Source organism: Pseudomonas sp. NCCP-436 (assembly GCF_019656335.1).
GTDB lineage: Bacteria > Pseudomonadota > Gammaproteobacteria > Pseudomonadales > Pseudomonadaceae > Aquipseudomonas.
In genome coordinates, this window is sequence record NZ_BPLZ01000005.1 from 1 (window position 1) to 57671 (window position 57671).

Genomic DNA, 57671 nt, shown 5'->3' on the forward strand with positions numbered 1-57671 from the left:
AGCGGCAACATCAGGAACTGGGTGCTGGCACCAATCGTGTGCCTGAACCCGGAGCGGGAAGCGGTACTGCAGCAAACATCAAAGGCAGCGTGATACGCTCACGCGACAACTACCTTGAAAATCGCCGCTCAACGCAAGCACCAGCAGGTATATCTGCGCGTGCTCGCTCCAGATACCGATCATGCTGTCTCTCCTTTTTCATCCATAAAAAACGGGAGGCCATTGCTGGACTCCCGTTGTCTGCCCTGAGCCGGATTACCAGCTGAGCACTGCACCCACGGCAAAGGTATCGGTATCTTCGTTCAGACCACTGCCTTCGGCGGCGTCAATCTCGTACTGGTTGTACTCAGCCACCAGCTTGAGGTTGTCATTGATCGTCCGGAAGTAGGCAATGCCACGGGTTTCGTAATCGGCGGCCACACCCAGACCGTTGCCATCATCCTCGGTCTTGCCGTAGGACAACGCCACGCGGTTCTTGCCCCAGGAGTAGGATCCCTGCAGCAGGTAGCCATCGCTGTCGATGTCGCGCAGGGTCGGCTCGCCCAGGTTGTTGGTGAAGAAGGGGTTGATGCCCTTGGCCTGGAAGCCCGATGCAGTCAGCGACAGACCACCCATCTTGGCCTGTACACCGTAACCCACGCCCTTGGAGGTAATGGTGTCGACGCTGTCGTCGGTGTTCTCGGAGGTCTGGTAGGCACCGTTGATCCAGGTGTAGATGGTCGAACCGCCGAGGTCGAACTGGTAGCTGATCTCCGACTCGAAGCGCGGATTCTCCTGATAGGCTTTGCCAACGGCGCTGTCATCGTTGGTGTCGACCGGATCCATGATACCGACAGCGACACGCAGGCCCTCGGCCAGGTTGTTGTTGCGGTAGGTAATCTGCGAGGTCGGGAACGGGTACGGGTAGCCGGTGCCGATGTTGCCGAAGGACACGCCGTTGCCGTCGACCAGACCAAGGGTATCGGAAACGTTGCCGTAACCGGCCAGCAGCTCATCGAGGAAGATGTTGGAACGGGCGAACAGACCGAAGTCCTTACCGATCAACACCTCGCCCCACTCGGGATTGGAGACGGTGCCGTAGAACTGGCGCACGTCGATGGCGGTGTCGGTGCCGTTGGATTCGCCGTCATTGATGGTGACCCAGAACGAGGCGCGGCCACTCAGTTTGAGGTCATCGATCTGCTTGCCGAAGTTGAAGCCGATCCAGTTGGGCAGAAAGCCCATCTTCACCCGCGACTGACGGCGGTCGAACTGATCGCCCTCACGATCCACGTCGCTGTTGACGTAAAAGGCGTTGATGTAACCGTCGGTGGAGAAGGTAGTACCGTCCTGATCATACAGCATGATTTCTGCCGAGGCCTGCTGCGCGCATGCCAGCGCGACTGCGGCAGCAAGGGTCAGTGGCAAAAACCGGGTGTTGGCGATCTTGTTGTTCTTCATAACGCTCTCCGCTTGAGTGGCGACCGCCAGGGCAGTCGGGTCGGAGGCGATTATCGAAACCGAGGGAGAACGGCCATACGCTGCCTTGGCAGCAAATTGCTAGCACTTTGGCGCAGGTGATCTGGGCCACTTCCAGTGGCTTGCAACGGGCCTGCCACCGGTAGCAGGCGGAAGGTCTTAGTACCGGATAGATCCTTAGACGTAGAATGCCGCACGCGGCGGCCATGAGTTGCGAACAACCCTGGCGTTTAGCTAATGACAGAAAAGGGTAAGGGCAGCGTCAGGCGTGCCGGAGGGGCGTCAGCCTAGCAGGAGGAACCACTGGCCAGCACACGCCAGTCCTCACCGGCCAGTAGATGGCCAAGAGCTGCGCATACATCATGCGCTGTAAGCTCGTCCAATGCCTGACGCACCTCTTGCAGATGCGACTCGGGCAAACCGGCCAGGTGCAACCACCACAACTGCTCTGCCCGCGTAGGATTGCTGCGCGCCGGTTCCAGAGCCTGGCGCAAGGCAACGCGATATTCCTCCAGCGAGGCCTCCGACAACTCTGCCAGCGACGCCTGCTGTGCCTCGAGAAAACGCTGTAGATGGGCAAAGATTCCGGCCGCGTCGGTATGCGGTGACTGAAGGGCGAACAACAATCCACGCTGCCCCTGCACCTGACGAAAACCTGCCGTCAGTGCGTAGCCCAGCTGCAACTCGCCCCGCAACCGTTGGTAAAATCGCTTCTGCAGCCACTGGCCAAGCAGTCGCCAGCTCGCCTCAGCAGCTGCACGGGTAGCTGCCAGCGGGCAGAACAGCACCACGGCCGCATCACTACCCGGTTGCTGTATCTGCTGCCAGAGTAGGCCGGAGCGCCTCGCCGGAGGGGGCGGATCGAGCAGTGGCAGAACGCGCTCGAAGCTCAGAGCCAGTTGCGCTTGCTGGGCGGCACCCAACCCCACACTCAAGCCCTGGAGTCCCTGAGCGGTCGGTGTTTCACACAGCTGCGGCAAACGCTGCAACAGCGTTCGCAACAGCAGGCCATGGCTAAGCGCTGATTCGTCTGGCAATTGCCCCCCAGCCAGCAGCACAGCCAAGATCCGCTCGCTGAATGCCGGCAGCAGTTCAGCTGCGCCGTGCAAGGCCAGCGTCCAGCCCGCAGTCTGCACCTCCAACCGGCTGGCGATACCCTGACGCTCACCCCATTGGCACAGATCGGCGATACGCTCCCGCAAACCTGCCTCGATCTTCTGCAAATCATCCGCCGATTCCAGCGGTGCCCGCCAATACATGGCAGCCGGGCCACCCCAGGCAGTGCCCGGAACCTGCCGCAAGCGAACCGCTGGCAGTCGATGCGGCTGAGGCAGATACCCTACCGCAGACGCCGGCAGGCGCAGCGGCGCAACCGCCACACCAGGCAGCATGCTCAGCGGCAGTGCCAGCCCTCTGGCCGGCCAGCGCGGCTGCTCCTCGGGGGTACAGACCAGCTCTATCAGCCCCTCGCCAGTGGCCATCTGTTCCAGGAGTGCCAACAGCGTCTCCAGTGTTTCCTGTGACTGCAATTGCGGCTCCAGCAATTGCCGGGCTACCTCCAGCGGAGTTGCCGCCAACTGCCGGCGAACGACACTGCTCTCCCACTCACGCAACCGCAGGCGCCACCACGATGGCCGACGCACCAGCTGCATCCAGCCCAGAAACGCCGCCCGCAGATCCGCCGCCTGTTGCGGCCGGCTGCCAATGCAGTCCAGACGTAGCAGGCACTCTCCGGCATAGGCATATAGCACCCGACCCCGTAGCCGTTGTCCCAACTGCAACTGACGCAGCCTGGCCACCAGGCCATCTCCAGCGCTGTCCTGCAGAGCATCCAGCAGGATTGCCAAGGCCGGCTGCAATTCGCCTTGCGGCAGGCTCAGGGCCAACCCAAGGCAAATACCCGGGCCAGGATGCTGCAAACGAAGCCGGTTTGTCTGCAATGGCAGCAGAGACGCCGGCCTGGCTCGGAGGACCACGTCATCGCCGGCAGCAAAATCGCCGAAATGCCTCTGCGCCAGCTCCAGCAGTTGCTGCACCGACTGTGGCCCGACCAGGGCCAGACTCATCTGTCGCCCCTGATAATGGCGCTGGTGATAAGTCCGCAATGCCTGTTGAAAGGCCTCAGACTCCAATGGCAGGCTGCTGCGCTCGCCCGCCAGGAATTCGGCACAACGCTGCCCGGGGGCCAGTGCCTGAGCCAGTGCATGGTCGATGCGGACATCGCTATCCTGACTGCGCGCCTGGTATTCGGCCTGTAGTACTTCCCGCTCACGTTGCTGCGCCTGCAACTCCAGCAGCGGCTGACCGAGCATGTCCTGCAAATGCTGCAATGCCGGCCCCAACTGCGCCGCCGGCAGCTCGCAGACAAAATCGGTATATCGTGCCCGGGTGGAGGCGTTGACCTGCCCGCCCTGATGCTGCACGAATGCCATTAGCCCCTGTCCGGCTGGATAGCGCCTGCTGCCGAGAAACAGCAGATGTTCGAGGAAATGCGCCAACCCCGGATATTCTTCCGGCTCGTCATGGCTACCGGCCGCTACCCGCAGACACAGCCCCGCCTGCTCAATCCAGGGCTGCTGCTGCAGGTGAAGCTGCACGCCGTTGGCCATCCGACAACGGAGGGAGGTAAGCGAGGACATCGAGGGTTCTCCGGGCATCCTGCCTGCGAGCATGGTTGTCATGCCAGCGACTGACAATGCTACTTTGGCTGCCGAAATCACCACTTTCGTCGTAAATTGGCGCTATAGAGCCCTCACCAGCATGCTTCGGCCAAGGAGTGACAGATGCAGAGAATCGAACATATCCGCCTGCTGGCTCGCTACAACTCCTGGATGAACGAGCGTCTCTACGCCGCTGCTGCCAGCCTGTCCGACGAAGCCCTGAGCGCCGAAAGGGGCGCCTTCTTCGGCTCGCTCCTCGGCACACTCAACCATCTGGTGGTAGCCGACCTGATCTGGCTAAAGCGCTATACCGCCCTGCCCGTTCGCTATCAGGCACTTCAGCCGCTGGTTGACCTGGAAAGGCCGCAACGACTGGACCAGCCAATGGCAGCGGACATTCGCGGACTGGGGCAGCTACGCCGGCGACTGGACAACTGCATTGAGGCACTGGCGCAGGAACTGTGCGAAGAAGAACTGGACCAGCAACTGCATTACCGCAACATGAAGGGCGTGGAGGCAAAGAAAAACTTCTTCGCCCTGTTGATGCACCTGTTCAACCACCAGACACACCATCGCGGCCAGGCCACCACCCTGCTGTCGCAGAGCGGTACGGAGGTCGGCGTCACTGACCTGCTGGCCCTTATCGAAGATATCGACTAGTTCCTTGTACGAAAACTGCGCTCGATGACTTTTCGTACAGCGCCTGACTCCTGGCTTCAAAGGCCAGCCAGCGTCAGCCAGTGCTCGTAGAAGCCTTCGGCAACCCGATTGAGTTCCTTGACGCGAGCCGGCAGATTGTCACGCATTTCATTGATGCTCTGCTGGCTGGGCTGGCCGGAATCAAGCAGGTGCGCCCAGTCGTCAAGCCAGGCTTCAACCAGCTCCACGGTCATTTCCGGATGGCCTTGCAACGCCAATACCCTGTCACCCCAGGCAAAACCCTGATGGTCGCACCAGCGGCTGCTCATCAACGGCTGAGCTCCCTCGGGTAGGCTGAAGGTATCGCCATGCCACTGGAAGATGCTGAAGGTTTCGGGCAGGTGCGCCAGCCAGGGGCTGTCGGCAGCCTCAACCTGCCGTTGCATCTGCTGCCAGCCAGCTTCGGTGTAACCCATTGCCCGAACATCGGCTCCCAGTGCCCGGGCCAGCAACTGACCGCCAAGACAATGACCGATGATCGGCACCTGCCGGGCAATCAAACACTGCAGAGCGGTTACTTCCTCGGCGATCCACGGCAGCGGATCGTTGACACTCATAGGCCCGCCCATCACGGCCACGGCTCGCGACTGCTCAAGGTCGTAATCACGAAGTTCACCCTGGTCAACACGCAGCACGTCGAAACTGCAGCCACGTGCCTGCAGCACCGTAGCCAGATGAGCGGGTGGACAATAATCGACATGGGTCAGAATCAGAACATCGGCCATAACTACCTCCGCCGCGCAGTCTGCGCGAGGAGGGGCTACAAGTCGAGCCATACATCCCCCCATCGACCGGGCAACCGGCCGATGGGGTCTGGTTCCTCATGGGGCAGCCGAGGCATTCAGCTCCTGTGTAACGCCCCAACCATCCATCCGGCCACCCAGAGGAATCACAATGGATTCCAGGTCATGCTCGAAAGCTCCGATACCTGCCTGGGTGGCATACATCACCTTGCTGATCTGCAAGTGCCAGGCTCCACCTTCACCCGGTGATACCTCGGCCTTGAGTGACTCGCCGCGAAAGTTTCTGGCTGCCATGCGGGCCCGCTCCTCGTCGGGAAAAATGGCGTAGAACTCGATGGGGTGGAATCGGGCGAAGTCGAATCCCCCTTCCTTCATCCGACGCAGCACCTGGATGCTGGCGTCTTCGTGAAAGGCTGTGCTCATAAACGACCTCCTCTCAGGCTATGGATGGCTTGACCACTTCCCCATTGCAACCGCCCTGACGGGCAGTGTCGCGACTCCTGACGGAGCCGCCCCGAGAATCGAGCCTAGGCTCGATGTGTCTGCTTCTCTGCACAATAACGACTGCCCGGTAGAAACCGGGCTGAGAGCCGTCATCAACAGCGTAGACGCCTCACAGCCATCCGGCCTCAAGTAGAAAGTCTTTGTCACAAAAGTGCCGATGCAACGTTCCCGCACCAGCTCATGGATAGACCGGCAGAACAGCCCTCAGAGCCCCTGCCGACGCAGAAAGGCCGCTACCCTGGCTACAGCGTAATCCGCTACACGAAGCAAGCCGACATGAGCCTGAAACACGTGCCAAAGCCCCGGATAATGCTCCAACTGCACCTCGACACCAGAAGCACGGGCCTGCTCGGCCAAGCGCAGACTGTCGTTACGCAGCAGTTCGTCCTCGCCAACCTGGATCAGCATCGCCGGTAGCCCTTCGAGGTGGGCGAACAGTGGCGACAGGCCCGGGTCGTCACGCCGCAGATCTGTCGGGCAGTACAGAGCAGCGGCCTGCTCCAGCCAGCGGGGATGAAGCAGCGGATCACCTGCCGGCGGCTGATGTAGATGTTCGCCAGTCAGGTCGGTGACCGGCGAGAAGCACACCAGCGCCGCAGGTGCCGGCAGCCCCAGCTCCAGAATCCGCAGGCAACCGATCAAGGCGAGATTGCCGCCAGCCGAGTCACCGCCGATGGCTATCTGCTGGGCGCGATACCCCGACTCAAGCAGCTGTCGGTAGGCCGCCACCACGTCATCACGAGCGGCCGGAAAAGGATGTTCCGGAGCCAGCCGATAATCCAGCGCACATACCGCCAAAGCGCTCTCCTTAGCCAGACTGGCACAGAGACCGCGGTGCGTATCCGGCCCACCGATCATAAAGGCCCCGCCATGCAGGTAGAGCAACACGCCAGTACCAGCGTTGGCCGGCTTGTGCCACTGGCAGGGACGACCACCCAGTGTAGCGTTACGCCGTGCAACCCCACGTGGAGTCAGGGTCAGGGTGGTCAGCAGACGCAGGACGCGGCGCTGGCCGGCCACCGGCATCGGCGGCCTGACCAGCGTTCGGAAGCTCAGGCGCAAAATCCCGCGCAACAGCCTGCGCAGCAGCACCTGCCCGGCTAGCGGTGGGTTGAAGTCAGCGGACGCAGTCATAGTCGGCAAGCTCCGGTTGGCGGGTCATGTAGCGATAGCTGAAGGTGAAGCCCGGCCAGTTGTTGGTATGCCGGCCATCGGCGGTCTTGTACCAGCTATGGCAGCCTTGATCCCAGATGCTGCGCTGCACCGTCTGCTGTATACGGAGGTTGTAGCGACTCTGCACCTCCGGGCGCAAATCCAGATAGCGTAACTGCTGCTCACGCAATGCCCGCAGACATCCCAGCACGTAGGCGTACTGGCTTTCCAGCATGTAAAGGATGGAACTGTGCCCGAGGTTGGTGTTCGGCCCGTAGAGCAAAAACAGGTTGGGAAAACCACTGACGCTGATACCCTTGTAGGCCTCGGCACCGGCCTGCCAGGCCTGCTGCAACGACTTTCCATGCAGACCGAAGATCTGCATCGGCGCAAGGAACTCGGTGGCAGTAAAGCCGGTGGCGTAGATCAGCACATCGCACGGATGCTCGCGGCCATCGGCAGTGACCAGCGCCTGCTCACGCACCTCGCGGATGGGCGAGTCGACGATCTCCACATTGGACTGAGCCAGGGCCGGAAAGTAGTCGTTGCTGATCAGGATGCGCTTGCAGCCCATGGGGTAGTCCGGCTGCAACTGTGCCCGCTTCCCCTCATCGGGCATCTGCTGCTGCAAATGACGGACGAAGCTGCGGCGAAACAGTTTCATCAGCCAGGGAAAGTGAATAAAGGCCAGAGCGCGGACCTCATGATGAAGATACTGCAGCAGGCGGTCGACACGCTGAAGCAACGTCCAGCGCTGCTTGAGGGCGATTTCCCAGGCCCGGTAGGCACGATCCGGTTTGGCCAGCACATAAGCGGCCGAGCGCTGGAACAGGCAAAGCTGCGCCACCTTAGGCTGGATCTGCGGGACGAACTGGATTGCCGAGGCACCGGTGCCGATCACTGCCACACGCTTGCCGCTCAGATCCAGATCATGGCGCCAGCGCGCCGAATGGAAGGCATCGCCGCGAAACCTCTGTAGCCCCGGCAGTGCCGGGTAGGCTGGACGGTTGAGCTGACCGCAGGCACTGACCAGCGCCTGCGCCTCGATCAGTTCCCCGCCACGGAGCTCAACCTGCCAGATGCCGCGCCCTTCATTGAAGCGTGCGCTCTTCACCTCGCTGTGACAGCGGATATGCGGTCGCAAGCGGTATTTTTCGACACACTGCAGTATGTAGGCATGAATCTCTGCCTGTGGCGCGAACTTGCGCGTCCAGTCGTGCTTGGGCTCGAAGGAGAAGGAATACAGGTGCGAAGGTACGTCGCAGGCAGCGCCCGGATAACCATTGTCGCGCCAGGTTCCGCCCACTTCACCGGCTTTCTCCAACAACAGGAAGTCGTCCTCACCACGGCGCCGCAATTGCATGGCCAGGCCGATACCGGCGAACCCGCTGCCGATGATCAGCACACGCCAGGACGCGTTGGTGCGGGGGTTGTTGTGCATTGTGATATCCCCTCCCATCAATGACGATACGCCGATACTACTGTCCAGAAAGCCGGCGGGTTATGGCATAGTCGGCCAGTTATTGTGAATTTCGGACAAGCCATGCCGACACCCTGGCCACCGCGCCGCAGCATCCTTAGCGTCCAGTTGCTGACCCAACTTGGTATCGACCTTGGCCTAAGCCTGGAGCTCTGCCTGCGTGACAGCGGGCTGGGCCCTACGCAACTGACCCAGCCCAACGCGGAGATCGAAGCGGCCAGTGAGCTACAGCTGATTGCCAACCTGATCCAGGCACTCCCGGCCGTAACGGATCTCGGCCTGCAGGCCGGCCGGCGCTATCGGCTAACCACCTACGGTGCCTGGGGCTACGCCCTGCTCAACAGCGCCACGGTGCGCCAGGCCGCCGAGCTGGGCCTGCGCTACCACAGTCTGACCTACGCCTTCACCCGCCTCAGTCTGAGCGAAGCAATCGACGGCATCAGCCTGTATTTCGACGGCAGCGCTCTGCCGGCACCACTGCATGACTTTATCGTGCAGCGCGACATGCTCGCCGCCCTGCAGGTGGCCGGTGAACTGCTCGGCACGCCACGGCCATTGCTGACGCTGGAGATGTGCCAGGACACGCCGGCAGATCCGGCACCCTTCTGCGAGGCCTTCGGCCAGCTACCGCGCTTCGCCGCGCCGTGCAACCGCCTTATCTTCCCCCCCGAGATACTCGACCAGCCGCTACCACGGGCCAATTCGCAACTGGCCGAAGCCTGCGAAGCGCAATGCCGGGCGCTGCTGGTGCGCCGTCAATGGCAGCAGGGCCTGGCCGGCCGCGTACGCAAGTTGCTGCTGAACACCGCGGGGCCACAGGCCGGCATGGAGCAGATTGCCCGACAACTGAACCTGAGCAGTCGCACTCTGCGGCGTCGCCTGGAAGCCGAGGGCACCCGTTTCCGCACCTTGCAGGACGAGGTACGTCTGGCGCTGGCCGAGGAACTACTCGCCAGCAGCAGGCTGACCCTGGAAGAAATCGCCGAGCGCCTGGGTTATGGCGAGCTGTCCAACTTCATCCATGCCTTCAGACGCTGGAAAGGTGTCACACCCGGGCGCTACCAGCGCGAAATGGCGGATGCCGAATCGATGCAGACAATTTGAAAGTCATTTTCACGCTGACAGAGTGCTCTGCCCCAGGCTAGGGTCTGTGTCGAACCCTGACCTACCGTGAACTTTCCGGAAAAACCGCTGATGATCCGCTTCGAGCAGCGCCTGCCCTACCAGCCGCCATGGGAATGGCAGCAGTTCCGAAGTCATTTCGCCCTTCGTGCGGTGACCGGCCTCGAAGTCTTGGAAGCAGACTGCTACAGCCGCAGCTACAGCCTTGACGGCCATGCCGGCTGGCTGCGCGTGACACCGCTGCTCGACCAGAACGCATTGCAACTGCAGGCCCTGGTCGCTTCAACCTCACTGCAGGCAAAGCTGATCGAGCGGGTCAGGCGCATGTTCGACCTCGATAGCGATCCCATTGCCATTGCCCGGCACCTCGCCAAGGACGAGCTGCTGGCGCCATTGGTTCAGCGTAACCCCGGGCTGCGCCTACCGGTGGCATTCGATCCTTTCGAGCAGGCGGTACGCGCCATCATCGGCCAGCAGGTCACGGTCAAGGCTGCGGTTACTCTGACACGACGTCTGGTAGAACGCATCGGAGCGCCGCTGGAGGTAAAACCGGATACCATCGTCAGCCATCTGTTTCCGACCGCTCAGGCACTGGCGGAGGCGGATCTGGCTGGCATCGGCATGCCTGGCAAGCGTGTGCAGTGTCTGCAGCACTTCGCTGCGCGGATCGCCGACGGCAGCCTGAAGCTGAGCCTGGAAAACGGCAGCGACGCGCTGATCGAACGTCTCTGCGCTCTTCCCGGTATAGGCCCCTGGACTGCGCAGTACATCGCCCTGCGCGCCTTCGGCGAAGCCGATGCCTTCCCCGCCAGCGACCTGGGACTGCTCAAGGCGCCGGTGTGGGGCCCTGAAGGCATTGACGCTCGTCGTCTGCAAGCCCGCGCCGAAGCCTGGCGCCCCTGGCGGGCCTATGCCGCCGCCCATCTCTGGCAATTCCATACAGGAAATTGAGCCCATGCATTACCGCTATCACGACAGTCCCGTCGGCCCGCTGCTGCTGGCTGGCGACGAACAGGGCCTGCACCTGCTGCTGATGGAAGTGGACAGCCGTCCGTGGCGCATCGGCTCGGACTGGCAGCCAGCCAGAAGCGAGCTGGATATGGTGTGTCACCAGCTCGACGAATATTTTGCCGGCTCCAGGCGGCGTTTCGAGCTGCGTCTGGCGCTCTGCGGCACAGCTTTCCAGCAGCAAGTCTGGCAGGCTCTGCAGGCCATTCCCTACGGCCAAACCTGCAGTTATTCCGAGCTGGCCGATGCGATTGACCGCCCCCGCGCCGTGCGTGCGGTTGGTGCGGCCAACGGCGCCAACCCCATTTCCATCATCGTGCCCTGTCACCGAGTTATCGGACGCAACGGCACCCTCACCGGCTATGCCGGCGGCCTGGCACGCAAGCAACTGTTACTGAACCTCGAAGGGGTATTGCAGCCACAACAGGCAGCCTTGCTCTGATCAAAGCTCTCTGTCTGCGCCTCACTGGATGAGGCCGCAGGCTGGGCAGGATTCGCATCGCCGTCACTCTGCGCCCGATAGAGCTCGATGCGCCCATCAGAGTGTTCGATGAGGGCCGTACATGACTCCACCCAGTCGCCACAGTTCAGATACTCAATATTGCCCAAACGACGAATCTCGGCATGGTGGATATGGCCACAGACCACTCCCTGCAGAGATCGTCTCACGCATTCATGAGCAATGGCCTGCTCGAACTCACCGATGAAGCTAACGGCCCGCTTAACCCGGTGCTTCAAGTACGCCGACAACGACCAGTAGCCGTAACCCCAGCGGCGACGCCAGTAGTTGAGCCAGCGGTTGAGGGTCAGGGTAACGCCGTAGGCGGTGTCGCCGAGAAATGCCAGCCAGCGGTGATAACGGGTAATCACGTCGAACTGGTCGCCATGGATCACCCAGAGCCTGCGGCCATCGGCAGTCAGGTGAACCGCCTCATCTACCAGACGGATATTACCCAGCACCAGGCTGGAGTAACGTCGCAGGAACTCGTCGTGGTTGCCAGTGACATAGACCACTTCGGTGCCACGCTGGCTCATGCTCAGCAGACTGCGGATCACATTGGTATGACTCTGCGGCCAGTAGATTCCATTGCGCAGCTTCCAGCCGTCGATGATGTCACCGACCAAATAGATACACCCGGCATCGAAGCGCCCGAGAAACTCCTCCAGACGCTCGGCCTGACAGTCTCGGGTGCCCAGATGCACATCGGAAATCCACAGGGTGCGGACAGGCTGCCGGCTCAGTGCGCAGGCTGGCTGATGGTGGCTCATGGACGCCCTCCGTCTGTTTTTTCCCGAGCTTGCGGCCTCAGCGTGAAACCGGCATGACAGCGCAAGGACGTTTAGGTGACGCACAGCCACACGCACAGGCGTTACACTGACGTTCCTGTGAAGGAAAACACCATGTCCCAGATTCTCTCTCTGCGTCACTACAGCCACGAAGTACTCAGTCACAGCCATGAGCATGCGCAACTGGTGTTTGGGCTCAGCGGCGAGCTGCAGTTCGAAGTGGAAGGTCGGGGCAGCCGGGTACTGCGTCATCATCTGGCGGTGGTACCGTCCAGCTCCAGGCACACCTGCGGCAGCCCAGACGGCAGTCAGTGCCTGGTGCTGGATCTGCCATCGAGTGACTGGCTGAAGCAGCAGCTTGGCCACCATGCCGACAGCATTCAGCGGCTGCTGGAGCGCCCCGTCGCCCTGCTACTCGATCCGGCCCAGGGAAGGTTGCTCAACTGGCTGGCCGACAGCCCGATCAATGATCCGGTGATCGCCGCCCAGGGAGCCGCCCTGCTGCTCGGCAGCCTGGCTTGCAGCCACCCGGCAGCTACTGCACCGCGGCTGCCGCTGGCGGCAATTGATCAGTACATCGAGCGGCATGCAGCCCATCCACTGCAGGTACAGGATCTGGCTCGCCTGGCCGGCCTCTCGCCGGCACGCTTTCACGCCCGCTTTCTCGCCGAAACCGGCCGCACGCCCATGGAATACATTCGCCTGCATCGCCTGCTACTGGCCGAACAGCTGCTACGCGACAGCGAGCTGGCCATCGGCGAAATCGCCGCGCGTGTCGGCTACAGCTCGCAGAGTGCCTTTACCGCGGCACTCTCCCGGCACCTGGGCATGACCCCACGGCAGTTGCGTCGCGACCGCTAAGGTTCCCGAGAGTCTCGCGACAAAAGCTGCACCTTGCGCGACAGACAGCCGGGAGGCTGCGACATAGACTGCCTGGCAGGATCAAGGAGTACACCATGCAAACTATCGAATGGCAGGATTTCGAGAAGGTGGAGCTGCGCGTCGGCACCATCCTCAGGGCCTACCCCAATGCAAAGGCGGTCAAACCCGCTTACGTGCTTGAGGTGGATCTCGGCGAGTTGGGCATCAAGACCTCCAGCGCGCAGATCACAGCTCACTATCGCTGCGAGGAACTGCCGGGCCGCCAGGTGCTGTGCGTCTGCAATTTTGCCCCCAAGCGCATTGCCGGTATCCGTTCCGAGGTACTGGTAACCGGGGCCTACGACCTGGACAACCGCGTTGTGCTGGCCGGTTTCGACCACCCGTTGCCCAATGGCGCACGCCTGGCATGACGGAACGCAACGCCCTGCTGGCGATTCACCTTGGAGCCCTGTTCTTCGGCCTGTCCGGCATTTTCGGCAAGCTTGCAGCCACTACCCCCGGCATGATCGCCGGTGGCCGCGCCCTGTTCGCCGTGCTCGCCCTCGGTCTGGCCGCACTACTCTGGAGCAGCCGCAATGCCACGCGGCCGAGCCTGCGCCAACTGGCCCTGCTTGCACTCGGCGGAGTACTGCTGGGCAGCCACTGGATCACCTTCTTCGAAGCGGTGAAAGTCTCGGGGGTAGCCATCGCAACACTGGGTTTTGCCAGCTTCCCGGCTTTCACCGTGCTACTGGAAGGATTGCTGTTCCGCGAACGCACCCGCCCCGTCGAGTTCATTCTGGTCGGCGTAGTTTGCGTGGGACTGATCCTCGTTACCCCGGAGTTCAGTCTCGACAGCAGCGCGACCCACGGGCTGTTGTGGGCTGTGCTGTCAGGGCTGCTGTTCGCCCTGCTATCGCTGCTCAACCGCGCCAGCACTCGGGGACTCGACCCGGTGAAGGCTGCGCTGTACCAGAACCTCACTGTGCTGCTTTGTCTGTTGCCACTGGCCTGGCCACAGCTGGCTGCGGTCAAGCCGCTGGACTGGCTGTGGCTGGCACTGCTGGGGATTTTCTGCACGGGCCTGGCGCACAGCCTGTTCGTCGCCAGCCTACGGGTGCTCAAGGCTCGTACCACGGCAGTCATCTTCGCCCTGGAGCCGGTCTACGGCATCCTCTTCGCCTGGTGGCTGTTCAGCGAGCAGCCGACACTGCGCATGCTCGCTGGTGGCCTGCTGATCGTCGGTGCCATCTTAGTATCCGCACGAATGCCACGCTGACGATGCACATTTGCCACAGCGCGGTTAACGGTCGTTATGTCCCAGGTCGCGGCCCGGGTCGATCAGATCGCGAACCCGTTGTTTGAGGACCTTCGCTTCGGGAAAACCGCCATCGACCTTGCGCTCCCAGACCTGCTGGCCGTCGCAAACGATCCGGAACACACCGCCGGTGCCCGGCTCAAGACTGACACGGCCCAACTCGTCGGAAAAGGTGCTGAGCAGTTCCTGGGCCAGCCAGGCCGCACGTAGCAACCACTGGCACTGGGTGCAATAGGTGATGACGATTTCGGGTTTCTGATCGGACATGACAAAGCTCTGGTACGGGCAGGTTGGCGCCTATAATAGCCGCCTTTGCCTTTCTTTCAGCCGGAAACCCTCATGCGCCGCCTGTTTGTCTCCTTGCTGCTCTGCCTATCCATTGTCTTCTGCCTTCCTGTGCTTGCGGCCGACCGCATCGGCCTGGTGCTGTCCGGTGGTGCCGCTCGCGGTCTGGCGCATATCGGCGTTCTGAAGGCGCTGGAGGAACAGGGTATCCGCATCGACGCCATTGCCGGTACCAGTATGGGGGCCATTGTCGGCGGTCTCTACGCTGCCGGCTATTCAGTGGCGGAACTGGAGCGTCTGGCGCTTGAGCTGGACTGGCAGCAGGCACTGTCCGACTCGCCGCCACGCGAGGACATACCCTTCCGCCGCAAGCAGGACGATCGCGATTTTCTGGTCAAGCAGAAGCTCAGTTTCCGTGATGATGGCAGTCTCGGCCTGCCACTGGGGGTGATCCAGGGACAGAACCTTGAACTGCTGCTTGAAGGCCTTCTGGTACACCGCAGCGCGACTCGCAACTTCGACCTTCTGCCAATCCCCTACCGCGCCGTGGCCACCGACGTGGTCACCGGTGAGCAGGTGGTCATGTCCAGCGGCCACCTGCCGCAGGCAATGCGCGCCAGTATGTCGATCCCGGCGGTGTTTGCCCCGGTAGAAGTCGACGGCCGTCTGCTGGTCGATGGCGGCATGGTCAACAACGTGCCCATCGACGTAGCCCGACAGATGGGTGTGGATCAGGTCATCGTGGTGGATCTGGAAATGCCGCTGAAACCGGCTCGGGATCTGCACACAGTATTCGACGTAATGAACCAGTCGATCACCCTGATGATGCGCAGCAACTCTGAGACACAGCTGGCCACTCTGAACGCCGACGATGTTCTGATTCAGCCTTCACTGGCCGGCTTCGGCTCGGCCGACTTCGACCGTGGCGCGCAAATGATCGACGCCGGCTACCGGGCCACGCAGATCCAGGCCGAACGCCTGGCCCGGCTGCAGGGTAGTCGCGGTGGCAGCCCCGCCCTGGCGCTGGCACGCAGCAGCGAACAGCGCACGCCGGTTATTCGTGCGATTCACGTAGTGAACGACTCCAAGGTCAGCGATATGGTGATCCGTAAACACATACGCCAGCCACTGGACGAAGCGCTCGATCTGGACAAGCTGCAAAAGGACATGGGCACCCTGTACGGGCTGGACTATTTCGACCGGGTGCAGTATCGCCTGGAACCACTAGACGAGCACGGCAGCGCGCTGGTGATCGATGCCCGTGGCAAACGCACCGGCACAGACTACCTGCGCCTGGGGCTGAGTCTTTCCGACGACATGCGCGGCGACAGTGCCTTCAACATCGGCGCCAGCTATCGCGTCAATGGCATTAATGAACTCGGCGCCGAGTGGCTGACCCGTCTGCAGTTGGGCGACCGTCAGGAACTGTACAGTGAGTTCTATCAGCCACTCGACTTCAGTTCGCGCTACTTCGTCGCACCCTACCTGTTCGGCGAGGCACAGAACGTCGAAGCCATCCTGGACAACGACCCCATCGCCGAATATCGCCTGGAACGCTACGGCTATGGCCTGAACCTCGGCCGGCAGATCGCCAACAGCGGGGAAATCCGTTTCGGCATCGGCCAGTCCTGGGGCGAAGCGAACGTACATGTCGGCGAACGCGACCTACCAAGCTTCAGCTTCAGCGAGGGCTACTACGAGCTGAAGTATTCCTTCGACACCTTCGACAGTCTGGACTTTCCCCGTAGCGGCGAGGTCATCGGTGTGATGCTGCGCAAATACGACCGTAGCCTGGGCTCTGATGAACAGTACCGGCAGTGGCAGATAAACCTGGACAAGGCCCTCAGTTTCGGTTCGAACACCTGGATACTGGGCGGCCGCTACGGACGCACGCTGGACGAGGCCGAAATCGTTACCTCGGCGTTTACCCTCGGCGGCGCGCAAACGCTCTCGGGCTTCCGCGAGGATGCTCTGAGCGGACAGAACATGGCCCTGGCTCGACTGATCTATTTCCGGCGCTTGACGCAGCGTTCACTGCTGCTCGACTTCCCGCTCTACCTGGGGCTGTCGTTGGAACGCGGACGCTCCTGGAACAACGACAATGCCTTCGACAGCGGCTACATCAACGCCGCCAGCGTATTCCTTGGGCTGGACACACCGCTGGGGCCGCTGAACTTCAGCTACGGCTTCAATGAGGAGCGGGAAAAGGCCCTTTATCTGAACCTGGGCAGGAGTTTCTGAGCTCCGCCCCAGATGCACCGGCGGCAGCCCGCTACTACAGGGCTACGCCCGGTTCAGCAGGTTGCCGAGTACACGCGCATGAACCTGCTGGCAGCGACGCAGGTCGTCCTCATCAATGCCGGCAAATACTTCTCGGCGCAACTGCGTGGAAATCGCCTCAATTTTCTCGATCAGTGGCTGAGCCTTGGGCTGCAGGGCAATCTTCTTGGCCCGGCGATCTTCCGGTACAGCAACCCGCATCACCAGTCCCTGGCTTTCCAGGCTGTCGAGCAAACGCGCCAGAGTCGGCCCTTCCACGCCAACACTTTGGGCCAGCTCGCGCTGGGTTGGCATCTCGGTAAAACGCGCCAGGTGCAGCAACACCAACCAGCGTGCCTGGGAAAGACCGAGACCGACCAGGCGACGGTCGAGTTCAGAGCGCCAGGCGCGGGACAGTTGAGCAACTTGCATGGCAAAACGGTGTTGATCAGGGTAGGACATAGGGTCGGCTAACTCACACAAACATCAAAAAACTAATTATTAGCCAGCTAGCCATAACCGCGCCCACAGGGCAAGCCCTGTTTGTGCCCAGGCATTTCAAAATGCCGCCATTTACCGTGCAGCGTCATCAACCTTCGAACTCGGTCTGAAGCGCTGCACGCACGCAATGCAACACCGCCTCGTCGACCTGCCCGGCAAACTGCCCGGCAATTTCACTAACCGCCGGCAGCTCGCCCTCGCCCTCGAGGAATGCATCCTGAATCTCTCCCAGCAGCGTCTCCGGCAGATCCAGAGCCTGCTCCAGCGTCAGTTGCTGGTTGCCAATAGCCTCGGCCAGCAGGCTGTAAACATTCCGCTCGCTACAACCCAACTGGCCGGCGATCTGAACCGGGGTCATGCCCGCACGGGCCAGAGTCACCAGTTCATGGCGCAGGTCGGCCACCGGCACAGGTGTTTCATCCGCTCCCCCATTGAGCACTTCAAGAAAGGCCCGGCCATAGCGCTCCAACTTGCGCGCGCCGACACCGCTGACTTCGGCCATCTCGCGCAAAGAGCCGGGCTGGCGCCGGAGCATCTCCAGCAGAGTTGCGTCGGGGAAGATCACGTAAGGCGGTACTCCGTGCTCTTCGGCCAGCTTGCGGCGCAGGCTGCGTAGCGCCTCCCAAGTCTCCCGTTCGTGAACGCGCACCAACTGGCTGGCAGAGCTGCTGGAGGCTCTCGCCGCCTGGGCTGGCTTGGGCTCACGGCGTAGGTGCAGACTGACCTCGCCACGCAGCAGCGGCCGACAGCTCTCGTGCAGTCGCAGGCCGCCAAAGCCCTCCAGATCCACATCGGCCAACCCCCGAGCCACCAACTGGCGGAACAGTGTGCGCCACTCCCCTTCGCTCAGTGCCTTGCCGACACCAAACACCGACAGGTGCTGGTGGCCTGCGGCACGGATCTTCTCGTTATCGCGGCCGAGCAGGATGTCCACCAGATGGCCGACGCCGTATCGCTGACCACTGCGGTAGATAGCCGACAGAGCCTGACGTGCGGGTTCGGTGGCATCCCAGGTTTCCACACCGTCTGAGCAGTTGTCGCAATGACCGCAGGGCTCAGCCAACACCTCGTCAAAATAAGCCAGCAACGCCTGGCGCCGGCAGCGGGTTTCCTCGCATAGAGCCAGCATGGCATCGAGCTTGTGCTGCTCGATGCGCTTGTGCCGCTCATCCCCTTCGGAGTTGGCCAGCATCTGCTTGAGGAAAATCACATCCTGCAGACCGTAGGCCATCCACGCCTCGGCCGGCAGGCCGTCGCGCCCGGCCCGGCCGGTTTCCTGGTAGTAGGCCTCCAGCGACTTCGGCAGATCCAGATGACAGACGAAACGCACGTTGGGTTTGTCGATGCCCATACCAAAGGCAATGGTGGCCACCATGATCAGCCCTTCCTCATTGAGAAAACGCTTCTGGTGATACGCCCTAAGCTCGTTGGGCAGGCCCGCGTGGTACGCCAGCGCCGGAAAGCCCTGGCCGCTGAGGAACTCGGCCACCTCCTCAACCTTCTTGCGCGAAAGACAGTAAACGATGCCTGCATCCCCCTTGCGGGCTGCAAGAAAACCGAGCAGTTGCTTGCGCGGCTGATCCTTGGGCTGGATGCGGTAGAAAATGTTCGGCCGATCGAAACTCGACAGAAAGCGCTCTGCCTTATCCAGGTGTAGGCGCTGGACGATTTCCTCGCGAGTGCGCTTGTCTGCCGTTGCGGTCAGAGCGATACGCGGCACCTGTGGGAAGAGTTCAGCCAACTGCCCCAATTGCAGGTATTCCGGGCGAAAGTCGTGCCCCCATTGCGAGACGCAATGGGCCTCGTCAATGGCGAACAGAGCGATCTCCAGCCCCTGCAGGAAGTTCAGCATACGCGGCTGTACCAGGCGCTCAGGAGCCAGGTAGAGCATCTTGATCTGCCCGCGACGGATACGTTCTGCGATTTCGCGCTGCTCGTCGATACTCAGCGTGGAATTGAGCGCCACCGCCGCCACCCCCAGTTCTTCCAGAGTAGCGACTTGGTCGTCCATCAGCGCAATCAGTGGTGACACGACCACTGCCAGCCCCTCACGCATCAATGCCGGTACCTGATAGCACAGCGACTTGCCACCGCCGGTAGGCATCAGCACCAGTGCATCACCACCGCCTGCCACACGCTCGATGATCGCGGCCTGGTTGCCACGAAACGCGTCATAACCGAAAACATCTTTGAGAATGCGCAAGGCATGGTCGAGCATGTAGGCCTCCGAATCGAGCCGCACATTATGCCGTACTCCAGCCGGCACGGGGCGGCTCCCGGCAGGCGGCGAGCCTTGCGCTGGCCGCAGGGGACGCGGTGGACTAGAATCCTGCCTCGATATCTTCCCTCAAGGTAACTCCACGATGTCCTTTGCCGAGCAACTGTCCCGCCTGCAAGCCTTCCTCGATGCCGACGACCTGCATGAAGAGGCGCTGGACTACGTGGCCGCCCATGGCTACCTCACCGCCCTGGCCATCTGCCCCGAGCAGGTTCCCGAGCGCGAATGGATCGATGCTCTGTTCGCCGTGCCGCCTCACTACCGAAACGAGGCCGAGCGCGAAGAAATCGAAGGCACGCTGGTTCACCTCAAGGCTCATATCGCCCGCCAGTTGGCTGGCGAAGAAGAACCCGAGCTGCCCTGCGAGCTGGATCTGGGTGAGGAACCGGACGACTCGGATTTACGCGGCTGGTGCATTGGCTTCATGGAAGGAGTATTCCTCCGCGAATCGGTGTGGTTCGAAGATGCCGAGGAAGAGGTGAGCGAACTGCTGCTGCCGATCATGGTCGGCTCCGGCCTGTTTGACGAACAGCAGGAGTTCGCCGATATCGCCCGCGACCGTGACCTGGTGGACAGCATGGTCGACCAGATCCCTGAGCTACTAACTGCCCTGTTCCTGCTCTGCCAGGCACCCGAAGAAAAACCCGCCCTGCTCAAGCCGCGTCACTGAACCGCGCACCAGTCCATGCCCCGAGAAGTCCGCGAGAGCCGCCATCGCAGCGTGCGCTATGTACTCCTGACACTGGGCTGGCTGAACGTGGTACTCGGCGTCATCGGCATTTTCCTGCCGGTGCTGCCAACCACTCCCTTTCTGTTGCTGGCTGCCGCCTGCTTCGTCAGAAGCTCGCGGCGCTTCTATCTCTGGCTGGTGATGCACCCCCGCCTCGGCCCATGGATCCGTGACTACCTCGATGGTCAGGGCATTCCTCGCCGAGCCAAGATCTATGCGCTGAGCCTGATGTGGCCCTGCATCGCCCTGTCCTGTTACCTCGTTCCACTGCTGCCAGCCCGCCTGTTCATGCTCACTAGCGCTGTACTGGTCAGCCTGTACATCCTGCGTCAGAAAACCCTGCCCGATCCTTGAATCGGCCGGCCTCAGGGCTTCCAGACTACAGGTGATTACGCTGGTAAACCGCCTCGCCCATTGCAGCTATCTGGCCGTCGATCAGAGCCTCGAACGGTCGCAACAGGGCACTGAACGACTGCGGAGCTTCCAGGGCATCAAGCGCGGCGACGATGGCCTCGATAGTCGACAGCGCACCAGGCTCTGGCGCCTTGCGCAACCGGTAGCGTGAGGCACTGACATTGTTCAGCGTCACCTGCGGCAAGGCTGTCAGCAAAGGGTTGAGATACAACAATTTGCGCGCCTTGCGCCAGGTGCCGTCAGGCACCACCAACAGCAACGGCAAGTCATCTGCCGCGTAGCGGCTCAGCACCGTTGCCTGCTCACCCGGAAATAACAGGCATGGCCGATAACCCGGACACTCCAGCAGCCGTGGCAAATCCTCGAAAACCTCGCCCACCAGCAGCTCGGCTTTGCATAGTCCCAGTGCAGCCAATCGGGCCGTGTTCAAAGCATGTCGCGCCTCACTGGGATGCTGCAGGATAAGCAGGCGAGTACGGCTGTCGAGCGCAGGAATCAGCGCACAGAGGCAATGACCAGAGGGACGCTGGCAACGGGAACAGATAGGACGGAACATGCGCACAGTTTGCCAGAACAAAGCTGGGCGGTGCGATGCAACAGCAGCCTGGGAAGCGATCAGCGACTAAAGCGCTCAACCAGATCCTGCAGGTACTCGGCCATCTGCTCCATCTCACGACTGACTGAGGCCCCCTGCTGCGCCTGACTGGCACTGCGTTCGGAAAAATCAACAATGCGGGCGACCTGCTGGCCAAAGTCCTCAGTCGCCTGGCTCTGCTGCTCAGCCGCCACAGCCATCTGCCGGCTCATGCTGGAGATTCGGGCGACCGCAGCACTGATACCCTGTAGAGCTTCACACACCGACTCCACGCTGCGCATGCTGCTGCGGGAAATTTCCTCGCCGCGACCTGCTGTAGTCACAGCTCGCTCGGCGCCCACCTGCAGTTCGGCGATGATCTGATGTATCCGCTCGGTAGACTGCCGGGTACGCAAGGCCAGCGAACGCACCTCGTCAGCCACCACGGCGAACCCTCGCCCCTGCTCGCCAGCACGCGCGGCCTCGATGGCCGCATTAAGCGCCAGCAGGTTGGTTTGCTCGGCGATCGAGGTGATCACGTCGGCCACACTACCGATGGTTCGGATAGAGCCGGCAAGTTCATGGATCGCCAGGCCGATATCGGCCACTGCCTGAGCCAGCTGCTGCATCGCATCAAGGCTGCCAAGCGCCCGGTCACGCCCCTCACGAGCCAGACGATCCGCCTCATCGGCAGCATTAGAGCTATCCCGGACATGAGTGGCCGTCTGCCGCAGCGTTTCGGCCATATGCTGAACGGCCGTTGCCGACTGATCTGTTTCAGCTCGCTGCTGATTGAGCAGTTCCGCTCCGGAATGGGAGAGGTCGGCAGATTGCGCGGCATAGCGCCGGACATTCTCTCCGGCATCGGCCAGACGCGTAAGCACCGTCTGCAGGCGCGCTTCCTCACTGATCATGGCCATTTCCAACTGGGCCTCGGCGCCCTTCTTGTCACTGTAGGTCAGCGCTACCAGCTCACTGGTGAAGAGTTTGGGATGTGCCAAAAGGATCCCGCGGATAAGCCGGCGCGAGCGCAAGGTATCGTAAACCCCGTAGCCAGCCAGCGCTGCAACAGTCCCCGCCAGTTGCCAGCCACCCTCAAAAATTCCCAGCATCAGCAAAATCAGCAGCCCGGTCAGAAGCATCGGCCAGCGCTGGCCAAGTTCGTAACAACCTCGCAGTAGCCACGACTGCGCCGGCCTTCCGGCGCGCAATCGTGCATACAGGGCTTCAGCACGGCGTTTCTGGGCCTCGCTAGGCAGCGAACGCACTGATTCGTAACCCGCTACTCGACCGTGTTCGTAGATGGGGGTGACATAGGCATTAACCCAGTAGAAATCGCCATTTTTTGCCCGGTTTTTGATGATCCCCATCCAGGGCTTGCCTTGTTTGATGGTTTCCCACATGTGCCGAAACACCACCGGCGGCATGTCCGGGTGGCGTACGATGTTGTGGGGCTGACCAATCAACTCGTTCCGACTAAAGCCACTGATTTCGACAAAAGCGTCGTTGCAGTAGGTGATTCGGCTATCGAGACCGGTAGTGGAGATCAGACGCTCACCAGCAGGAAAGGTACGCTCACACTGAGTGAGCGGCGTGTTCAGACGCATCGGGGGCATCCTTGCCCGGGTTCGGGCTTTTCACGGTTTTTCAAATAAGGTGATAGCACATCCAACCGTTCGCACCAGCCATTTCAATTAGGCCTTTAGTAGTAAGGCCTTGGGCTGTACGAAAAATCGTCAGGCGAGGGTCAGAGAAAAAACGGACTCTACTAAGTTCAGCGGGGTACTGAAATCGGGGAGCTGGTCTATCTTTCCGAGTCCGTTTCTAGCGAAACCTCAATGTGGCATAGGCACTTTTCGTATTAGAGCGCAGAATTTCGGCCCGAATAGAACACCGCTTCTGATCATTGGAGGGCACATGATGCTGCACGCCCGGATGGCGCTGTAGAGTGGATGGGATAAGGCCGCTGAGCGCAGCAGATTCGTCACTACCAACTACTGGTGCAGCGCCCTGTTCGCCCCGGCGACGGCCTCCCGAGCTTCAGAGGCGCCGGTTCGACTCGCGCCTCAGCCGCGCCTGCTCGGTCTGACTGATGCGTATGAGCTGAGGCTGCACGGCACTCAGCCCGAGGGTCTGAAGCAGAACTTTCAGTTGTTCTTGCAGCTTGACGAGCATGACAAGGGCCTCCTGCCAGGTAGTTGGAATGCCAGCATCGCTGGCCCTATCCATGAGATTAGGCTGGCCGGCACGAATTTCAACTGTCACGCCGCGCAACTTTTGCGTCGATAGGGAAATACATCGATCACCTTACCCGCACGGATCGCCTCCTGCAGCCCCTTCCAGTAGTCGGCGTCGTACAACTCACCATGTAACTGACCAAACAGCCGGCGTTGACCGATGTCGGCAAACAGAAAGGGGGGGAACTCCTCCGGAAATACGTCCATCGGTCCCACCAAGTACCAGGGTTCGGAGCTCATCTCGTCTTCGGGAAAGCGCGGCGGCGGGATGCGGCGGAAGTTCACCTCGGTGAGAAAGCAGATCTCGTCATAGTCATAGAACACCACACGACCGTGACGGGTAACGCCGAAGTTTTTCAGCAGCATATCACCCGGGAAAATATTGGCCGCTGCCAATTGCTTGATCGCCAGCCCGTAGTCTTCCAGCGCCTCACGCACCTGCGTCTCGCTGGCATTTTCCAGGTACAGGTTCAGAGGCGTCATGCGCCGCTCGGTCCAGCAGTGGCGTACCAGCACCGTGTCGCCCTCCACCACTACAGTGGACGGCGCTACCTCTAGCAGCTCAGCCAGGCAGTCGGGGGCGAACTTGGCCTTGGGAAAGCGAAAGTCGGAGAATTCCTGGGTGTCGGCCATACGACCAACCCGGTCGACACGCTTCACCAGACGGTATTTCTCGATCACGGTATTGCGATCCACCGTCTTGGCATGAGCGAAGCGGTCCTTGATCACCTTGAACACCGTGTTGAAACCCGGCAGCGTGAACACGCTCATCACCATACCGCGCACTCCCGGCGCCATGATGAAACGGTCATCGGTGCTGGCCAGGTGGCCGATCAGTGCCCGGTAGAACTCACTCTTGCCGTGCTTGTAGAAGCCGATCGAGGTGTACAGCTCGGCAATGTGCTTACCCGGCAGGATGCGTTTAAGAAAACCGACAAACTCAGCCGGGATGGCCACGTCCACCATGAAATAGCTACGGGTAAAGGAGAAGATGATCGACACCTCCGCCTCGTCGGTGATCAGCGTATCGGCCTGGATGCCACGGCCCTCCAGATGCAGCAGTGGTATCGCCAGCGGCCACTGTTCGTCCCGGGTGTACAGGCGGCCGATCAGGTAGGCTCCCTTGTTGCGGTAGAGCACCGAGGAGAACAGCTCGATGCACAGTTCCGGATCCTTGCACACCCAATCCGGCAGGTTCTGCCGCAGCCGGGCCTCCAGCCGCTGCACGTCACCCGGCAGATCCGCATAGGGCACGCCGAAGCGGTAGTCCTCGAAGATCGCCAGCAGGGCACCGGCCAGGTCACCATCCGGCCGATAGCTGCGGATCTGCGCGCTGGCCGGATGCCCACGCAGCGACGGCCGGGTGGTGTGGATAAACATGCAGCCGTCGCTGATCAGGTCATGGCTGAACAGGCTGCAGAAGATCGAGTTGAACCAGGTTTCCGCCAGTTCATCGTCGAAGCGTAGATCGATCAGCGCGATATAGGCGCTCTTCACCAGCGGCCACTGGCCCACCTCCAACAGCGGCTCACCGATGCGCCGGTGCAGCATCTCGCGGGTTTCCGCAACCTTCTCTTCATACAGGCTGATGCGTGCCGCCGATGCCTGCTGGGCCTCCTGCCACTGTGCCTGCTCGAAGCGCGCCTGCGCGCCGTCGGTGATCTGGCGGAAGTGCTCGCGGTAATTGTCGAAGCCCTCGAGAATCAACTGCGCGATCTCGCCGGCCGGCCATTGCTGCCCCATGGATACGCCTCGCTGTCGGATGGGTGCTCCGAGCTTAGCCACAGGCAGCGCCGAGGGAAAGCTGCAACCAGGGCCGAAAGGCGGATGCGGATTGCCTGAAGCCTGTCCAGCGGCAAGACTCTGCCTCCCGCTCCTGCCGGAAAGCCCGCCTTGCGTATCGTCGACCTTTTCCGCCTGTTGCTGCTCGCCGCCATCTGGGGCGCCAGCTTCCTTTTCATGCGCGTGGCCGCTCCAGTGCTGGGCAGCATGCCCACCGCCTTCTTCCGCACCTGTGTCGGCGCCCTGAGCCTGCTGGCAGTGCTGCTGGCGCTGCGCAGCGACTGGGAGTTCCGCGGCAAGTTCCGCATCTGCATGCTGCTCGGCGTGATCAACGCCGGACTGCCCTCGGCCATGTACTGCCTGGCCGCGCTGATTCTTCCGGCCGGCTACTCGGCGATTTTCAATGCCACCACACCGCTGATGGGCGTGCTGATCGGGGCGACGTTCTTCCATGAAGGCATTACTCCGGGCAAGGCGCTAGGAGTTGCCCTCGGGCTGTCCGGCATAGCGGCTCTGACACGCACCGGGCCGGTAGCCTTCGATCTACCACTGCTGTTTGGCGCAGCTGGCGGCCTGGTGGCAACCACCTGCTACGGTTTCGCCGGTTTCCTCACCCGCCGCTGGATCGGCCAGCAGGGCGGCCTGGACAACCGCCTGACCGCCTTCGCCAGCCTGCTGGGCGCCAGTCTGTTCCTACTGCCACTGTTCATCGCCAGCCTAGCCTGCCCCCCCCGCCGACTGGGGCGGAACAGGGGTCTGGCTGTCGCTGGCCGGTCTCGGCCTGCTCTGCACCGCCTTCGCCTATGTGCTGTACTTCCGTCTGCTCGCCGACATCGGAGCGATCAGGGCCAGTACCACGACTTTTCTGATCCCGCTGTTCGGCGTGTTCTGCGGCGCTCTGCTGCTGGACGAGCCACTGAGCTGGGACTACCTGCCCGGAAGCGTGCTGATCGCCACTGCCCTGTGGCTGGTGGTGCGCCCCGAGGCCGCTGACCGGCGCTAGATGCTGTAGGTGAAGCTCCAGCGCCTTGCTGGTAGCTCTTAGGTTTCAATGCCATAGGCCCTGAGCTGCTCGAGAAACTGCGCCTCATCCAGCACACGAACGCCCAGCTCCACAGCCTTGGTCAGTTTGGAACCAGCGCCCGGCCCGGCCACTACGCAATGGGTCTTTCCCGACACCGAGCCGGCCACCTTGGCCCCCAGGCTTTCCAGCTTGCCCTTGGCCACATCGCGGCTCATCAGCTCCAGGGTGCCAGTCAGTACCCAGGTCTGCCCGACCAGTGGCAGCCCCTCGACCTCCTTCTTTTCACTCTCCCAATGCATCCCGAAGTCACGCAACTGCTGTTCGATAGCGCGGGCGCGCTGGACATTCTCGGGGCTGTCAAAGAACTCGCGTACGACCTTGGCCTGGCGCTCCGGCAGGGCCTGACGCATGTCCAGCCAGTCGCCGCCAAGCACGCCTTCCAGATTACCGAAGCGCTCGGCCAGCTTCTGCGCTGCCCCCGGGCCAATGGTGGGTATGTTCAGCTTGTCGAGCATACCGCCAAGAGTGGCAACGGCACTGAACTCGGCGCTCAACTCGACCTCCTCCTGCAGTTGAAGGCCACACTCGCCCAGCAGGGCCTCGATCACCTGTCGGTTGTGGGCATCCTCGAAGAAGCTGTGGATCTCGTGCGCCACCTCCAGGCCGATATCCGGCAGGTAGGTGAGCACCTCGGGCAAAGCCTGCTGAATATGCCTCAAGGCGCCCAGAGAACGGGCCAGCACCTTGGCGGTTTCCTCACCTACGTCGGGGATGCCAAGCGCATAGATGAAACGCGCCAGAGTCGGCCGCTTGCTGGCTTCAATCGCCGCCAGCAGCTTGTTGCTGGAGACCTCGGCAAAACCTTCCAGGCCAATGATCTGCTCGAAGGTCAGCTTGTACAGGTCGGCCGGCGAGGCGATCAGCTTCTCGTCCACCAGTTGTTCAATGGTCTTGTCACCTAGGCCCTCGATGTCCATGGCGCGGCGCGAGACGAAGTGGATGATCGCCTGCTTGAGCTGCGCCTGGCAGCTCAGGCGACCAACGCATCGGTACACTGAACCCTCACTGACCGACGCCTTGCCCTTGCTGCGCTTGATCAGTTGCGTACGCTCCACGGCCGAGCCGCATACCGGGCAGCGCTCGGGTGCATGCACCGGCCGGGCATCGGCCGGGCGCCGCTCCGCCACTACTGCCATCACCTGCGGGATCACATCACCGGCACGGCGGACGATCACCGTATCGCCGATCATCAGCCCCAGGCGCGTCACCTCGTCCATGTTGTGCAGCGTGGCATTGGCCACCATCACCCCGGCCACCCGTACCGGCTTGAGCCGCGCCACCGGCGTCACCGCCCCGGTGCGGCCAACCTGGAATTCCACGTCGAGCAGTTCGGTCAGTTCCTCCTGCGCCGGAAACTTGTGCGCAATGGCCCAGTGCGGCGTACGCGCACGAAAGCCCAGTTGCTGCTGATCTTCGATATTGTTGACCTTGAACACCACACCATCGATGTCGTAGGGCAGGCTCATGCGCCGCTCACCGATATCACGGTAGTAGGTCAGGCACTCCTCGACACCGCGTGCCAGCTTCAGCTCACGGCTGATGGGAATGCCCCAGGTCTTGAGCTGTTCGAGCATCGTTACCTGGGTGCCCGGCAATTCGCCACTGACCTGACCGACGCCGTAGCAGCAGAATTCCAGCGGACGGCTGGCGGTGATCTTCGGGTCGAGCTGGCGCAGGCTGCCGGCAGCAGCGTTGCGCGGATTGGCGAAAGTCTTGCCGCCGATCTTGCTCTGACGGGCGTTGAGCTCCTCAAAGCCGGACTTGGGCATGAACACTTCGCCACGCACTTCCAGCACCTGCGGCCAGCCCTCCCCCTGCAACTTGAGCGGCACATTGCGGATGGTGCGCACGTTGCCGGTGATGTCTTCGCCAGTGCTGCCATCGCCACGTGTGGCGCCACGCACCAGTTGCCCGTTCTCGTAACGCAGGCTGACGGCCAAGCCGTCGAGCTTGGGTTCACAGCTGTACTCGATCTCGGCGCCACCACCGAACAGATCACCGCCCTGCACACCAAGGCCGTTCTGCACATTGCGATCGAAGGCGCGCAGGTCGTCCTCCTCGAAAGCATTGCCCAGGCTGAGCATCGGCACCTCGTGCCGTACCTCTCCGAAGGCGCTTGAGGCTTCGCCACCAACACGCTGGGTCGGCGAATCCGCCGTCACCAGCTCCGGGTGCTCGGCCTCCAGTGCCTGCAACTCACGGAACAGTCGATCGTATTCGGCATCGGGGATACTCGGCTCGTCCAGCACGTAGTAACGGTAATTGTGCGCGTCCAGCTCTTTGCGCAACTCGGAAATGCGTTGGGCGGCGTCGGTCATATTCGCTCTCTCAAACGAAAAGAGCAGCCTGAGCTGCTCTTTTGCACTGCATCTGCATTCAGCGTTTCTGGGTCAGTTGCCGGCGCTCGAACTCCACGATGCGCTGGCGGTAATGCTCGATTGTCTGCGCGGTCATCACGCTGCGCTGATCATCCTTCAGCTCGCCCCCCAGCTCATGGGCCAGCTTGCGCGCGGCGGCCACCATTACGTCGAAGGCCTGCTTCGGGTAGCGCGGGCCCGGCAGGCTGAGAAAGAAGCTGACTGCGCGAGTGCTGAAACCTTCGATATCGTCGAGATCAAAGGTGCCTGGCTTGAGAGCGTTGGCCATGGAGAACAGTACTTCGCCATTGCCGGCCATGCTTTCGTGACGGTGAAAAATATCCATCTCACCGAAGCGCAGGCCACTTTCCAGGATGTTCTGCAGTAACGCCGGCCCCTTGAAGCCGGATTCGTCACGCGCCACCACGTTGATCACCAGAACCTCCTCGACCTCGGCTGGCTCGCCTGCCGAAGCGGAGCTCTTGCGGGACTCCCGTTCCTCGTCATCGACCGGGGTAAGTAGCGTTGGTACCGGTTCGTCCACGGCCAGGTTCAGGTCCCCCTGCTGCGGCTCGGTGCGTGCACGACGCGGCTGCTCGCGGGCACTGATCGAAGGCAGGTCATCCTCGTCGAGGCTCGGTTCCTGTTCGCGCTTGACCACCCGCGGCGGACTAAGCAGATCCGGATCGCTATCGTCGTCCGGCAGGTTGGAAAAACTACGATCGAGCTTGAACTTCAGTTTTCCTTTGCCGCCACGCATACGACGCCAGCCATCAAAGAGAATGCCAGCAATGACGATGATGCCAATAACGATCAGCCACTCGCGCAGACCGAATTCCATGAAATACCTAACCCTTGAAAAATTCTGGTGAAAAAAGATCCAATCAACCGGATCACTACTTAACTATAAAACGCGGCGTCAAGCCCATGTTTAGCCTGAAGTTTTCCGCGTGTAACAAAATTGGCAATAAACTAGCACGACGAAAGGCAACTTTACACCGGCAGTCGCTTCAGCTCTCGACCATTGCCAGTGCCTCTTCCACGTCCACCGCCACCAGTCGCGAGCAGCCCGGCTCATGCATGGTGACCCCCATCAGTTGATCAGCCATTTCCATGGCGATCTTGTTGTGAGTGATGTAGATGAACTGCACGCTCGCCGACATCTCCTTGACCAGTCTCGCGTATCGTCCCACGTTGGCATCGTCCAGCGGCGCATCCACTTCGTCCAGCATGCAGAACGGCGCAGGATTCAACTGGAATATGGAAAACACCAGTGCCAGAGCGGTCAGCGCCTTCTCTCCGCCCGAGAGCAGATGGATGGTGCTGTTCTTCTTGCCCGGAGGACGCGCCATGATGGTCACACCGGTATCGAGTAGATCTTCGCCGGTGAGTTCCAAATAAGCACTGCCACCACCGAAAACTTTTGGAAAGAGCGCCTGCAGTCCGGCATTGATCCGGTCGAAAGTTTCCTTGAAGCGATTGCGCGTTTCCCGATCGATCTTGCGGATGACGTTTTCCAAGGTTTCCAGCGCCTCGACCAGATCGGCATCCTGCGCATCCAGATAGCGCTTGCGCTCGGACTGCTGCTGGTACTCATCGATGGCCGCCAGGTTAATCGGCCCAAGCCGGGCGATTCGCGCAGCCATGCGCTCCAGCTCCTCCTCCCAGGCACTCTCGCTGGCTTCGGCCGGCAGCGTGGCGATTACTCCGTGCAGGTCGTAGTTGTCCTCGGCCAGTTGATCAGCCAATGCCTTGCGCCGCACGTTAAGCGTCTGCCAGTCCAGGCGTTGCTGCTCCAACTGCGTGCGCAACAGCTGGGCCTGCTGCTCGGCCTGACTGCGGCGCTTTTCCGCCTCGCGCAGCTCGCGATCGGCCTCTTCCAGAGCCAGACGCGCCTGACGCAACTCGTCGTCAACCGCCATACGCCGCTCAAGCAGCTCCTCGAGCCTGATGCGCAGCTCCTCCAGTGGCGCCTCACCCTCCTCCAGGTTCAGAGACAGCTGCTCGCGGCGCTCATGCAGGCGCTCGGCCTGCAGTTGCAAACGCTCCAGCGCCTGCCGGGTGGAATCGTGCTGGGCCTTGAGCGAACCGGCCCGCACCGCCAGTTGATGGGCGCGATCCTTGTGCTGACGGGCCTCCTGACGTGCTCGATCGAGCTGCTCGCGCAGACTGTCACGACTGGCCAGCAGGTTTTCACGCTGCTGAGTATCCTCAGCCATGACCTCCAGCGCTTCCTGCAGTTGCAAGCGTGCCTCGCCAAGTTGCTCCTGCTCGACCTCACGCAGCTCGTCCGCCTCCTGCAGTTCCTCCTGCAACCGACGACGGCGCAGACCCAGCTGCTCAGCCCGAGCCTGACTGGCAGACAACCGTGCCTGAAGCTCCGCCAGTTGCCTTGCCAGCTCCTGCCCCTCACGCCGCTGCTGCTCGCGCAGGGTTTCCTGGCGCTGTTGTTGTTCGCGCAGCACCAGCAGACGCTCCTCCAACTGCGCCAGCGCCGCTTCGCGTTCCTCACGTTCCAGCTGCAGGCGTTCCAGTTCCTGAGCACGCGCCAGCACGCTGCTGTCCGTTTCGGTGCCTCGCCGCACTCGCAAAAAGTGTCTGCCGACCCAGTAGCCGTCGCGGCTGATCAGGCTTTCTCCCTCGGTCAGTTGCAAGCGGGCGGCCAGCGCCTGCTCCAGACTTTCTACCGGACGCACCGCGCCGAGCCACGGAGAAAGGTCGTATGGCGAGTCGACCTTGTCCAGCAGGCTGCCGGCATGGCGGATACCGCTCGTGCCTGGACTGAGCAGACGCAGCTCACCCTGTTCCAGAGCAGCGAAATCCAGCTCGGTAAAGTCGTCCAGCAATACCGCCTGCAGTTCGCCCCCCAGTACGGTTTCTACCGCCAGCTCCCAGCCGGACTCCACCCGCAGCTTCTCGGCCAGCCGCGGACATTGCTGCAATCCCTGTTCACGCAGCCACTGGCCTGCGCCCGGCCCTGAATCCAGCGCAGCCTGCTGCAGCGCCTCCAGTGAGGCCAGACGACCGTTCAGCCGTTGCAGTTCGCCCTGGGCATGCTGCTGAGCCTGACTCGCTTGCTGCAACTGTTCACGCAAATGCAGCAGCCCCTCGGCCTGCCGCTCCTCGGCCAACTGCAGAGCCTCCAGTTGCAACTGTCCCTCGGCCAACTGCTCACCCAGTTCAAGGATGGCGGCATCCTCTGGATCAGCAGCCAACTGCTGCAGCTCCTCGGCAAGACGACGCTGGCGCCCGGACAGTCGCTCCAGACTCTGTTCCAGTTGAGCAATGCGAGACTGCTGTACCTCGGCCTGACGGCGCGGCTCGGCACTACTCAGGCTGAAGCTATCCCACTGCTCCTGCCAGCCATGCATGGCCTCTTCGGCCTCTTCCAGAGAGGCCGCTGCTTCCTCGGCGGCTGCGGCGGCCAGTTCCTGCTCGGGCAGCAGCATTTCCAGCTCCTCGCCCAGAGTCGCCAGCAGGGTGCGGTCATGGCCAAGGTGAGATTCGGTTTCCAGGCGCGCCTTTTCCGCCTCGCGCAGGTCATCCTGCAACTGACGCAGGCGCTGCTGACCATGCTGAATACTCTGCTCGACACGGGCGATGTCACCACCCACCGAGTAGAAGCGACCCTGCACCAGATTGAAACGCTCACTCAGCTCGTGGTGACCATCGCGCAGCCGCTCGATACTGGCATCGGCATTACGCTGCTCGGCCACCAGCGCCTCAAGAGCCAGCTCCTGATCGCCAATAACCTGCTCGCGACAACCGACCTGCTGGTTCAGCGACTGCCAGCGCAGGGCCAGTAACTGAGCCTTGAGCTGGCGCTCTTCGGCCTTGTATTCCTGATATTTCTGCGCTGCCTGGGCCTGACGATGCAGGCGTTCGAGCTGACGCTCCAGCTCCTCGCGCAGATCAGTCAGGCGAGCCAGGTTCTCCTGGGTGCGGCGAATGCGATTTTCCGTCTCACGGCGGCGTTCCTTGTACTTGGATATGCCAGCCGCCTCTTCGATAAAACTGCGCAGCTCCTCGGGCTTGGCTTCGATCAGCTTGCTGATCATGCCCTGCTCGATGATCGAATAGCTACGCGAGCCCAGGCCGGTACCGAGGAAGATGTCCGTGATATCGCGGCGCCGGCATTTGGTACCGTTAAGGTAATAGGTGTTCTGGCCGTCGCGGGTGACCTTGCGGCGAATGGAGATCTCCGCAAAAGCGGCGTATTCGCCCACCAAGCGGTTGTCGCTGTTATCGAAGATCAGCTCGATGGAGGCCTGGGTCACAGGCTTGCGGGTGTTGGATCCATTGAAGATGACATCGGTCATCGACTCGCCGCGCAAGTTCTTCGCCGAACTCTCGCCCATCACCCAGCGCACCGCATCGATGATATTGGACTTGCCGCAGCCGTTGGGCCCGACCACTGCTGCCATATTGCTGGGAAAGCTTACCGTCGTCGGGTCAACGAAAGACTTGAAACCGGCCAGCTTGATGCTCTTCAGTCGCATCGGCGTTTAACGTTGGGCCAAGGTCGCCAGCACCAACTGGCAGTTACGTTCGCCGTAGGCTTTCAGCACCCTCCGCGCAACCGTGTAGTCACGGGCAATGATCGCCTGCAGCAGACTGATGAAGGTATTGAGGAACTGCCCCATCTCGCTGCGGCGCTGTTCCAACGCCAGGTAATAGGTACGGCAGATCGCCGGCTGCAGATTTTCCAGGGTTTCCTGCAGATAAGGATTGTCGGCAAAGGGAAAAGCCGCCCGCATAACGTCGAAACAGCCGTCGACAAATGCACCAATGTCGTCGCGCTGCCGATGTTCGCTCAAACGCTGTCGCAGCTCGAGAAACGGTGCAAGATCAGCCTGCTCCTGCCAGCCATTGATCACTGCCCGGGCCAGCATGCAGTACAGCTCGACACTCAATGCATAGAGGCTCTGCACCTTGTGTGCGGTCAGCTCGCTGACATGAGCACCGCGGCGCGGCTGAATTACGATCAGATGGCGGCGCTCGAGTATCAGCAGCGCCTCACGCACCGAACCACGGCTCACATTGAGTGCCTGGGTGACCTTCTGTTCCTGAATGCGCTCGCCCTCCTTGAGCTCACCACGAATGATGCGCTCAGCCAGGTAATGGGCGATTTGTTCCGCGAGACTGTCCTGGGCCTTGAAGGTCATGACATTCCTTAATGTTGCTTCTGTCTGGCAAGCAGGCGGTCAGATCCGGAAAGCTCCGCCACGATCGGGCGCAAGTGAAGTTGACGCGAGTTTAACACACGTGCCAAGTGCCGCCAGGTGGAGAGCCCGGACTGGAGCCTTGCGAACGCGCAAAAACGAAAAAAGGGCCTTAAGGCCCTTTTTCTTCAACAACCTGCAAATCTCGAGCGAAATTTGCAGATTCATGCTTGGAGCGGGAAACGAGACTCGAACTCGCGACCCCGACCTTGGCAAGGTCGTGCTCTACCAACTGAGCTATTCCCGCATTTAAAATGGCGTCCCCTAGGGGACTCGAACCCCTGTTACCGCCGTGAAAGGGCGGTGTCCTAGGCCACTAGACGAAGGGGACCTTGGAACTTCTTTGAAAGGCTGCCCAAGCAGCTTTTCTCAAATCTGGAGCGGGAAACGAGACTCGAACTCGCGACCCCGACCTTGGCAAGGTCGTGCTCTACCAACTGAGCTATTCCCGCATCAAACCCGAAAGTGGCGTCCCCTAGGGGACTCGAACCCCTGTTACCGCCGTGAAAGGGCGGTGTCCTAGGCCACTAGACGAAGGGGACATACCCCGGAACATCAGGCAACTTTCCGGCTTCCTGCACTCTGTTTCAAGCATTGTGCTGGAAGTGGCGCGCATTCTATGGAGGCTTTTACCGGCCGTCAACTACTCTCTAAAAAATTTTTAAAATCAAAGACTTCAAGCCATATCACGAGAAGACACTAGGAGGCTCGCCAGCAAGCCACTACACTCCGGAAAAATATCTCCAAGAGGCTCCCGCAGTGTCCCCAGTCGTGATGACCGCGCTTATCGCCGGAGGCATCTTCTTATTAATGCTGCTCGCCTACGCCAAACAGGCGATCGAAAGCAGCAAACTGGAGAAAGCTCGCCAACGCGCAGACCTTCAGGATCGACTCCGTCGCAGTCAGGAAATATCCGAACGTCTACCCGGTCAGTTGATGACAGCAAAACTCAAGTTGCTTCTGAGTCGGCTGCAACTGCAACTGACCGAACGCCTGCTGACACTGGATAAGCACAACGATTCCCTGCGTCAGGATGTGCAGGCCCTGCAAGCCCTGGTGGCCCAGGGCGAATCCATAGTAGTCAATAATCAGCCCAGCCCCATTGGCGATGAAAACAAGGCCAAGGAGGTACGCTTTCTGTTGGAAAGCCTGCACACGCTGATCAGCACTGCAGGCAGGAACGACCTGCTACCGCTTAACGAGGCCAAGCTCTGGACCCGGCAGATTCGCCATATGGCGGTGCTGGTACATATCGAGCTTTTCTCCACATTAGGCCGCCGGGCACTTCAGCAGGAACAGCCTGCCCAGGCCCGACTGGCCTTTGAAAGAGCTATCCAGTTCCTGCGCAAGCAACCGGACCAGTCCCCCTACCAGGCCCATCTCAGCCGTTTCGAGCAGCAACTGCAGAAGGCTTCGGCCATGCTGCTGAACCAAACCAGCCAGGCCACGCAGAACAGCGAGCTGAACGAAGGGCTCAAGAGCCTGGAAGACGAGGGAGACTGGAAGAAAAAGAACATCTACGACTGACGTCCAGACGCCAGCCCTCAGGTTACGTGCTACACAAGGAACCTTCATTGCCAGCCCCCAGCAACAGCAATGCAGGTAGCTCTCAAGAAAGCCCCTCAGGAGTCGCCATGAGTCTGACCGTTTACGGTGCCCCTCTCTCACCCTTTGTCCGCAAGGTCTGCCTTGCGCTGATCGAGAAAGGCCTGGACTACACACTGGAAGTCGTGATGCCGTTCAACCTGCCTGATTGGTACCACGAACTGAACCCATTGGGCCGCATTCCGGCATTGCGCGACGGCGATCTGACATTGGCCGACTCCAGCGTTATCTGCCAGTACCTAGACGAACGCCAGCCACATCAGCCATTACTGTACGGTGAAACAGCCGAACCACGCGCCCAAGTACGCTGGCTGGAGAAATACGCCGACTATGAGCTGGCCCCGCTCTGTACCTTCACCGTATTCCGCAACCGAGTGCTGAATGTGGCATCGGGTCAACCCAGTGACGAACAACAGATCCAAAAGACCCTGCAAGACAAGCTGCCCAAACACTTCGACTATCTCGAGCAGCGTCTGGGTGATGCGCCCTACTTCCTCGGGCAGCGACTATCGATGGCCGACCTGGCCCTGGCCTGCCAATTGATCAACATGGAACATGGCGGCGAAGAGCTGGATGCCAGCCGCTGGCCGGCTCTGGCCGCCCACTACCAACGCATCAAGGCACGACCTTCAGTACAACAACTGCTGCCGCGGGAATTGCGTACGCTGGAGAAACTCGGCATCAGCCGCTGATGCCAAACAGGCAGAATATGTGCAGAACGGCGGCTCAGCAGTCGCTGGCCGCCAGAAATATCTGCGCCAGAGTTTCGATACCAGTTTGATCCGCCTCACTAAAGCGTGCCGCTATAGGACTGTCGAGATCCAGCACGCCAATCAGGCGTCCGTCATGGATCAGCGGCACCACCAGTTCACTGCGCGAGGCGCTGTCACAGGCAATATGCCCGGCAAAGGCGTGCACATCTTCTACCCGCTGGGTTTGACGACTGGCTGCCGCCGTACCGCAGACACCTCGTCCAAAGGGGATCCGCACACAGGCCACCTTGCCCTGGAACGGACCGAGAACCAGCTCCTCGCCCCGGGCAAAATAGAAACCGGCCCAGTTCAGATCCGTCAGCTCATGGAAGATAAAGGCCGAAAACTGCGCAGCGTTAGAGATGAAGTCGCGTTCTCCAGCCAACAGGGCCTGCAATTGCGCACTGAGCAGTGCGTAGCCATCAAGACCACGACCAGCCTGGGAAAGATCAATCATGGCTTCTGCTCCAGCAACTTCAGACCGACCCAGTGACGTGCAAACTGATAGGCGCAGCGACCGTTACGATTACCGCGGCCCTGTGCCCAGCGAATGGCGGCCTTCTCCAGCGGCTCGTCCCATGCCCAGTCGAGACCGGCCTGACGCGCCTGCACGCCAATCCAGTGGCGTACCACGATCAGGTAGTGTTCCTGACTGAACGGATAAAACGACAGCCACAGGCCAAAGCGGTCGGAAAGTGCGATCTTGTCCTCCACAGCCTCATTCGGATGCAACTCGCCGTCGATCATCTGCCAGTTTTCGTTGTCACTCTGGCGCTCCGGCACCAGGTGGCGGCGGTTAGAGGTGGCGTAGAGCAGCACATTTTCCGGTGCCTGTTCCAGGGAGCCGTCGAGCACACTCTTGAGTACACGGTAATCACCCTCACCAGCCTCGAAGGAAAGGTCGTCGCAAAACAGCACAAAGCGCTGTTCCAGACCATTAAGCAGCTCGACCACCCGGGGCAGATCCGCCAGATGATCCCGCTCGATCTCGATCAAGCGCAGTCCGGCACTGGCGAACTCGGCCAAGAGCGCCCGCACCAGCGACGATTTTCCGGTTCCCCTCGCCCCCCACAGCAGAGCATGGTTGGCCGGCAGGCCAGTAACAAACTGGCGGGTATTACGCGTCAGTTGCTCGCGCTGGGCATCTACTCCGAGCAAATCGCTCAGCGACAGATCCAGACTGATCTCCAGCGGCTGCAGATAACCACTGCGACTATCACGCACCCAGCGCGCAGCCACACAATGAGTCCAGTCGATAGCCAGGCGCGTGACCGGCAACAGGGGTTCGAGACGTTCCAGTACCTGTTCGGCACGGGCAAGAAAATCCAGTAAACGGGAATCCACGCTCCACTACTCCGGTTGTGCAGGGCCGCGCATGCAGACTCTGCCTGTACAAGGTTGCTTCGGCTATGCTTGGCAGGCGCCCAAGGATTAGAGACGACGCACATCTTCATGGATATTTCGCTCACCCATCGCCTGTCGTTCAAACAGGCCAGCCTGACCGTTCTGGTGGCGTTTATCCTCGGCACACTGCTTAGCCTTACCCAAGTGGCGGTCGATTATGCCAGTGAAGATGCGTCCATCAACCGCGAGATTCGCGCACTGCTGGAAATCAGCCACAATCCCGCAGCCCGAATCGCCTACAACATCGACGCGGAACTGGCCCAGGAACTGGTGCTTGGTCTGCTGCGCTCAACAGCGGTTACCCATGCCGTACTAACCGACAACACCGGCATGGTACTGGCTAGCGTCAGCCGGCCACGCAGCGAAAGCCACTACCGAGTATTGAGTGACAGTCTGTTCGGCGCCAAACGCACCTTCGAAGATCAGCTTTTCGTTTCTTACTCCCCCAATGAAGTGGTGGGCGTACTGCGCCTGGAAATCGACACCTACGCTTTCGGCAGCCACTTTCTCAAACGCTCACTAATGACCCTGCTGACCGGCTTCGCCCGCAGCCTGCTGCTCTCGCTGATTCTACTGATACTGTTCTACTTCATGCTGACCAAGCCTCTGACCGACGTCATCCGCGCCCTCAGTCAGCGCAATGCGCAGGACCCGCAGCACCATCCGGTTCCCTGTCCCGAGGGCCATGAGCACGACGAAATCGGAACCCTGGTGAAAGTGACAAACCTCCAACTGTCGAGCATCGCCCAAGAGATCGCCCAGCGACGCAACGCCGAGGATCGGCTGACCCAGCACCTGAGCGAACTGGAGAACATCGTCTCAGCCCGCACTGCCGAACTCAAAGCTACCAATGCCCGCCTCAGCCAATCCAACAGGGAACTGGAAATTGCCCGCACCACGGCTCTGGACATGGCTCAAGCACGCTCGGCATTCCTGGCCAACATGAGCCACGAAATCCGCACCCCGCTCAACGGTCTGCTGGGCATGCTTGCCCTGGCGCTGGACGGCCCACTGAGCAGCGAGCAGAGACAGCAGCTCGGCATAGCGCACGATTCAGGCAAGGTGCTGGTGGAGCTGCTCAACGACATTCTCGACCTGTCCAAGTTCGAAGCGGGCCAACTGGAGCTGGAGCAGATTCCCTTCGACCTGGGCACGCTGGCTGAAGAAACCGCCAGTCTGCTCTCACAGAACGCTGCCAGCACGGTGGAGTTGACCTGCCTGATCGATCCGAAACTGCCAGCCCAGGTACTCGGCGACCCAACCCGGGTGCGTCAGATTGTCAGCAACCTGTTGTCCAATGCGCTGAAGTTCACCCGCTTCGGCAGGGTCGATCTGCTGCTGACACGCACGACCACCGGCATCAGCCTGTGTGTTCGCGATACCGGTATCGGCATCGCCAAAGAGGCGCAGAAACGCATCTTCCAGCCCTTCACCCAAGCTGGTGCAGGCATCACCCGCCAGTACGGTGGAACCGGCCTCGGCCTTGCTCTGACACGCTGGCTCTGCGAAGCCATGCAGGGCACACTCGCTCTGCAGTCGGAGGAAGGTTTCGGCAGCGAATTTCGCGCCGAGCTGCCCCTGCCTGCCTATGCTGAGGCCACAGCCCTACCCCAACTACAAGGCCGAGTGGTGGCACTAACTCCGGCCGGCAGCGGCCTGCATGAGATGCTCAGCCGGTGGCTGCCTGTCTGGGGGCTGGATTACCGTCGTCTGGAAAGCAATACCGACCTGCAAAACATCAAGACCGATCTGATCATCAGTGACAGTCCGGAATGCCTGTACGACATCCGCCCGGTATGTAGCTGCATCGTGCTGCTGGTCACTGCCTACGGCAACTTCCTGCCACAGGATCAGGCCCAACGTCTCTCTCCGCTGCTGCAGATTGCCCGCCCGCTGGCCCGTACCGATCTGTACCGGATGCTGCGACATATCCTGCACTACGACGCCACCGCGCCGCAGGACAGTCCCCAGGCCTTTGCACCTCAGATCGGCACACCACGCGTACTACTGGTAGAGGACAACCCGATCAACCAGATGGTGGCCCGCGCCATGCTGAGCAAATTGGGCTGCCAGGTTCGGGTCGCCGGACACGGCGGCGAGGCTATGGAGGTGCTGGAGCAGGAGAACATCGACCTGGTGCTGATGGATTGCAACATGCCGGTAATGGATGGTTATGAAGCCAGCCGACGCATCCGCCAGAGTGGTCGCTGGCCCGACCTGCCCATCATCGCCCTGACCGCCAACGCACTTTCCGATGAACGAGAGCGCTGCCGCAGTGCAGGCATGAACGACTACCTGGCCAAGCCATTCCGCCGCGAGGATCTGGTGGTCATGCTCGACACCTGGCTACCCGGCGAAATCATGCGCTGAGCCGGCTTAGCAAGCGATCCAGTTGATCACGCAACACCGCCAGCTCTTCCTGCTCAGCCTCAGACAGCTGACACAGCTGCCGGGCCTTCAGCGGCAGTGCCAAATCACGCAGGGCGACACCAGCCTCGCTCAGCCTCAGATGCACCTCGCGCTCGTCGCCGGTCGCACGCCGCCGACATACCAGCCCCATGCGTTGCAGACGCTTGAGCAGCGGCGTCAGGGTACCGGAATCCAGCTGCAGGCGCTGCCCCAGCGCCCTCAAGGTCGGCTGCGCAGGCGGCTTTTGCTGCCATTCCCACAGCACCAGCATCACCAGGTACTGCGGATAGGTCAGCCCAAGCGCCTCAAGCATCGGCCGATAGGTACGGATCACCCCACGCGAAGCGGCATAGAGCTTGAAACAAAGCTGCTGATCCAGCTGCAGAAGGGGCGTCTCAGCAAGACTCATCGCAGCAGTGCCTCGATATCGCCTGTCAGCGACTGCGGCCGGATGGTCGGCGCAAAACGTCGGACAACCGCCCCCTTGCGACCGATCAAAAACTTGGTGAAGTTCCACTTGATGCGCTGGCTGCCCAGCAACCCGGGAGCGCGCTGCTTGAGCTCAACGAACAACGGGTGGGCGCCACTGCCGTTGACCTCTACCTTGCGAAACAACGGAAAGCTAACGCCATAGTTCAATTCGCAGAACGACGAAATGGCCGCCTCGTCACCAGGCTCCTGTCGGCCAAACTGATTACAGGGGAATCCCAGAACTACCAGGCCCTGCTCACGATACTGCTGCCAGATCTGCTCCAGCTCTCGATACTGCGGGGTGAAACCACACTGGCTGGCGGTATTGACCACCAGCAACACCTTGGCGTCGAAGTCTGCCAGGGTCTTTTTCTCACCCTGCAGGGTGACCAGTGGAATATCGAACAGTGCATCGGGCATGACGGTCTTCCTGAATGAACAAGGTCGAGCAAAAGGTAGTCAGCAATTAAATTGCACACAACTTAATTGGTCAGCAATAAGCCACGCTGATGACGCGCCATGCCCTACACACCCTGAAGGCACTCTACAGCAGCGTTGCCCCCAGCGCCTTCACCAGCGCCTCCAGACGCGGCGAATCGCCTTCAATCCTCACCTGCAGCCCGTCGATCTCGCGACGTACCGGATAGTGCTTGCGCAACCGGTCGAAACCGGCACGACGATCGGCCTCATCTCCGATCAGACTGCGGCGAAAGTCCGCATCGTCACGACGGGGGTCATAGACTGTCCGGCACAGCATGGCCAGTGCCCAGGCAGGATCCGCACTACCATCCAGCGTCAGCGCCCCAAGCCAGGCAGGCGGCAGCAGATCGTCCAACCGCACCTGCTCGGCCAGTCCCAGTGCCCTGCAGCAAGCCTGATAGATCTGTGCCGTGCCGCGCAATTTTCCGTCCAAGCTATAACCGGCGATATGCGGGGTAGCCAGCTCGCACAGCGCTGCCAGCTCTACGTCAACCTGTGGCTCACCCTCCCAGACATCCAGAACCACCTTCAGATCAGGTCGCTGCGGCAGTAGCCTCCTGAGAGCACGGTTATCCACCACCGCCCCGCGGCTGGCGTTGATCAGCCAGCTACCGGGTCGCAGGGCGTCCAGACGCGATTCGTCGAACAAATGCCATGTGCCGGCATCCAGCGGGGTATGCAGGCTGATAACGTCGCATGTCTCCAGAATGCGCTGCAGTTCGACAAACTCCCCTCCTTCGGTCAGTTGCCGTGGTGGATCGCAGACCAGCACCTGCCAGCCGAGCCCGCGCAGCAGCGATACCAGACGACCGCCCACCTGCCCCGCGCCGACCACACCATAAACCCGCGTAGCAGGATCCACCCCCTCGCGCTCGGCCAAGGTCAGCACGCTGCTCAGAACGTAATCCACCACGCCACGGGCATTGCAGCCGGGCGCACTACTCCAGGCAACGCCGGCTTCATTCAGGTAGGCAAGATCCAGATGATCGGTGCCAATGGTACAGGTGCCAACGAAGCGCACCTGGCTATCGGCCAGCAGGGATCGGTCGACCGTCGTTACCGAGCGCACCAGCAGCAAGTCAGCATCGCGCACATCGGCGGCACTGATAGCACGCCCGGGCAGTAGCCGGAGACTGCCGAAATCGGCAAAGAAGGCATCGAGCAGAGGGATGTTCTCATCGGCAACAATGTGCATAACTATGGTTTTCCTCATTCATTGCGCCATTGTATGCCGCTCAGATGCCTGCGTCGCCCCGGGCAGGCTATCCTGACCAAAGCGTCAAGGCGTAGACTATGCCGTTTACCTCCCCCCTCAGTGAAGAGCCGACATGTCCGCCGAACCCTGCCCGGGACGCGTACGCAGGGAGCTGCGTGAACTACTCGCCCTGGCCACCCCGATCATCATCGCCCAGTTGTCCTACACCTCCATCAGCTTCGTCGATACCGTCATGTCCGGCCGGGTCAGCCCGCGCGACCTGGCGGCAGTGGCGCTGGGCAACTCCATCTGGGTGCCGGTATTCCTGCTGATGACCGGGGTTCTGCTGGCGACCACACCGAAAGTAGCGCAGCGCTTCGGTGCCGGGCGCCATGCCGAGATTGGTCCGCTGGTGCGCCAGGCGCTGTGGCTGGCACTTTTCGTCGGTCTCGCAGCGGCTGCACTGCTGTGGAACGCGGAGTTCATCCTGCGCCTGATGAAAGTGGACGAAGCCCTGATCACCCCGGCCATGGGTTACCTGCGACCAGTAGCCTGTGGCTTCCCCGCCGTGGCGCTCTATCATGTGCTGCGCTGCTTCAGCGACGGCCTCGGCCGTACCCGACCAAGCATGGTGCTCGGCATCCTCGGTCTGTTGCTGAACATTCCAGCCAACTACGTACTGATCTACGGCAAGCTCGGCGTTCCGCCACTGGGCGCTGTCGGCTGCGGCTGGGCCACCGCCCTGGTCATGAGCTGCACCTTGCTGGGCATGTTGTTCTGGGTACACAAGGCTGACTGCTACCAGCAGAGCCGGCTATTCGAGCGCTTCGACTGGCCCGAATGGACAACAATCCGCAGCCTGCTGGGCATCGGCGTGCCGATTGGCGTATCGATTTTTGCCGAATCGAGCATTTTCGCCGTGATTGCCCTGCTCATTGGCGGTTTGGGTGCCACTGTGGTGGCCGGACACCAGATCGCCCTGAACTTCAGTTCACTGGTATTCATGATCCCCTACTCCCTGGGCATGGCGGTGACAGTACGGGTCGGCCAGGCCCTGGGCCGCAGCCAGCCCCGCGAGGCACGCTTCGCTGCTGGCGTCGGCATGGCAACCGCACTGCTCTACGCCTGCTGCTCGGCCAGTCTGATCCTGTTACTGCGCGAGCCTATTGCCAGCATCTATACGCCGGATCCCGAAGTGATCGCGGTGGCTGCCATGCTGATCGTCTACTCGGCGCTATTTCAGTTATCCGACGCCGTTCAGGTGACGGCCGCCGGCGCTCTGCGCGGCTATCAGGACACTCGCGCGACCATGATACTGACGCTGTTCGCCTACTGGGGTATCGGCCTGCCGGTAGGCTATGTGCTGGGACTGACCGATCTATTCGGCCCGGCCAGCGGCCCCAGCGGTCTATGGCAGGGGCTTGTGGTCGGGCTGACCTGCGCCGCGCTGATGCTGTCAATCCGACTGACGAGCAGCGCAAAACGGCAGATCCGCTTGCACACGCACTGACAGCGGATCAGTTGCTCTTCTTGCGAATCCAATAGAAATAGCTGCCGGCCTCCTCGGCCTGTTCGAGCAGCTCATGACCGAGGAACATGCAGAACTTGGGGATATCGCGACGGGTCGAGGGATCGGTGGCGATAACCTTGAGCAATCCGCCAGGGGCAAGGTCACGCACCTTGTTGTGCAGCATCATCACCGGCTCGGGGCAGTTCAGCCCACTGGCATCGAGCAGGTCGTCATGAGTGAGAATCGGGGCTTCAGACATAGTGGACTCCACAGGCAGTCTGCTATTGTCGCGCAAAGCTGACCTCCAGGTCATCCCGCGCAAGACGTCAGTCTGCCCTGCCTCGATCACCCGGGCAGGCAGCAGGGCTCGCTGCACCACCCTCTGCCCCATTCACTCCGGTCAGATTTCGAGCAATACGGCAGTAGCTGCCAGCCTCTCGATGATGGAGAAAAGCTGTTTTTCGAAACCTCTCCGCGGGCCAACCGCCACCTCGCAGCGGAACCCCTGCCCATGCGGCCTGTCCAGCTATTTAACGACCGCGATGATCCTTCGCTACCCTCATCGGCAGATCTTCATAGCCAGCGGTCGAGTGCAGTCTGGCAGCCCCGCCTGAATCGCTGCCACCCTCAGAAAACGCCCGAACCGTGTGGCGCAAGGAGATGTGCAATGTCTTCCCTCGATAGCCTGAACTGCCGCCGCGAACTCAAGGTCGACGGTACCACCTACCATTATTTTAGCCTGCCTGAGGCAGCTGTCCGCCTCGGCGACATCCGGCATCTGCCCAAGTCACTGAAGGTGTTGCTGGAGAATCTGCTGCGCAATGAGGACGGAAAAACCGTCGTACTGCAGGATCTGCAAGCCATGGCCGAATGGCTGGGCAAGCGCGCCTCCGAACGCGAGATCCAGTTCCGCCCTGCACGCGTACTTATGCAGGACTTCACCGGTGTGCCGGCCGTGGTCGACTTGGCCGCCATGCGCAATGCCATGGCCAGGGCCGGCGGCGACCCGCAGCGGATCAACCCGCTGTCGCCGGTGGATCTGGTCATCGACCATTCGGTGATGGTCGACCGCTACGCCTCGTCCAGCGCCTTCCACGACAACGTCGAACTGGAAATGCAGCGCAACGGCGAGCGTTACGCCTTCCTGCGCTGGGGCCAGCACGCCTTCGACAACTTCAGCGTGGTGCCGCCGGGCACCGGCATCTGCCACCAGGTCAACCTCGAATACCTGGCGCGCACCGTGTGGACCAGGGAGGAAGACGGCATCACCCTCGCCTTCCCCGACACCCTGGTTGGTACCGACTCGCACACCACCATGATCAACGGCCTCGGCGTGCTCGGCTGGGGCGTCGGCGGCATCGAGGCGGAAGCGGCCATGCTCGGCCAGCCGGTATCGATGCTGATTCCCAAAGTGATCGGCTTCAAGCTCAGCGGCAAGCTCAGGGAAGGCATCACCGCCACCGACCTGGTGCTCACCGTCACCCAGATGCTGCGCAAGAAGGGTGTGGTGGGCAAGTTCGTCGAGTTCTACGGTGACGGCCTGGCCGACCTGCCGCTGGCCGACCGTGCCACCATCGCCAACATGGCGCCGGAATACGGTGCCACCTGCGGCTTCTTCCCGGTTGACGAGATCACCCTCGGTTACCTGCGTCTGTCCGGCCGCCCGGAGGCCACCGTGCAACTGGTCGAGGCCTACAGCAAGGCCCAGGGGCTGTGGCGGGAACCAGGCGACGAACCGCAGTTCAGTGACAGCCTGAGCCTTGACTTGGGCAGCGTAGAAGCCAGCCTGGCCGGCCCCAAGCGCCCGCAGGACCGTATTGCACTCAGCCAGGTCAGTCAGGCCTTCGAGGACTTCCTCGGGCTTCAGCTCAAGCCTTCGCCGAAGGAAGAGAGCCGTCTGCTTAACGAAGGAGGCGGTGGCATTGCAGTCGGAGGTCAGCAGCAGAGTGGAGAAATCGATTACCAAGACGATGGCCAAACCTATCGCCTGAAGGATGGCGCCGTGGTGATCGCCGCCATTACCTCCTGCACCAACACCTCCAATCCCAGCGTGATGATGGCCGCCGGCCTGCTGGCGAAGAAGGCCGTGGAAAAAGGCCTGCAGCGCCAGCCCTGGGTCAAGAGCTCACTGGCCCCCGGTTCCAAGGTGGTCACCGAGTACTTCGACGCCGCCGGCCTGACACCCTACCTGGAAACACTCGGCTTCGACCTGGTGGGCTACGGCTGTACCACCTGCATCGGCAACTCCGGTCCGCTGCGCGAGCCTATCGAGAAAGCCATCACCCAGGCAGACCTGACAGTAGCCTCGGTACTTTCCGGTAACCGCAACTTCGAAGGCCGCGTGCATCCGCTGGTCAAGACCAACTGGCTGGCCTCACCGCCCCTGGTCGTCGCCTATGCCCTGGCCGGCAGCGTACGCATCGACCTGACTCGTGACGCCCTGGGTATCGGCAAGGACGGCCAGCGGGTGTACCTCAAGGACATCTGGCCGACCCAGGCGGAGATCGCCCAGGCCATCGCCCAGGTCGACACCGCCATGTTCCGCAAGGAATACGCCGAAGTCTTCGCCGGCGACGAAAAGTGGCAGGCCATCGATGTGCCCAAGGCCGACACCTATGCCTGGCAGGGAGATTCCACCTATATCCAGCATCCGCCGTTCTTCGAGAACATCGCCGGCGACCCGCCACGCATCACCGATATCCGCCAGGCGCGCATCCTCGCCCTGCTCGGCGACTCGGTCACCACCGACCACATCTCGCCAGCCGGCAACATCAAGGCCGACAGCCCGGCCGGGCGCTACCTGCGCGATCACGGCGTGGCCCAGGCCGACTTCAACTCCTACGGCTCACGCCGTGGTAATCACGAAGTGATGATGCGCGGCACCTTCGCCAACATACGTATCCGCAACGAGATGCTCGGCGGCGAGGAAGGCGGCAACACCCTGCATGTACCGAGCGGCGAAAAACTGGCGATCTATGACGCCGCCATGCGCTACCAGGCCGAGGGCACGCCGCTGGTAATCATCGCCGGCAAGGAGTACGGCACCGGCTCCAGCCGCGACTGGGCGGCGAAGGGTACCAACCTGCTGGGGGTCAAGGCGGTGATCGCCGAAAGCTTCGAGCGCATCCACCGCTCCAACCTGGTGGGCATGGGTGTGCTGCCGCTGCAGTTCAATCCGGGCACCGACCGCAACAGCCTGAAACTGACCGGCAAGGAAGTGCTGGCCATCGAAGGTCTGGAAGGTGTGGAGCTGCGCCCGCAGATGCCGCTGACGCTGATCATTACCCGCGAGGACGGCACGCACGAGGAAGTCCAGGTGCTGTGCCGCATCGACACCCTCAACGAGGTCGAGTACTTCAAGGCCGGCGGCATTCTGCACTACGTACTGCGGCAAATGATCGCAGGCTGAAGCCACCTTGGTAGACAGGCGCCGCTGGCGGCGACAAAGCCGCCAGTGTCGCAGGGAAATGTGATCCAGAGCAAAAAACAATTAAACTCCCCGGCCATGATTTCGCCCTCAACTTTGCCGACCAGCGGCCGATGAACTGGGCATTACCAAGTCGGATACCTGCCATGCGTAACAATCAGCCGGTCACACAGCGCGAACGTACGTTTCCCGCACAGCAGCGCCTGATTTCCACCACGGATCTCAAGGGGCAGATCACCTACTGCAACGAAGCCTTCATCGAGATCAGCGGTTTTTCCCAGACCGAGCTGATAGGCTCACCACATAACATCGTCCGCCATCCGGATGTTCCACCCGCCGTCTTTGAACATATGTGGCGCACCCTGAAAAAGGGCCGTCCGTGGATGGGCATTGTCAAGAATCGCTGCAAGAACGGCGACCACTACTGGGTCAATGCCTATGTGACCCCCGTGACCGAGAACAATCAGGTCGTCGGTTACGAATCCGTACGTGTCAAGCCCACTACCGGCCAGGTGCGTCGTGCCGAAGCGCTGTACACCCGCATCAACAGCGGCAAGTCTCCGATACCCAAGCGCGATGCCTGGGTGCCGGTGGTACAGGCCTGGATGCCATTCATTCTGATCAGCCAGATCGGCTTTCTGATTGGCCACTGGATGGGCAGTGCTTGGGGATTCGCACTGGCGGCCATCCTTTCGGTACCGCTGGGCCTGGCCGGTATCGCCTGGCAGACCCGTGGCATCAAGCGCCTCCTACATATTGCCGAACAGACTACTTCGGATCCTCTGATCGCACAGATGTATACCGACAGTCGTGGTGCTGAAGCCCGCCTGGAAATGGCCATGCTCAGCCAGGAAGCACGACTAAAGACCTGCCTGACCCGACTGCAGGATACGGCCGAACAACTAACCCAGCAGGCGCGTCAGGCTGACCGGCTGGCGCACAACAGCTCTGCCGGACTCGACCGCCAACGCCAGGAAACCGAGCAGGTAGCCACCGCCATCAACGAAATGGCCGCCACCACCCTGGAAGTGGCCAGCAACGTAGCCCGCACCGCCATTGCCACCCAGGAGGCCAATCGCCTCACCGAGCAAGGCCGCAGCGTAGCGGCGGAAACCCGCGAAGCCATCCAACGTCTTTCCCAGTCGGTAGGCGAAACCGGCGAGACCGTCACCCGTCTGGCTCAGGACAGTAACGAGATCGGCGGCGTAGTCGATGTGATCAAGGGTATTGCCGATCAGACCAACCTGCTGGCCCTCAACGCAGCCATCGAAGCGGCTCGCGCTGGCGAGATGGGCCGCGGTTTCGCCGTAGTGGCCGACGAGGTCCGCTCGCTGGCCCAGCGTACCGCCGAGTCCACCGAGCAGATACACGCCCTGATCGCCAAACTGCAGCGCACTGCCGAAGAGGCAGTCATGACCATGGAAATTGGTCGCAAACAGGCCGACGAAGGGGTCGAGCGGGTACTCCAGGCGGACCAGGCCCTGTCGGGCATCAGCGATGCGGTGGCCAACATCACCGACATGGCCAACCAGATCGCCGCAGCTGCCGAGGAACAAAGCGCAGTGGCTGACGAGATCAACCGCAACATCACCAATATCGCTCAGCTAGCCGATCAGACTGCCGGCGAGGCGCACAATACCGCTCGCCTCAGCGAGGCCCTCACCAACACCGCGCAAGGCCAGTACGCCCTGGTCGAACGCTTCAACCGCTGAACCATCTCCGGGCTCAGTGTGACTGCGCCCGGATACCAAAACCGAGTCAACGGGCAGCACTGCCCGCGGAACAAATAGCCAGTACCAAGCCAGCCAGCTACGGAGCGAGTGCTGCCCGGCATCAGCCGATGCCCAGCAGGCTCCCAGCAGCACCATCTGCTCGTCGTAGCATTGGTGCTACAGCCGATCACCTATAACTCGGCCTGCCCCGGAATGCCTGATAGCCGCCCAAAGCGGGACAGGGTCCGAAAAGACCTGATCCAGCCGCTAGTGGCACTCAGGCTTTGCGAAACCAGTAGCGATATACGCCCCCCTCGACCTCCTCATGCAGCAGGTCATGCCCGGCGAGCCGGGCAAAGGCCCGGAAATCACGCTGCGAGCCTGCATCGGTTGCGCTCACCTTGAGTACCGCACCACTGGCCAGGCGATTGAGTTCGAGCTTGGCCTTAAGCAAAGGTAGCGGACAATTAAGCCCGCAGGCGTCCAGTTCGGCATCGAAGGCCGGTACGTCTGTCATCGTCTACTCCATGAAAGCGGCTAGGATACTCAAGCTCCAACACCCCTGGCCAGAGCCGCGGCAGGCCAGCTACAGTACCCTCTTTGCCGTCCGAGAACCGAGTGCATGACTTTCCTGCGCCCCACCCTATTGACGCTCGCCTGCCTGCTTGTTGCACCTAACCATGCCAGCGATCTGCCGTCGCTGGGCGATGCCAGCTCCTCAATCGTCTCTCCGCAGCAAGAACATCAGCTGGGCCGGGCCTGGCTAAGCCTGCTGCGCGGCCAGGTATCTCAACTGGACGATCCACTACTTAAGGACTACGTCGAATCCAGCGTCTATCGACTGTCAGAAACCAGCCAGCTGCAGGATCGGCGACTGGAGTTCGTCCTGCTCAACAGCCCACAGCTAAACGCCTTCGCCGCCCCCGGCGGCATCATCGGAGTTAACGGCGGCCTGTTCCTGCACGCGCAGACCGAGGCCGAGTATGCCTCGGTAATGGCCCACGAACTGGCGCACCTTTCCCAGCGTCACTTTGCCCGCGGGCTCGAAGCCCAACAGCGAATGCAGTTGCCGATCATGGCCGCCATGCTGGCCGGCATCGTCGCCGCTGCCGCCGGGGCCGGCGATGCCGGTATGGCAACAATCATGTCTACCCAGGCCGCCGCCATCCAGGAACAGCGCCGCTTCTCCCGCCAGAACGAACAGGAAGCCGACCGTATCGGCCTGGTCAACCTGGAAAAAGCCGGTTACAACCCACGCGCCATGCCGATGATGTTCGAACGCCTGATGCGCCAGTATCGCTACGACGCCAAACCGCCGGAGTTCCTTCTGACCCACCCGGTGTCCGAATCCCGTATCGCCGATACCCGCAACCGGGCCGAACAGTATCCCTCCAAAGGACGCGAGGACAGCCTGCGCTACCAATTGATGCGCGCCCGTGTTCAGCTCACCTACGAAGAAACTCCGGGTGTGGCCGCCAAGCGCTTCCGCGCCATGCTTGACGAAAATCCCGGGCTCGATGCCGCCCGCTACGGCCTGGTGTTGGCGCAGATGAAAAGCGGCCAACTGCGCGAGGCCGGCGAAACCCTAACGCCCCTACTCGGTAAGGCACCGGACGACATCATCTACAACCTGGCACAGATCGAAATCGACATGGCGTCCAACCGCCTGGATGCTGCCGAACGCCGACAGCAACGCCTGCTTGCCCTCTATCCGGGCAACTACCCGTTGCAACAGATGCACATTGACCTGCTACTTAAGCAACAACGCATCCGTGATGCCGAGCACGCCCTGGACGAACTACTCAAGACCCGCGCCAAGGATCCGGACGTCTGGTACCAGGTAGCCGAAGTACGCGGCCTCAGCGGCAACACTGTCGGCCTGCACCAAGCCCGTGCGGAGTTTTTCGCCCTGGTCGGCGACTACACCCAAGCCATCGAGCAGCTCGACTTCGCCAAACGCCGAGCCAGCAACAACTTCCAACTCGCCTCGCGCATCGACGCCAGGCAGCGTGAATTGAGCGAGGAAAAACGGCTTATTGAGCAGATGTTGAGATAGATTAAAACTCAGAGCGCTGACCGATCTGCCGGGATTGTTTGACATTCCACTTTCTGCAACAGACACGATACTTCAGCGCCCAGTAGCGGGCGTCCCAGGTAAAAACCCTGCGCACGTTCGCAGCCCAAACTTTCCAGAAGCTTTAACTGCTCAGCGGTCTCGACTCCTTCTGCCACAGCAGGAATATTCAAGGCACGTCCCAATGCAAGCGCGCTCTCTATTACCACACGTCTTCTTGGATCTTCAAGTTGAGAAAGGAAGCTGGCGTCAAGCTTGAGTTCGGTAAAGGGCAACTCCAGCAGGCGTTGCAAAGTGGAATGGCCGCTACCAAAGTCATCGATTGCAAGACCACAACCTAACTCACGTAGTTGTAGGAGGTTATCAAGACTGACTGCAGGCGTTTCAATGTAGTGGTCTACTAACCCCGGACACCCATTTAGGGCGAGAATGCTCGCCATACAGAGGTGTTCGATGAGCAGACAACGACGTACCTTCACCCCGACTTTCAAGCGAGAGGCTGCCAGCCTGGTGCTCGACCAAGGCTACAGCTGTCCCGAGGCCGCCAGATCTCTCGATGTAGGTGAGAGCTTATTGCGCCGCTGGGTTACCCAGTTGCAGCTGGAGCGCGGGGGCGTTACGCCCACTGCCAAGGCGCTCACACCGGAGCAGCAGACCATTCAGGAGCTTCAGGCCCGTATCAACCGGCTGGAGCTTGAGAAGAAAATATTAAAGGAGGCCACTGCGCTCTTGATGGCCGAGGAACACGGGCGCAGACGTTGAAGTCGATTCGGCAGTTGGTAAAGCACTACCCTGTTCAACTGTTGTGTTCAGTCTTCGAGCTACCCCGGTCTTGTTATTACGCCCACTTGGCCCGGCGGCGTCATATCGATGTCCGCCGAGTGAACCTACGCAGTCGTGTCAACGAGCTGTTCAACCAAAGTCGTGGCTCAGCGGGCAGTCGCAGTCTGGTTACCATGCTGCGGGATGAAGGCGTTAACGTCGGGCGTTTCAGAGTCAGAAGATTGATGAAGGAACAAGGACTGATCAGCAAACAGCCCGGTTCTCATGCGTACAAGAAGGCCACGGTCGAGCGCCCCGATATTCCCAATGTGCTTGATCGCAAGTTCACCGTGGCTGCGCCAAACAAGGTCTGGTGTGGCGACATCACGTATATCTGGGCAGAGGGTCGATGGAGCTATCTGGCGGTGGTCTTGGACTTGTACAGCCGCAGAGTGGTGGGTTGGGCGATGTCCGCCAAGCCTGATGCGGAACTGGTCGTCAAAGCGCTCGACAGGGCTTACGAGATGCGTGGCAGACCACAAGGCGTGCTGTTTCACAGCGACCAGGGCAGCCAATATGGCAGCCGGGGTTTCCGCCAACGGCTCTGGCGCTATCGGATGATTCAGAGCATGAGCCGAAGGGGAAATTGTTACGACAATTCGCCCATGGAGCGGCTGTCTCGTAGCCTGAAAACGGAGTGGGTGCCGACAGTGGGTTACATGACGACAGCGTTGGCCGAGCAGGACATCGGCCGCTACCTCATGCAGCGGTACAACTGGATAAGGCCGCATCAGCACAACGGCTTCGTACCGCCGGCGGTTGCGGAAGAAAAACTCAATTCTGTGTCCGGGAATTGTTGACCACTACAGAAAGCTTTTTCCAGTTGCTGAAGCGGGAACGCATCAGACGTAAAACCTACGGCACCCGCGAAGAAGCTCGCAGTGATGTGTTCGATTACATTGAGATGTTCTATAACCCCAAGCGCCGGCACAGCAGCGCTATGCAGCTATCGCCGGTGGAGTTTGAAAAGCGCTATTTCCAGAGCTTGGAGAGTGTCTAGGAAACCCGGGGCGATTCATAATGCCCAGCACCTGTACCCGTTATGCCCCTTGTGTGCACCTCGTGTGCACCTCGTGTGCACCTATGCAGCAAAACATAGCTTTTTCCCTGGTCGACAAATTGAAAAATATCCATATAAATCAAAGACATATAAGCAGAAAATTCAGCGTCGCTCCGATGATGGACTGGACGGATCGACATTGCCGCTACTTCCTCCGGCAATTGTCGCGTCACGCCCTGCTCTATACCGAGATGGTCACCACCGGGGCGCTACTTCACGGCGACCGAGAGCGTTTCCTGCGCTACAGCGAATGCGAACACCCACTGGCACTGCAACTCGGCGGGAGTAATCCGCATGAGTTGGCGAGCTGCGCGAAAATGGCCGAGGACTACGGCTACGACGAGGTGAATCTCAACGTCGGCTGCCCCAGTGACCGTGTGCAGAACAATATGATCGGCGCCTGTCTGATGGCCCATCCGTCACTGGTGGCCGACTGCATCAGGGCAATGCAGGATGCCGTAGACCTGCCGGTGACGGTCAAGCACCGAATCGGCATTAATGGTCGCGACAGCTATACCGAGCTGTGCGATTTTGTCGGCCAGGTGCGGGATGCCGGCTGCCGCAGCTTTACCGTGCATGCCCGTATCGCCATCCTCGAAGGGCTTTCACCCAAAGAGAACCGCGAGATTCCGCCGCTGCGCTACGAGGTGGCGGCGCGCTTGAAACAGGACTTTCCGGATCTTGAAATCATCCTCAACGGCGGCATCAAGACGCTGGAGGAATGCGAGAAGCACCTGGAAGCCTTCGACGGTGTAATGCTTGGCCGCGAGGCCTACCACAATCCCTTTTTGCTGGCACAGGTGGATCAGCGCCTGTTCGGCGCGCAGGCTCGCACCATAACCCGTATGGACGCCCTGCTGGCACTCAAGCCCTATGTGCAACAGCACCTGCGCGAGGGCGGCAGCCTGCATCACATCACCCGCCACGTACTGGGTCTGGGTCAGAGCTTCCCCGGAGCTCGCCGTTTCCGCCAGTTATTATCGGTAGACATCCATAAAACTAGCGATCCGCTTGGCCTACTCGACCAGGCCGCCGATCTCCTGCGCGGGCACTGAAAACTCACCGGTCTATACAGTTGCCGGCGCAACCCTTGGCCGGCGACTACGACAGAGCACTTAATGAACAGGATGAATTGATCCGGACTCCCTATGGTCGTGAGAGGCCGGACACCAGCGATCTCGCATGCTGCTCAATGTGATCTGCGAACAACGCCGGCACAACAAAGAATCTCGCCAGGCTGCCCCGTTGAGCGGCCGGTACAGCTCGGGTAAGGTCGTATGATCTGCAACGACAAGGCCTCGTCATGACCTCCAAGCTGGAACAACTCAAGCAGTTCACTACCGTGGTCGCCGACACCGGTGATCTAGATGCCATCGCCCGCCTACAACCAGTGGACGCCACCACCAATCCCTCGCTGCTGCTCAAGGCCGCAGCCCTGCCTCGTTATGCTCCCCTGCTCGATCGTGCCATAACGGCTGCTGCAGGCGACCTGGGCCTGGCCGGCGATCACTTTGCCGTGGCTGTTGGCCAGGAGATTCTCAAGATCATTCCCGGGCGCATTTCCACTGAAGTGGATGCCCGCCTGTCGTTCGATACCGATGCCACCTTGCGCCGCGCCGAACGCCTGATCGATCTGTACGACCGCGCCGGCATCGGTCGCGAGCGAGTGCTGATAAAGATCGCCTCGACCTGGGAAGGCATCCGCGCTGCCGAAAAACTGGAAAAAGCCGGTATCCAAACCAACCTCACCCTGCTGTTCACCTTTGCCCAGGCGCAGGCCTGCGCCGATGCCGGAGTCTTTCTTATCTCGCCCTTCGTCGGACGTATCTATGACTGGTACAAGAAAACCGAGGGACATGATTTCACCGCTTCGGATGATCCGGGCGTACGCTCGGTGCAGCGCATCTACCGCTATTACAAGGCCAATGGCTATGACACGGTGGTAATGGGGGCGAGTTTCCGCAACTTGGGGCAGATCGAAGCACTGGCCGGTTGCGACCGCCTGACCATCAGCCCGGAGCTGTTGCAACAACTGTCCGCAGATACGGGGGCACTGCAGCGAGCCCTGGAGCCGGGACAGGAGGGTGAAGCACGCATGTCGCTAGACGAAAGGAGCTTCCGCTGGGCCTTGAACGAAGATGCCATGGCCAACGAGAAACTGGCCGAAGGCATCCGCCTGTTCGCTCGCGATCAGGAAAAGCTGGAAGGATTGCTGGGTGCTACACGCTGAAGCGCTTCCCCAGAGCGGGTGCCGGACAACACCGGCGCCCTCGTTCAGTGACGCTCCAGAGCACTCACCAGATCGTGAAAAGCGGCACGGTTGGATTCGTTGAGCCCCATCAAGATACGGTGCGCTTCCAGCACCTTGGCCTTGACCACCTCTTCGGACAGATCCTGAGAAGGCAGGTCGTCCAGACATTCCGGACAAGGTGCGGGGCCTTCGATGATATTGAACACCTGGTCGAAGCCCATTGACTCGAGTAACCGTGTGATGTCGTCATGCACCGTTACCACGGTAGGCAACAGACCGACTTTCTGTCGCGAGAGGATGGAAAGCTTGGCCAACAGACCCAGCGTCGTGCTATCGATGCTGCGAGTCTCGGTCAGGTCGATGACGATGGCAGAGAAGTTCAGCGCAGTGAAGATCTTTTCAATGGTCGCATCCAGAGCCGAACACAGGGTCAGGCGGACTTCACCGATGAACTTCAGGACGAAGGTCCCGTCCTGTTCGGCAAACTGGATGCGACCGGGGCTTACGCCAGGATTCATGGAAGGTTCCTGTTCAACACCAGCACGGCGATATCATCCGGCATCTCGCCCAGATTGGCCAGGCCAAGCACCTGGCGCAAGCCATCGAGCGTACCACCTGCCCGGATGACGAGCCTGGGCAATTCCTGTTCTTTTTCCTTGAGCGAATCACCCGGCAACAGATCAAACACCCCGTCGGACAACAGGGTCAGGCTGAAGGCTTCGGGTAGAGGCATCTGGTAATTGCTGTATTGCGCTTCGTCGAACAGGCCGACTGGCAGGCCACGCCCTTCCAGATAGCGGGCCTGGCCGTTCTCGAACAGCACCGGCAGCGGCAGGTGCCCGCCAATGCTGTAGGTCAGCTCGCCGTTCTGCTCGTCAATCACTCCACCAAGCATGGTGACATGCTTACCGAGTTTGCAGTTGATCAGCCCGCGGTTGATATGACCGAGTACATCCGATGGCTTAAACTCCGGCAGACTGCCATTACGCCGCCATTCGTAAAGCAGTCGAGTAGTCATGAACTTGAGCAATACAGTGACGAAGGCCGATGACGCACCGTGTCCGGACACATCAGCCAAGTAGAAGCCAATGCGGCGCTCGTCGATACGGAAGTAATCGACGAAATCCCCGGACAGGTAAAGCGAAGGAATGATCTGGTGAGAAAACTCCAGATCACCGTCCTGCCAGGGCGTCATCGGCAGCATATTCATCTGCACCTGGCGCCCGGCATTCTGGTCTTCCTGCAGCAGGTGCAGACTGGTCTGGAGTTCGCGATTGGCCGCCTCAAGCTTTTCCCGGTAGCGCTGGTTCTCACCTCGCAGGCGCACGCGATCAAGCGCCCGGCGCACCGAGTGCTCAAGCATGGCGAGATCTTCAAGCGGCTTGATCAGATAGTCCGCCGCCCCCAGGCGCAGTGCCTCTACCGCATCGTTCATGACCCCAGCACCGGAAACCACGATCACCGGCATCTCGATGCCCATGTCGTTGATGCGTCGAATCAGTTCAAGACCGTCAATCTGCGGCATGCGCAGGTCACAGATCAGCAGATCAGGGCAGTCCTGACGGACGATCTCCAGTCCCTGCAAGCCATTGCCGGCCTGCAAAACCTTGAAACCGCTATCTTCGAGATAGTCTGCAAGACTTGCGCGCACGACGTCGTCGTCGTCGATGATCAGCAGAGTGGCACTGGTTTTGTGCATGACTAATCCAGGCAAACCGCGCCCGAGCAGTTGAGTTCAGCCGAGGCGCAACGCCTTGTAGGGGGCCAGGGCAATTTCAAGGGGCAGACGGTACTCCCATCCGCGTGTCTATTCAAGCCGGTGCCAGTCACCACTCTGTGACTTTACAGAAGAAATGGGCGAGGGTTATAAGAGCCGCGGCGAAAACCATAAGAAGAAGGTGCTGCCGTGAACGACAATGATCGAGCGTACAGTGAAAAACGCGACTTCATCCGTATGCGGGTCGAAGCCAGCGTCACCCTCCATTACAGTGGTGGCTCGGCAGTAGCGCTGTGCCGAGACTTGTCGAGTACCGGCATGCAGATCGAAACCGACGTGCCCCTGAGCATTGGCGACCGGATACGCGTCCACATTCCCTCCGAGCACAGCGAACTTAGCGGGCTGAACGCCGAGGCCGAGGTCATTCGCGTCAGCCCTCTGGACGGCAGGCTGCAGTCACTGGGGCTGGTCATCCTGTCGATGAGCTGACGCCCTGCCCTGCAGAATGAAAAATGCCCGTATTGCCTACGGGCACTTTTCATTTAGACGACGTGCACGGCGACGGCTCAGAAGTCGTCCTCGACCTCGCCGTCGCGCACCTTGAATTCGCGGTTCTGCAGGTAGGCGTTACGTATGAAGATGTACTTGTCGCCACTAATCAGGTTCTCGGCCGAGAGCAGACTGGCGCGGGTGTCGACCACATCAACGGCAAGGGTGACGTTGCGGGTCGGCACATGATCCATGTACGGATAGGGCGTCAGGAAACT

The 57671-nt window shown here is 61.0% G+C and carries 48 protein-coding genes, 4 tRNA genes and 5 pseudogenes (1 of these 57 running past the window's edge); 23 read left to right on the forward strand and 34 right to left on the reverse strand.

Annotated features, from left to right (window positions below):
• Positions 1-255 precede the first annotated feature (255 nt).
• Both NCCP436_RS07205 and pqqF read right to left on the reverse strand, forming a co-directional pair.
• A complete protein-coding gene (locus NCCP436_RS07205; protein WP_220803312.1) occupies positions 256-1440 on the reverse strand; it encodes a porin in 1185 nt (394 codons plus the stop codon).
• Between the two features lie 305 nt (positions 1441-1745).
• The gene (gene pqqF, locus NCCP436_RS07210; protein WP_220803313.1) at positions 1746-4097 is read right to left on the reverse strand and encodes a pyrroloquinoline quinone biosynthesis protein PqqF; all 2352 of its coding nucleotides are present in this window, start codon (positions 4095-4097) and stop codon (positions 1746-1748) included.
• Between the two features lie 144 nt (positions 4098-4241).
• Here pqqF and NCCP436_RS07215 point away from each other — a divergent pair, with 144 nt between their 5' ends.
• Positions 4242-4778 (forward strand): DinB family protein, encoded by a 537-nt coding sequence (locus NCCP436_RS07215; RefSeq protein ID WP_220803314.1) that lies wholly within the window; start codon positions 4242-4244, stop codon positions 4776-4778.
• Between the two features lie 56 nt (positions 4779-4834).
• Here the strand turns inward: NCCP436_RS07215 and NCCP436_RS07220 are convergent, their stop codons facing one another.
• The 4 genes from NCCP436_RS07220 to NCCP436_RS07235 form a co-directional block, all read right to left on the reverse strand.
• Entirely contained in the window at positions 4835-5542 is a 708-nt protein-coding gene (locus tag NCCP436_RS07220; protein WP_220803315.1) for a type 1 glutamine amidotransferase, read from the reverse strand.
• A 96-nt stretch (positions 5543-5638) separates the two neighbouring features.
• Complete coding sequence (locus NCCP436_RS07225) at positions 5639-5983, reverse strand: ribonuclease E inhibitor RraB (RefSeq protein WP_220803316.1); 345 nt, start codon at positions 5981-5983, stop codon at positions 5639-5641.
• Between the two features lie 285 nt (positions 5984-6268).
• Positions 6269-7198 (reverse strand): alpha/beta hydrolase, encoded by a 930-nt coding sequence (locus NCCP436_RS07230; RefSeq protein ID WP_220803317.1) that lies wholly within the window; start codon positions 7196-7198, stop codon positions 6269-6271.
• Positions 7182-8657, reverse strand: a complete 1476-nt coding sequence (locus tag NCCP436_RS07235; protein ID WP_220803318.1) for an NAD(P)/FAD-dependent oxidoreductase — start codon at positions 8655-8657, stop codon at positions 7182-7184. Before NCCP436_RS07235 ends, NCCP436_RS07230 begins: the two co-directional genes overlap by 17 nt.
• Positions 8658-8759: 102 nt before the next feature.
• Here NCCP436_RS07235 and NCCP436_RS07240 point away from each other — a divergent pair, with 102 nt between their 5' ends.
• From NCCP436_RS07240 to NCCP436_RS07250, 3 genes are all read left to right on the forward strand, one after another.
• Positions 8760-9800 (forward strand): AraC family transcriptional regulator, encoded by a 1041-nt coding sequence (locus NCCP436_RS07240; RefSeq protein ID WP_220803319.1) that lies wholly within the window; start codon positions 8760-8762, stop codon positions 9798-9800.
• A gap of 90 nt (positions 9801-9890) precedes the next feature.
• Entirely contained in the window at positions 9891-10769 is an 879-nt protein-coding gene (locus tag NCCP436_RS07245; protein ID WP_220803320.1) for a DNA-3-methyladenine glycosylase, read from the forward strand.
• 4 nt (positions 10770-10773) lie between these two features.
• Positions 10774-11268: a methylated-DNA--[protein]-cysteine S-methyltransferase gene (locus tag NCCP436_RS07250; RefSeq protein WP_220803321.1), complete on the forward strand. Its 495-nt coding sequence runs from the start codon at positions 10774-10776 to the stop codon at positions 11266-11268.
• Positions 11269-11300: 32 nt separating this feature from the next.
• On the opposite strand, the pseudogene NCCP436_RS07255 reads toward NCCP436_RS07250, so the two are convergent.
• Positions 11301-12095, reverse strand: a pseudogene (locus NCCP436_RS07255) (UDP-2,3-diacylglucosamine diphosphatase); the annotation flags it as partial.
• A gap of 132 nt (positions 12096-12227) precedes the next feature.
• On the opposite strand from NCCP436_RS07255, the gene NCCP436_RS07260 reads away from it, so the two are divergent.
• From NCCP436_RS07260 to NCCP436_RS07270, 3 genes are all read left to right on the forward strand, one after another.
• Entirely contained in the window at positions 12228-12974 is a 747-nt protein-coding gene (locus NCCP436_RS07260; RefSeq protein ID WP_220803323.1) for an AraC family transcriptional regulator, read from the forward strand.
• Between the two features lie 95 nt (positions 12975-13069).
• Entirely contained in the window at positions 13070-13405 is a 336-nt protein-coding gene (locus NCCP436_RS07265; protein ID WP_220803324.1) for a tRNA-binding protein, read from the forward strand.
• Complete coding sequence (locus NCCP436_RS07270; protein WP_220803325.1) at positions 13402-14253, forward strand: DMT family transporter; 852 nt, start codon at positions 13402-13404, stop codon at positions 14251-14253. Before NCCP436_RS07265 ends, NCCP436_RS07270 begins: the two co-directional genes overlap by 4 nt.
• A 24-nt stretch (positions 14254-14277) precedes the next feature.
• Here the strand turns inward: NCCP436_RS07270 and NCCP436_RS07275 are convergent, their stop codons facing one another.
• Complete coding sequence (locus NCCP436_RS07275) at positions 14278-14559, reverse strand: SelT/SelW/SelH family protein (protein ID WP_220803326.1); 282 nt, start codon at positions 14557-14559, stop codon at positions 14278-14280.
• Positions 14560-14631: 72 nt separating this feature from the next.
• On the opposite strand from NCCP436_RS07275, the gene NCCP436_RS07280 reads away from it, so the two are divergent.
• Entirely contained in the window at positions 14632-16818 is a 2187-nt protein-coding gene (locus NCCP436_RS07280) for a patatin-like phospholipase family protein (protein WP_220803327.1), read from the forward strand.
• Between the two features lie 42 nt (positions 16819-16860).
• Here NCCP436_RS07280 and NCCP436_RS07285 read toward each other — a convergent pair whose 3' ends face one another.
• Complete coding sequence (locus NCCP436_RS07285; protein ID WP_220803328.1) at positions 16861-17298, reverse strand: MarR family transcriptional regulator; 438 nt, start codon at positions 17296-17298, stop codon at positions 16861-16863.
• A 127-nt stretch (positions 17299-17425) separates the two neighbouring features.
• On the reverse strand, positions 17426-19555 hold the full coding sequence (recQ, locus tag NCCP436_RS07290) for a DNA helicase RecQ (protein ID WP_220803329.1): 2130 nt from the start codon (positions 19553-19555) through the stop codon (positions 17426-17428).
• Positions 19556-19700: 145 nt separating this feature from the next.
• On the opposite strand from recQ, the gene NCCP436_RS07295 reads away from it, so the two are divergent.
• Positions 19701-20285, forward strand: a complete 585-nt coding sequence (locus NCCP436_RS07295) for a YecA family protein (protein WP_220803330.1) — start codon at positions 19701-19703, stop codon at positions 20283-20285.
• A 15-nt stretch (positions 20286-20300) separates the two neighbouring features.
• Positions 20301-20699 carry a YbaN family protein gene (locus NCCP436_RS07300; protein ID WP_220803331.1) on the forward strand — a complete coding sequence of 133 codons (399 nt, stop codon included), beginning with the start codon at positions 20301-20303 and terminating at the stop codon, positions 20697-20699.
• Between the two features lie 25 nt (positions 20700-20724).
• On the opposite strand, the gene NCCP436_RS07305 is transcribed toward NCCP436_RS07300, so the two are convergent.
• The 5 genes and pseudogenes from NCCP436_RS07305 to aceK form a co-directional block, all read right to left on the reverse strand.
• Positions 20725-21315: a tRNA-uridine aminocarboxypropyltransferase gene (locus NCCP436_RS07305; protein ID WP_220803332.1), complete on the reverse strand. Its 591-nt coding sequence runs from the start codon at positions 21313-21315 to the stop codon at positions 20725-20727.
• Between the two features lie 59 nt (positions 21316-21374).
• A pseudogene (locus NCCP436_RS17815) lies at positions 21375-22364 on the reverse strand (methyl-accepting chemotaxis protein); the annotation flags it as partial.
• Positions 22365-22658: 294 nt separating this feature from the next.
• A pseudogene (locus tag NCCP436_RS17820) lies at positions 22659-22949 on the reverse strand (PAS domain-containing protein); the annotation flags it as partial.
• 424 nt (positions 22950-23373) lie between these two features.
• Positions 23374-23508: a hypothetical protein gene (locus NCCP436_RS17625; protein WP_259651464.1), complete on the reverse strand. Its 135-nt coding sequence runs from the start codon at positions 23506-23508 to the stop codon at positions 23374-23376.
• A gap of 86 nt (positions 23509-23594) precedes the next feature.
• The gene (gene aceK / locus NCCP436_RS07315) at positions 23595-25313 is read right to left on the reverse strand and encodes a bifunctional isocitrate dehydrogenase kinase/phosphatase (protein WP_220803334.1); all 1719 of its coding nucleotides are present in this window, start codon (positions 25311-25313) and stop codon (positions 23595-23597) included.
• Between the two features lie 150 nt (positions 25314-25463).
• Here aceK and NCCP436_RS07320 point away from each other — a divergent pair.
• Positions 25464-26355, forward strand: a pseudogene (locus tag NCCP436_RS07320) (DMT family transporter).
• Between the two features lie 38 nt (positions 26356-26393).
• On the opposite strand, the gene ligA reads toward NCCP436_RS07320, so the two are convergent.
• The 8 genes from ligA to NCCP436_RS07360 form a co-directional block, all read right to left on the reverse strand.
• Entirely contained in the window at positions 26394-28754 is a 2361-nt protein-coding gene (gene ligA, locus NCCP436_RS07325) for an NAD-dependent DNA ligase LigA (RefSeq protein ID WP_220803335.1), read from the reverse strand.
• A 58-nt stretch (positions 28755-28812) separates the two neighbouring features.
• Positions 28813-29634, reverse strand: a complete 822-nt coding sequence (zipA, locus tag NCCP436_RS07330; RefSeq protein ID WP_220803336.1) for a cell division protein ZipA — start codon at positions 29632-29634, stop codon at positions 28813-28815.
• Between the two features lie 169 nt (positions 29635-29803).
• Complete coding sequence (smc, locus tag NCCP436_RS07335) at positions 29804-33292, reverse strand: chromosome segregation protein SMC (RefSeq protein ID WP_220803337.1); 3489 nt, start codon at positions 33290-33292, stop codon at positions 29804-29806.
• Positions 33293-33298: 6 nt separating this feature from the next.
• A complete protein-coding gene (locus tag NCCP436_RS07340) occupies positions 33299-33958 on the reverse strand; it encodes a GntR family transcriptional regulator (RefSeq protein ID WP_220803338.1) in 660 nt (219 codons plus the stop codon).
• Between the two features lie 228 nt (positions 33959-34186).
• Positions 34187-34262: transfer RNA gene (locus NCCP436_RS07345), tRNA-Gly, on the reverse strand.
• Between the two features lie 8 nt (positions 34263-34270).
• Positions 34271-34346 (reverse strand) — tRNA-Glu (locus NCCP436_RS07350).
• A gap of 45 nt (positions 34347-34391) precedes the next feature.
• Positions 34392-34467: transfer RNA gene (locus NCCP436_RS07355), tRNA-Gly, on the reverse strand.
• A gap of 14 nt (positions 34468-34481) precedes the next feature.
• Positions 34482-34557, reverse strand: a tRNA-Glu gene (locus NCCP436_RS07360).
• A 217-nt stretch (positions 34558-34774) separates the two neighbouring features.
• Between NCCP436_RS07360 and NCCP436_RS07365 the strand changes: the two genes are divergently transcribed.
• Both NCCP436_RS07365 and NCCP436_RS07370 read left to right on the forward strand, forming a co-directional pair.
• Positions 34775-35542, forward strand: coding sequence for a hypothetical protein (locus tag NCCP436_RS07365; RefSeq protein WP_259651465.1), 768 nt, complete (start codon positions 34775-34777; stop codon positions 35540-35542).
• A 107-nt stretch (positions 35543-35649) separates the two neighbouring features.
• Positions 35650-36312, forward strand: a complete 663-nt coding sequence (locus tag NCCP436_RS07370; protein WP_220803339.1) for a glutathione S-transferase family protein — start codon at positions 35650-35652, stop codon at positions 36310-36312.
• A gap of 34 nt (positions 36313-36346) precedes the next feature.
• Here the strand turns inward: NCCP436_RS07370 and NCCP436_RS07375 are convergent, their stop codons facing one another.
• Positions 36347-36829, reverse strand: a complete 483-nt coding sequence (locus NCCP436_RS07375) for a GAF domain-containing protein (protein WP_220803340.1) — start codon at positions 36827-36829, stop codon at positions 36347-36349.
• Entirely contained in the window at positions 36826-37716 is an 891-nt protein-coding gene (locus NCCP436_RS07380) for an ATP-binding protein (RefSeq protein WP_220803341.1), read from the reverse strand. Before NCCP436_RS07380 ends, NCCP436_RS07375 begins: the two co-directional genes overlap by 4 nt.
• 108 nt (positions 37717-37824) lie before the next feature.
• Here NCCP436_RS07380 and NCCP436_RS07385 point away from each other — a divergent pair, with 108 nt between their 5' ends.
• A complete protein-coding gene (locus tag NCCP436_RS07385) occupies positions 37825-40146 on the forward strand; it encodes a response regulator (RefSeq protein WP_220803342.1) in 2322 nt (773 codons plus the stop codon).
• Here NCCP436_RS07385 and NCCP436_RS07390 read toward each other — a convergent pair.
• From NCCP436_RS07390 to pdxB, 3 genes are all read right to left on the reverse strand, one after another.
• On the reverse strand, positions 40136-40594 hold the full coding sequence (locus NCCP436_RS07390) for a MarR family winged helix-turn-helix transcriptional regulator (protein WP_220803343.1): 459 nt from the start codon (positions 40592-40594) through the stop codon (positions 40136-40138). The two genes, NCCP436_RS07385 and NCCP436_RS07390, sit on opposite strands and share 11 nt — an antisense overlap.
• A complete protein-coding gene (locus NCCP436_RS07395) occupies positions 40591-41076 on the reverse strand; it encodes a glutathione peroxidase (RefSeq protein WP_220803344.1) in 486 nt (161 codons plus the stop codon). Before NCCP436_RS07395 ends, NCCP436_RS07390 begins: the two co-directional genes overlap by 4 nt.
• A gap of 124 nt (positions 41077-41200) precedes the next feature.
• Positions 41201-42331, reverse strand: a complete 1131-nt coding sequence (gene pdxB, locus NCCP436_RS07400) for a 4-phosphoerythronate dehydrogenase PdxB (protein WP_220803345.1) — start codon at positions 42329-42331, stop codon at positions 41201-41203.
• A 133-nt stretch (positions 42332-42464) separates the two neighbouring features.
• Here pdxB and NCCP436_RS07405 point away from each other — a divergent pair, with 133 nt between their 5' ends.
• Positions 42465-43841 (forward strand): MATE family efflux transporter, encoded by a 1377-nt coding sequence (locus tag NCCP436_RS07405; RefSeq protein WP_220803346.1) that lies wholly within the window; start codon positions 42465-42467, stop codon positions 43839-43841.
• 7 nt (positions 43842-43848) lie between these two features.
• On the opposite strand, the gene tusA is transcribed toward NCCP436_RS07405, so the two are convergent.
• Complete coding sequence (gene tusA, locus NCCP436_RS07410) at positions 43849-44100, reverse strand: sulfurtransferase TusA (protein ID WP_220803347.1); 252 nt, start codon at positions 44098-44100, stop codon at positions 43849-43851.
• Between the two features lie 408 nt (positions 44101-44508).
• On the opposite strand from tusA, the gene acnA reads away from it, so the two are divergent.
• Together acnA and NCCP436_RS07420 are read left to right on the forward strand one after the other, a co-directional pair.
• Positions 44509-47250: an aconitate hydratase AcnA gene (gene acnA / locus NCCP436_RS07415; RefSeq protein WP_220803348.1), complete on the forward strand. Its 2742-nt coding sequence runs from the start codon at positions 44509-44511 to the stop codon at positions 47248-47250.
• 164 nt (positions 47251-47414) lie between these two features.
• Positions 47415-48980, forward strand: coding sequence for a PAS domain-containing methyl-accepting chemotaxis protein (locus NCCP436_RS07420; protein WP_220803349.1), 1566 nt, complete (start codon positions 47415-47417; stop codon positions 48978-48980).
• A gap of 277 nt (positions 48981-49257) precedes the next feature.
• On the opposite strand, the gene NCCP436_RS07425 is transcribed toward NCCP436_RS07420, so the two are convergent.
• A complete protein-coding gene (locus NCCP436_RS07425; protein ID WP_220803350.1) occupies positions 49258-49497 on the reverse strand; it encodes a sulfurtransferase TusA family protein in 240 nt (79 codons plus the stop codon).
• A 105-nt stretch (positions 49498-49602) separates the two neighbouring features.
• Between NCCP436_RS07425 and NCCP436_RS07430 the strand changes: the two genes are divergently transcribed.
• Positions 49603-51036: a M48 family metalloprotease gene (locus tag NCCP436_RS07430; RefSeq protein ID WP_220803351.1), complete on the forward strand. Its 1434-nt coding sequence runs from the start codon at positions 49603-49605 to the stop codon at positions 51034-51036.
• Between the two features lie 8 nt (positions 51037-51044).
• On the opposite strand, the gene NCCP436_RS07435 is transcribed toward NCCP436_RS07430, so the two are convergent.
• On the reverse strand, positions 51045-51494 hold the full coding sequence (locus NCCP436_RS07435; RefSeq protein ID WP_220803352.1) for an EAL domain-containing protein: 450 nt from the start codon (positions 51492-51494) through the stop codon (positions 51045-51047).
• A 13-nt stretch (positions 51495-51507) separates the two neighbouring features.
• On the opposite strand from NCCP436_RS07435, the gene NCCP436_RS07440 reads away from it, so the two are divergent.
• The 4 genes and pseudogenes from NCCP436_RS07440 (at position 51508) to tal (ending at position 55166) form a co-directional block, all read left to right on the forward strand.
• A protein-coding gene (locus NCCP436_RS07440; RefSeq protein ID WP_220803353.1) for an IS3 family transposase occupies positions 51508-52676 on the forward strand; the annotation gives its coding sequence in 2 pieces (ribosomal slippage) (positions 51508-51769 and positions 51769-52676; 1170 coding nt in all).
• 8 nt (positions 52677-52684) lie between these two features.
• Positions 52685-52876, forward strand: a pseudogene (locus NCCP436_RS07445) (IS3 family transposase); the annotation flags it as partial.
• Between the two features lie 83 nt (positions 52877-52959).
• Entirely contained in the window at positions 52960-53991 is a 1032-nt protein-coding gene (dusA, locus tag NCCP436_RS07450) for a tRNA dihydrouridine(20/20a) synthase DusA (RefSeq protein WP_220803354.1), read from the forward strand.
• A gap of 248 nt (positions 53992-54239) precedes the next feature.
• Complete coding sequence (gene tal / locus NCCP436_RS07455; RefSeq protein WP_220803355.1) at positions 54240-55166, forward strand: transaldolase; 927 nt, start codon at positions 54240-54242, stop codon at positions 55164-55166.
• Between the two features lie 44 nt (positions 55167-55210).
• Here the strand turns inward: tal and rssC are convergent, their stop codons facing one another.
• Both rssC and rssB read right to left on the reverse strand, forming a co-directional pair.
• Positions 55211-55705, reverse strand: a complete 495-nt coding sequence (rssC, locus tag NCCP436_RS07460; protein ID WP_220803356.1) for an anti-sigma factor antagonist RssC — start codon at positions 55703-55705, stop codon at positions 55211-55213.
• Complete coding sequence (rssB, locus tag NCCP436_RS07465; protein ID WP_220803357.1) at positions 55702-56886, reverse strand: two-component system response regulator RssB; 1185 nt, start codon at positions 56884-56886, stop codon at positions 55702-55704. The genes rssC and rssB overlap by 4 nt, the downstream gene beginning before the upstream one ends.
• A gap of 207 nt (positions 56887-57093) precedes the next feature.
• Between rssB and NCCP436_RS07470 the strand changes: the two genes are divergently transcribed.
• Entirely contained in the window at positions 57094-57393 is a 300-nt protein-coding gene (locus NCCP436_RS07470) for a PilZ domain-containing protein (protein ID WP_220803358.1), read from the forward strand.
• 77 nt (positions 57394-57470) lie between these two features.
• On the opposite strand, the gene NCCP436_RS07475 is transcribed toward NCCP436_RS07470, so the two are convergent.
• Positions 57471-57671, reverse strand: partial view of a VacJ family lipoprotein gene (locus NCCP436_RS07475; RefSeq protein WP_220803359.1) — the 3' portion only. 504 nt of this gene lie beyond the right edge of the window; 201 of the gene's 705 nt are visible here — the last part of the coding sequence; its start codon lies off the right edge, out of view — the gene reads right to left on this strand; it ends in the stop codon at positions 57471-57473.

Coding starts and splice junctions, on each gene's coding strand:
- NCCP436_RS07205 (WP_220803312.1), bottom strand. CDS start 1,440: ATGAAGAACAACAAGATCGCCAACACCCGGTTTTTGCCACTGACCCTT.
- pqqF (WP_220803313.1), bottom strand. CDS start 4,097: ATGTCCTCGCTTACCTCCCTCCGTTGTCGGATGGCCAACGGCGTGCAG.
- NCCP436_RS07215 (WP_220803314.1), top strand. CDS start 4,242: ATGCAGAGAATCGAACATATCCGCCTGCTGGCTCGCTACAACTCCTGG.
- NCCP436_RS07220 (WP_220803315.1), bottom strand. CDS start 5,542: ATGGCCGATGTTCTGATTCTGACCCATGTCGATTATTGTCCACCCGCT.
- NCCP436_RS07225 (WP_220803316.1), bottom strand. CDS start 5,983: ATGAGCACAGCCTTTCACGAAGACGCCAGCATCCAGGTGCTGCGTCGG.
- NCCP436_RS07230 (WP_220803317.1), bottom strand. CDS start 7,198: ATGACTGCGTCCGCTGACTTCAACCCACCGCTAGCCGGGCAGGTGCTG.
- NCCP436_RS07235 (WP_220803318.1), bottom strand. CDS start 8,657: ATGCACAACAACCCCCGCACCAACGCGTCCTGGCGTGTGCTGATCATC.
- NCCP436_RS07240 (WP_220803319.1), top strand. CDS start 8,760: ATGCCGACACCCTGGCCACCGCGCCGCAGCATCCTTAGCGTCCAGTTG.
- NCCP436_RS07245 (WP_220803320.1), top strand. CDS start 9,891: ATGATCCGCTTCGAGCAGCGCCTGCCCTACCAGCCGCCATGGGAATGG.
- NCCP436_RS07250 (WP_220803321.1), top strand. CDS start 10,774: ATGCATTACCGCTATCACGACAGTCCCGTCGGCCCGCTGCTGCTGGCT.
- NCCP436_RS07260 (WP_220803323.1), top strand. CDS start 12,228: ATGTCCCAGATTCTCTCTCTGCGTCACTACAGCCACGAAGTACTCAGT.
- NCCP436_RS07265 (WP_220803324.1), top strand. CDS start 13,070: ATGCAAACTATCGAATGGCAGGATTTCGAGAAGGTGGAGCTGCGCGTC.
- NCCP436_RS07270 (WP_220803325.1), top strand. CDS start 13,402: ATGACGGAACGCAACGCCCTGCTGGCGATTCACCTTGGAGCCCTGTTC.
- NCCP436_RS07275 (WP_220803326.1), bottom strand. CDS start 14,559: ATGTCCGATCAGAAACCCGAAATCGTCATCACCTATTGCACCCAGTGC.
- NCCP436_RS07280 (WP_220803327.1), top strand. CDS start 14,632: ATGCGCCGCCTGTTTGTCTCCTTGCTGCTCTGCCTATCCATTGTCTTC.
- NCCP436_RS07285 (WP_220803328.1), bottom strand. CDS start 17,298: ATGTCCTACCCTGATCAACACCGTTTTGCCATGCAAGTTGCTCAACTG.
- recQ (WP_220803329.1), bottom strand. CDS start 19,555: ATGCTCGACCATGCCTTGCGCATTCTCAAAGATGTTTTCGGTTATGAC.
- NCCP436_RS07295 (WP_220803330.1), top strand. CDS start 19,701: ATGTCCTTTGCCGAGCAACTGTCCCGCCTGCAAGCCTTCCTCGATGCC.
- NCCP436_RS07300 (WP_220803331.1), top strand. CDS start 20,301: ATGCCCCGAGAAGTCCGCGAGAGCCGCCATCGCAGCGTGCGCTATGTA.
- NCCP436_RS07305 (WP_220803332.1), bottom strand. CDS start 21,315: ATGTTCCGTCCTATCTGTTCCCGTTGCCAGCGTCCCTCTGGTCATTGC.
- NCCP436_RS17625 (WP_259651464.1), bottom strand. CDS start 23,508: ATGCTCGTCAAGCTGCAAGAACAACTGAAAGTTCTGCTTCAGACCCTC.
- aceK (WP_220803334.1), bottom strand. CDS start 25,313: ATGGGGCAGCAATGGCCGGCCGGCGAGATCGCGCAGTTGATTCTCGAG.
- ligA (WP_220803335.1), bottom strand. CDS start 28,754: ATGACCGACGCCGCCCAACGCATTTCCGAGTTGCGCAAAGAGCTGGAC.
- zipA (WP_220803336.1), bottom strand. CDS start 29,634: ATGGAATTCGGTCTGCGCGAGTGGCTGATCGTTATTGGCATCATCGTC.
- smc (WP_220803337.1), bottom strand. CDS start 33,292: ATGCGACTGAAGAGCATCAAGCTGGCCGGTTTCAAGTCTTTCGTTGAC.
- NCCP436_RS07340 (WP_220803338.1), bottom strand. CDS start 33,958: ATGACCTTCAAGGCCCAGGACAGTCTCGCGGAACAAATCGCCCATTAC.
- NCCP436_RS07370 (WP_220803339.1), top strand. CDS start 35,650: ATGAGTCTGACCGTTTACGGTGCCCCTCTCTCACCCTTTGTCCGCAAG.
- NCCP436_RS07375 (WP_220803340.1), bottom strand. CDS start 36,829: ATGATTGATCTTTCCCAGGCTGGTCGTGGTCTTGATGGCTACGCACTG.
- NCCP436_RS07385 (WP_220803342.1), top strand. CDS start 37,825: ATGGATATTTCGCTCACCCATCGCCTGTCGTTCAAACAGGCCAGCCTG.
- NCCP436_RS07390 (WP_220803343.1), bottom strand. CDS start 40,594: ATGAGTCTTGCTGAGACGCCCCTTCTGCAGCTGGATCAGCAGCTTTGT.
- NCCP436_RS07395 (WP_220803344.1), bottom strand. CDS start 41,076: ATGCCCGATGCACTGTTCGATATTCCACTGGTCACCCTGCAGGGTGAG.
- pdxB (WP_220803345.1), bottom strand. CDS start 42,331: ATGCACATTGTTGCCGATGAGAACATCCCTCTGCTCGATGCCTTCTTT.
- NCCP436_RS07405 (WP_220803346.1), top strand. CDS start 42,465: ATGTCCGCCGAACCCTGCCCGGGACGCGTACGCAGGGAGCTGCGTGAA.
- tusA (WP_220803347.1), bottom strand. CDS start 44,100: ATGTCTGAAGCCCCGATTCTCACTCATGACGACCTGCTCGATGCCAGT.
- acnA (WP_220803348.1), top strand. CDS start 44,509: ATGTCTTCCCTCGATAGCCTGAACTGCCGCCGCGAACTCAAGGTCGAC.
- NCCP436_RS07420 (WP_220803349.1), top strand. CDS start 47,415: ATGCGTAACAATCAGCCGGTCACACAGCGCGAACGTACGTTTCCCGCA.
- NCCP436_RS07425 (WP_220803350.1), bottom strand. CDS start 49,497: ATGACAGACGTACCGGCCTTCGATGCCGAACTGGACGCCTGCGGGCTT.
- NCCP436_RS07430 (WP_220803351.1), top strand. CDS start 49,603: ATGACTTTCCTGCGCCCCACCCTATTGACGCTCGCCTGCCTGCTTGTT.
- NCCP436_RS07435 (WP_220803352.1), bottom strand. CDS start 51,494: ATGGCGAGCATTCTCGCCCTAAATGGGTGTCCGGGGTTAGTAGACCAC.
- dusA (WP_220803354.1), top strand. CDS start 52,960: ATGCAGCAAAACATAGCTTTTTCCCTGGTCGACAAATTGAAAAATATC.
- tal (WP_220803355.1), top strand. CDS start 54,240: ATGACCTCCAAGCTGGAACAACTCAAGCAGTTCACTACCGTGGTCGCC.
- rssC (WP_220803356.1), bottom strand. CDS start 55,705: ATGAATCCTGGCGTAAGCCCCGGTCGCATCCAGTTTGCCGAACAGGAC.
- rssB (WP_220803357.1), bottom strand. CDS start 56,886: ATGCACAAAACCAGTGCCACTCTGCTGATCATCGACGACGACGACGTC.